This window comes from Prevotella sp. 885 (genome assembly GCF_002265625.1).
Taxonomy (GTDB): domain Bacteria; phylum Bacteroidota; class Bacteroidia; order Bacteroidales; family Bacteroidaceae; genus Prevotella.
In genome coordinates this window covers 1-57,671 of record NZ_NOVE01000013.1, presented here as the reverse complement: position 1 = coordinate 57,671, position 57,671 = coordinate 1, and the positions used below count along the sequence as shown (strand labels likewise).

28 protein-coding genes and 3 pseudogenes (1 of these 31 running past the window's edge) are annotated in these 57,671 nt (G+C 50.8%); 19 read left to right on the top strand and 12 right to left on the bottom strand.

All coding sequences use genetic code 11. The annotated features are described in order from the left end of the window. The 11 genes from CHL74_RS06020 to CHL74_RS05970 all read left to right on the top strand — a co-directional run. Positions 1 to 157 carry the final stretch of a SusC/RagA family TonB-linked outer membrane protein gene (locus tag CHL74_RS06020; protein WP_094880265.1) on the top strand. 2,957 nt of this gene lie to the left of the window's left edge, so only the last 157 of its 3,114 coding nucleotides appear in the window; the start codon falls outside the window, past its left edge; the stop codon is at positions 155 to 157. Positions 158 to 199: 42 nt separating this feature from the next. Continuing rightward, the gene (locus CHL74_RS06015; protein ID WP_094880264.1) at positions 200 to 1,666 is read left to right on the top strand and encodes a RagB/SusD family nutrient uptake outer membrane protein; all 1,467 of its coding nucleotides are present in this window, start codon (positions 200 to 202) and stop codon (positions 1,664 to 1,666) included. Positions 1,667 to 2,639: 973 nt separating this feature from the next. After that, a complete protein-coding gene (locus CHL74_RS06010) occupies positions 2,640 to 3,617 on the top strand; it encodes a glycoside hydrolase family 43 protein (RefSeq protein WP_094880263.1) in 978 nt (325 codons plus the stop codon). 358 nt (positions 3,618 to 3,975) lie between these two features. Further along, positions 3,976 to 7,896 (top strand): hybrid sensor histidine kinase/response regulator transcription factor, encoded by a 3,921-nt coding sequence (locus tag CHL74_RS06005; protein ID WP_176452180.1) that lies wholly within the window; start codon positions 3,976 to 3,978, stop codon positions 7,894 to 7,896. A gap of 312 nt (positions 7,897 to 8,208) precedes the next feature. Continuing rightward, on the top strand, positions 8,209 to 9,672 hold the full coding sequence (locus CHL74_RS06000; RefSeq protein ID WP_254923234.1) for a DUF4625 domain-containing protein: 1,464 nt from the start codon (positions 8,209 to 8,211) through the stop codon (positions 9,670 to 9,672). Positions 9,673 to 9,708: 36 nt separating this feature from the next. Further along, positions 9,709 to 12,726, top strand: coding sequence for a SusC/RagA family TonB-linked outer membrane protein (locus CHL74_RS05995; protein ID WP_094880261.1), 3,018 nt, complete (start codon positions 9,709 to 9,711; stop codon positions 12,724 to 12,726). Positions 12,727 to 12,775: 49 nt separating this feature from the next. Then, positions 12,776 to 14,392, top strand: coding sequence for a RagB/SusD family nutrient uptake outer membrane protein (locus CHL74_RS05990; protein ID WP_094880260.1), 1,617 nt, complete (start codon positions 12,776 to 12,778; stop codon positions 14,390 to 14,392). Between the two features lie 153 nt (positions 14,393 to 14,545). Further along, complete coding sequence (locus tag CHL74_RS05985) at positions 14,546 to 16,303, top strand: glycoside hydrolase (protein ID WP_094880259.1); 1,758 nt, start codon at positions 14,546 to 14,548, stop codon at positions 16,301 to 16,303. Positions 16,304 to 16,326: 23 nt separating this feature from the next. Next, positions 16,327 to 17,889 (top strand): glycoside hydrolase, encoded by a 1,563-nt coding sequence (locus CHL74_RS05980; protein WP_094880258.1) that lies wholly within the window; start codon positions 16,327 to 16,329, stop codon positions 17,887 to 17,889. Positions 17,890 to 18,021: 132 nt separating this feature from the next. Next, the gene (locus CHL74_RS05975) at positions 18,022 to 20,355 is read left to right on the top strand and encodes a beta-galactosidase (protein WP_441339041.1); all 2,334 of its coding nucleotides are present in this window, start codon (positions 18,022 to 18,024) and stop codon (positions 20,353 to 20,355) included. 545 nt (positions 20,356 to 20,900) lie between these two features. Beyond that, on the top strand, positions 20,901 to 22,466 hold the full coding sequence (locus CHL74_RS05970) for an ATP-binding protein (RefSeq protein ID WP_094880256.1): 1,566 nt from the start codon (positions 20,901 to 20,903) through the stop codon (positions 22,464 to 22,466). Between the two features lie 70 nt (positions 22,467 to 22,536). Here CHL74_RS05970 and CHL74_RS05965 read toward each other — a convergent pair. Then, positions 22,537 to 23,406 (bottom strand): annotated as a pseudogene (locus tag CHL74_RS05965) (glycoside hydrolase family 97 catalytic domain-containing protein); the annotation flags it as partial. Positions 23,407 to 23,609: 203 nt separating this feature from the next. Here CHL74_RS05965 and CHL74_RS16565 point away from each other — a divergent pair. The 3 genes and pseudogenes from CHL74_RS16565 to CHL74_RS05950 form a co-directional block, all read left to right on the top strand. Next, positions 23,610 to 25,669 (top strand): annotated as a pseudogene (locus CHL74_RS16565) (family 43 glycosylhydrolase); the annotation flags it as partial. A gap of 3 nt (positions 25,670 to 25,672) precedes the next feature. Beyond that, positions 25,673 to 26,581 (top strand): family 43 glycosylhydrolase, encoded by a 909-nt coding sequence (locus CHL74_RS16560; protein ID WP_369597360.1) that lies wholly within the window; start codon positions 25,673 to 25,675, stop codon positions 26,579 to 26,581. 27 nt (positions 26,582 to 26,608) lie between these two features. Next, complete coding sequence (locus CHL74_RS05950) at positions 26,609 to 28,687, top strand: glycoside hydrolase family 127 protein (protein ID WP_094880252.1); 2,079 nt, start codon at positions 26,609 to 26,611, stop codon at positions 28,685 to 28,687. Positions 28,688 to 28,942: 255 nt separating this feature from the next. On the opposite strand, the gene CHL74_RS05945 is transcribed toward CHL74_RS05950, so the two are convergent. The 8 genes from CHL74_RS05945 to CHL74_RS05910 all read right to left on the bottom strand — a co-directional run bounded on the left by CHL74_RS05945 (position 28,943) and on the right by CHL74_RS05910 (position 44,608). Next, positions 28,943 to 29,911, bottom strand: a complete 969-nt coding sequence (locus CHL74_RS05945) for an Rpn family recombination-promoting nuclease/putative transposase (RefSeq protein WP_094880251.1) — start codon at positions 29,909 to 29,911, stop codon at positions 28,943 to 28,945. A 557-nt stretch (positions 29,912 to 30,468) separates the two neighbouring features. Next, positions 30,469 to 32,145, bottom strand: coding sequence for a DUF6377 domain-containing protein (locus tag CHL74_RS05940; protein WP_254923233.1), 1,677 nt, complete (start codon positions 32,143 to 32,145; stop codon positions 30,469 to 30,471). A 179-nt stretch (positions 32,146 to 32,324) separates the two neighbouring features. After that, positions 32,325 to 34,601 carry a beta-glucosidase BglX gene (gene bglX, locus CHL74_RS05935; protein ID WP_094880250.1) on the bottom strand — a complete coding sequence of 759 codons (2,277 nt, stop codon included), beginning with the start codon at positions 34,599 to 34,601 and terminating at the stop codon, positions 32,325 to 32,327. A 16-nt stretch (positions 34,602 to 34,617) separates the two neighbouring features. After that, positions 34,618 to 35,697 (bottom strand): family 16 glycosylhydrolase, encoded by a 1,080-nt coding sequence (locus CHL74_RS05930; protein WP_094880249.1) that lies wholly within the window; start codon positions 35,695 to 35,697, stop codon positions 34,618 to 34,620. Between the two features lie 15 nt (positions 35,698 to 35,712). Further along, the gene (locus CHL74_RS05925) at positions 35,713 to 37,584 is read right to left on the bottom strand and encodes a hypothetical protein (protein ID WP_094880248.1); all 1,872 of its coding nucleotides are present in this window, start codon (positions 37,582 to 37,584) and stop codon (positions 35,713 to 35,715) included. 22 nt (positions 37,585 to 37,606) lie between these two features. Further along, positions 37,607 to 39,133 (bottom strand): RagB/SusD family nutrient uptake outer membrane protein, encoded by a 1,527-nt coding sequence (locus CHL74_RS05920; protein WP_094880247.1) that lies wholly within the window; start codon positions 39,131 to 39,133, stop codon positions 37,607 to 37,609. 52 nt (positions 39,134 to 39,185) lie between these two features. Beyond that, complete coding sequence (locus CHL74_RS05915) at positions 39,186 to 42,305, bottom strand: SusC/RagA family TonB-linked outer membrane protein (RefSeq protein ID WP_094880246.1); 3,120 nt, start codon at positions 42,303 to 42,305, stop codon at positions 39,186 to 39,188. Between the two features lie 53 nt (positions 42,306 to 42,358). Beyond that, on the bottom strand, positions 42,359 to 44,608 hold the full coding sequence (locus CHL74_RS05910; protein ID WP_094880245.1) for a glycoside hydrolase family 3 C-terminal domain-containing protein: 2,250 nt from the start codon (positions 44,606 to 44,608) through the stop codon (positions 42,359 to 42,361). Between the two features lie 1,591 nt (positions 44,609 to 46,199). Between CHL74_RS05910 and CHL74_RS05900 the strand changes: the two genes are divergently transcribed. The 3 genes from CHL74_RS05900 (at position 46,200) to CHL74_RS05890 (ending at position 54,416) form a co-directional block, all read left to right on the top strand. Beyond that, positions 46,200 to 47,327, top strand: a complete 1,128-nt coding sequence (locus tag CHL74_RS05900) for a hypothetical protein (protein ID WP_141241248.1) — start codon at positions 46,200 to 46,202, stop codon at positions 47,325 to 47,327. Between the two features lie 32 nt (positions 47,328 to 47,359). Further along, positions 47,360 to 53,827, top strand: a complete 6,468-nt coding sequence (locus tag CHL74_RS05895; protein WP_094880242.1) for a toxin C-terminal domain-containing protein — start codon at positions 47,360 to 47,362, stop codon at positions 53,825 to 53,827. A gap of 70 nt (positions 53,828 to 53,897) precedes the next feature. Continuing rightward, positions 53,898 to 54,416, top strand: coding sequence for a hypothetical protein (locus CHL74_RS05890; protein ID WP_094880241.1), 519 nt, complete (start codon positions 53,898 to 53,900; stop codon positions 54,414 to 54,416). Between the two features lie 351 nt (positions 54,417 to 54,767). Here CHL74_RS05890 and CHL74_RS05885 read toward each other — a convergent pair whose 3' ends face one another. Next, positions 54,768 to 55,562, bottom strand: coding sequence for an MBL fold metallo-hydrolase (locus CHL74_RS05885; protein ID WP_094880240.1), 795 nt, complete (start codon positions 55,560 to 55,562; stop codon positions 54,768 to 54,770). After that, positions 55,555 to 56,592 carry an alcohol dehydrogenase gene (locus tag CHL74_RS05880; RefSeq protein WP_094880239.1) on the bottom strand — a complete coding sequence of 346 codons (1,038 nt, stop codon included), beginning with the start codon at positions 56,590 to 56,592 and terminating at the stop codon, positions 55,555 to 55,557. Before CHL74_RS05880 ends, CHL74_RS05885 begins: the two co-directional genes overlap by 8 nt. A 236-nt stretch (positions 56,593 to 56,828) precedes the next feature. Here CHL74_RS05880 and CHL74_RS05875 point away from each other — a divergent pair, with 236 nt between their 5' ends. Further along, on the top strand, positions 56,829 to 57,011 hold the full coding sequence (locus tag CHL74_RS05875; protein WP_254923232.1) for a helix-turn-helix domain-containing protein: 183 nt from the start codon (positions 56,829 to 56,831) through the stop codon (positions 57,009 to 57,011). Between the two features lie 12 nt (positions 57,012 to 57,023). Further along, complete coding sequence (locus CHL74_RS05870) at positions 57,024 to 57,347, top strand: HipA N-terminal domain-containing protein (RefSeq protein WP_094880238.1); 324 nt, start codon at positions 57,024 to 57,026, stop codon at positions 57,345 to 57,347. A 221-nt stretch (positions 57,348 to 57,568) separates the two neighbouring features. On the opposite strand, the pseudogene CHL74_RS16155 reads toward CHL74_RS05870, so the two are convergent. Continuing rightward, a pseudogene (locus CHL74_RS16155) lies at positions 57,569 to 57,671 on the bottom strand (ISAon1 family transposase); the annotation flags it as partial.

Here is a 57,671-nt window from a genome sequence, read left to right as displayed (position 1 = left end):
CAACGCCCGCTTCTTCGTCAACGCCGAGAACCTCTACACATGGACGGCAAGCGACTATCGTGGCTTCGATCCCTCAGGCGTGGGTGCCAACGGCGTCCAGTGGTGGAACTATCCGCTTGCACGTTCCGTAGTGTTCGGCGTACAGTTGGGATTCTGATGTTTTGATGAAAGAGTTGAATGTATAAATTAACAGATCATTATGAAGAAAATACTATATAAGTTATCAATCGTTCTCTCTCTTGCGTTGGCGGTGTCGAGCTGTGATTTCGACACGGAGTTGCAGCAGAATGTCGACACTGCCGATGCATTCAATAAGGTGCAGGACGTGACTAATGGCACAACAGGTGCTTATCAGACCCTTGCCTATTATCCGTTCCTCGGCAATTATGCCATTGCCTTCGGCGACTTCGCCGGCGGACTTGCCAACGGCAGTGCGTCCTCAGGACATTTCTATTCCGTTTCTTACTGGTCGGTGTCTGACACCGACGAAGAGATGGAGGGCATCTGGCTGTACGGATTTAAAGTGGTGGATGCAGCTGTGCGCACCATCAACGGTGCCGACGCCCTGCTTGCTGCCAATCCGGATATGAGCGACGACGACAAGGCCACCATATATTATAATGTGTCGCAGTGTTACGCCCTGCGTGCCTTGGCTTACTTTACGATGACGCAGTATTTCTGCTATCCCTACAGCAAGGGCGCTGACCAGAAGGGTCTGCCCATCGTGAAGGACCAGCCGGTGGAGGCTTTCCAGAATGCCACACGTGCTTCGCTCGGCGACACTTACAGCTTCATGCTTGACGATATCAAAAAGGCGCTTGAGTATAACGAGGAGGCTGGCAGCCCTTCGCTGCAGTACTTCTTCCTCAACAAGGCAGCCATCTATGCGCTCAAGGCTCGCGTCTGCCTCTACATGGGCAACTATGCTGACGCTGAGGCTGCAGCAAAGAAAGCCATCGAGCTTAAGGGCAAGGGCAACGCCACATACACCGACCTCACACCCAACAACGAGACTTACCTGACAATGTGGGCATCGCTCAATCCTTCGGACGAGGACATCTTCACTCTCTCGAAGACCACGGACGACAACCTCTCCGCCAACGCCCTCAACACGCTGTGGGGATCGTATTACGGCAAGGTGTCTACCTACGGTCAGAGCTTCTTCTCTGACACCGACGTGCGCACTCAGCTCATCGGCGAAGTGAACGGCAATTCGCCCGCATCAATGAAGTGGCAGGGCATCGAGTCGTCGCAGGCCACGAGCAACATCCCCATCTTCCGCAAGTCGGAGATGGCGCTCATCATCGCTGAGTGTGAGGCCCGCAACGGCAACATCTCTGAAGCGCAGAAGTATGTAGGCTATACTGCCAAGCGCGACTCGCAGTATGCCGCTGAGGACGGTTCGTGCGACCTCTCGAAGCTTCCGACGGACAAGGACGCTCTCCTTGAGTTTATCTGGAAGGAGAACACTCGCGAGTTCCTCGGCGAGGGCCACTTCTACAGCGAGGCTCGCCGTCTGGACAAGACCGTCACCGTGATGGCAGGTACCTGCACCACCTTCCGTCCCGCCAACTTCGTGTTCCCCATTCCGGCTGCCGAGATTAACGCCGGCTTCATGAAGGACCAGAACACAGGATGGGAAGACGGATTGCCGGAGAGGGATTAATTGAATGCAAATATCGTACAAACGGTAAAAACATGTTACAAAATAAAAATCGCTTTTAGAGATTTCTGAAGCGGTTTTTATGGTGTTTTGCAACGTTTTTGCCCCCATAATATACAAGAAACGCCTCTTTTCCACTCCAATAGTGCCACTATTGGTATGTAAAAGTGGCGCTTTTGTATTGCAATAGTGCCACTATTGGTGTGTAAAAGTGGCACTATTGCAACCCAAAGATGCTTGTTTGGCTTCGTTATCCCTTGCACACTTTTCGTCCTGACCGCATAATCGGCTATATATCAGCACACTATCGCTGCACGCTCAAAACTCGCGAATTTCGCACCAAGGATTTCTTTGTGCGCTGAACGAGGAGTATTGAGCATTAGAAATGCAAATATTGTGTCGGACGGCGTGCCGTCCGAATAGGCAGGGCTTTAACAAAAACCTTTCTCCACAATCCGCTTATGGGCGCAAATCCTATCGGATTTAAATAAAAGGCTTTACATTAGGTTTTACGAGAACCAGTTCTCGACAACCTAACGTAAAGCCTTTTATTTGTGCACAGCACGCACCCATAATCGGAAAAAACAAAGAAAAACACAAGGTTATATAAAACAACATTATAATACAATATGACGTGTAATTCTTTAGTTTTGACACAACTTCTACTGTGTAACCTTGTGTTTTTTATGTTTTTCCTTTTGTTGGCACAGTGATGCTTCGGCATCACTCATGGTATAGTTTGGAGGATGGGTGTCGAGAGCAATGCTCTCGTAAATCCCATTCGCCAAACTATATCATGAACCCGAAGGGTGTGACAACAAAAGGCATGTGGAGAAAGGTTTTTGTCAAAGCCCTGCCTAAAATACTTCTTTTCACCGAAAAATGCCCTTTTTTGAACGATAATAGTCCGTTGTGTTGTCGTTTTATGCTGTAACTTTGCATTTGAAATTAAAAACCTATAACCTTATTAAAAAGAATGCAGAGCAAATTACTCAGATTTTTATTCCTTGCCGTGACTCTGTTCTCGGCAGTAGTAACGTCCGGCGCACGCAACAAGTATCTGTTCGTGTATTTCACCGGCAACGATCCTCATCAGGAGCAGATATCGTATGCAGTCAGCGATGACGGATTCAATTATACTCCGCTGAACGGCGGCAAGCCGGTGGTGTCGTCTGACAGCATCGCTCGTACGGGATGCGTCCGCGACCCACACATCCTCCGCACGAAGGACGGAGAGTATCTCATGGTGGTGACTGACATGCGGTCTTCACTGGGATGGGCAAGCAATCGTGGCATCGTGCTCCTAAAGTCGCGCGACCTCATACATTGGCAGCACCATACCGTACACTTCCCTGAGAAGTATGCAGGTAAGAACTTTGCCAACGTCACACGTGTCTGGGCGCCGCAGACCATTTACGACGAGAAGGCTGGCAAGTATATGGTCTACTTCTCGCTCCTCACCAACGATGGCACCATTCCTTACGACCGCGTATATTGGGTTTATGCCAATGCAGACTTCTCTGACCTCGAAGGCGAACCGCAGGTGCTCTTCGACTTCCATGCTCCTGCCATTGACACAGACATCGTGCAGGACTGTAACGGCGAGTATCATCTCTTCTTCAAGACTGAGCAGGAGGGTGCTCACAAGGGCATCCGCCAGTATGTCTTCCGCGACCTTCACGACACGGCTTCATGGACGCTGCTCGACGGTTTCTGCGAGCAGACGAAGGATAATGTGGAGGGTGCCGGTGTGTTCCCGCTCATCGGTGGCGGCTGGTGCCTGATGTATGACTGCTATATGTCAGGACATTATCAGTTTACGCGTAGCGAAGATCTCCGCACTTTCCGCTGGGTGGCAGACACAAAGACCACCGGAGCCTTCACGCCCCGTCACGGCACCGTCATTCAGATAACGCCGAAGGAGCTGAAAAGGCTGAAGAAAGCGTTTAGGTAAATTGCAGTTTATTTAGTTGAGAGTTGAGAATGGAGAGTTGAGAGTTATGATATGTATGATAGTTAATCATATTGATTATAATATACTTAATAAGGTAATCATAACTCTCAAATTTCAAATCTCAACTCTCAACTTCGTTAGATAAATTCCTGTTTATCGGTGATATTACAAATGAGTTTGCCTTTTCTGCTTGTAAATTCCTCGTTAGGCGTGAATAGTTCTTCTTTTAATTCTTAGTTGGCGATTTTTTTCTTAATTTTGTTGTCGTTAAGCCTAAAAACGTAAGATGATATACAGAAAACGCCTTCTTTTATTACTGCTATGTATTGTCTTGTTCGTACATTCGGCTGTAGCCCAAATGCGTACAAGCAATTTTGATATCAAGCAGGGATTGCCCGACAACACCATCAACTGTATTGCTCAGGACAATCGTGGATTCGTATGGACAGGTACCACAAATGGACTTGCCCAGTTTGACGGATTGTTCTTCACGTTGTTTCGCTACAGCAATACCAACACCACCACCACCACAATATCCAACAATAACGTGCACAGCCTGCTGTCCACTGACACGGGACTGTACGTTGCCGCTGACTTCGGTGTCGACTTCTACAGTTATTCCGACATCCGCTTCCGTCGCTGCCGGATAATAGGACTGCGAAAGACTTGTCATTCCTTTATTTCTTTGACTAAGACCAAGAGCAGCGTGTTCGTTGTGGACGATGACGGACATATCTATCGTTCTGCCATAGGTGAAGCCCGCTTCCATGGCGTAGCCACCGGTGCGCCGGTTCAGGCCATTGCCTCTGACGGCGACTGTCTGTTTGCCGTGATGCGAGGAAGTGTGGCGGTGCTTTCGGCTGACGGCAGCCGTGTGCTGTCGCGCGTGAGTCTGAAGCCAAGTCCGTCAAACATGTACAATGCCAGCTACTGCCGCAACACACGCCGGCTGTATGTGGGCAGGGGAGTGGACGAGCCGGGGCAGGCCTTCGACGTGATGGGCGGAAAGCTGAGCGTGGCGGCAGAGCCGGTGCCGGCAAGCCTTAAGATGGCGTGCGACTATGAAGGCGGTGTGGCGTTTGCTACGGACGGACATGGCGTGATATTGCGCCGTAACGGAATGGACCGTCTTATCACGGAGGAAAACGCGCGGATTTGCGGCGATGCCATCTATTCGCTGCTGCCCGACCGTAACGGCAATCTGTGGATAGGTTCTTACCGCAAGGGCCTTACCCTCTACAGTGACCACCGCGACATCTTCGCTTCGCTTTCTGAGCAGGCTGGCACGCTGCCGTATAACATCGTGGCGGCTGTGGCAGCGCAGGGCGACAATATATATATAGGTATGGACGGCGGCGGCATGGGAGTCTATTCGCTCAGCGGACGCAGCCTCTCCACCTACACTTCGCATAACAGCCAGCTTTGGGGCGACAACATCGTCTCTATGACAGCCGACCGGCACACGGTGTGGATGGCTGTATATAACCACGGCCTCTCGGCCTTCGACATCGCCACACATCAGATCACCAATTATCCCATCCCGCTTGTCAGCAACCGTGGCGACGTGGTATGGACCATCGTGGACGACGGCAACGGCAATATTTGGGTGGGCGGCCGCGACCTCTTCGTCTTCAACAAGCAGACACACAAGTTTCGTGTTGTGCGCGAGTTTGTCGGTTCGCTCTGCCAGTCGCTTTGTCGTAGCGGCAACTACATCTGGTTAGGCAACGACAACGGTGTCTACAAGATAGACAGCCGCACGCTTCGCACCGTGAAGCACTACAATATGTCCACGCCCGGCATGAGTCTGCCCAACGACAGGGTGCGCTATGTGTATGCCGACAGCAAGGGTAGGGTATGGGTGTCGTTCCGTTATGAGGCGCCGTGCTGCATAGACGAGCCGCAGGGCAAGGTGCTCACCGGACTAACAGAACACGGACTTGGCAGCATCATCGTCACGGGTATTGTGGAGTCGCGCCACGGCTATATGGTCTTTTCTTCCAACAACGGACTCTACATATATTATCCCGAGAACAAGGCGTTCATGCGCCGCGACCTCGACAATTCCATACCGATGGCATACAATTATGGTGCCTGCTATTATGACGGACGACGTTATTATTTCGGTTCCGTAGAAGGACTGGTCTTTGCTGACGACGTGCCGCTGCATCACAAGTCGCTCTATAAGGACGTCAGTCTCGGAAGGCTGGACGTGGCAGAGGGCCGCTCCGTTAATCTTGGCAGCAACAGCGAGGGAGAGGTGACGCTCGGCTGCCACGAAAACTATTTCACCATACATTATTCGGTGCCCGAATATGGCGCCCCCCGCTCGCTCCACTTCTCGTATTACCTTAAGGGAATGGAGGAAACGTGGAATGAGATGACCGACCGACGCGAGGTCAGCTACACCAACGTGCCTCCCGGCACTTATGAGTTTCTCGTGCGCTGCACCGACCTTACGGGTCGCTGGACCAGTGCCTCCGTGCTTCGCATTACGGTTCTCCCGCCGTGGTATCTCACGTGGTGGGCGAAGACGCTGTGGCTGTTGATGGTCATCGGCGTAGTGTATGCCAGCTTCCGCCTCTACCTCAGAATGCTGAAGATGCGCCACCGCATGGAGCTGGCTGAGGTGGAGAAGGAGAGCCAGCGCAAGCTGGACGATGCCAAGATGACGTTCTTCGCCAGCATCACGCACGAACTGCGCACCCCCGTCTTTCTCATTGCCGCCCAGCTGGAGGAGTTTATTGACCGCAAGCAGTCTGTAGTGAGCGTCCCGTCGGCTTACCTTATGGCCATGCACCGCAGCGCCATGAAGATAAACAAGCTCATCAGTCAGGCCATAGACTTCCGCAAGGCTGACAAGGGCAAGCTGGTGGTGAAGCGTCAGGAGATAGACGTGGTGGATTTTGTAGGCAACCTTGCCGGCGACTACGACGACCTGCTCGACCAGAAGCACATCGCCTTCCGCACCGTCCTGCCCAAGCAGCCCGTCCTGCTGAAGATGGACGGAGAGAAGATAGAGATGTGTCTGAACAATCTCATATCCAATGCGTATAAGTATACCAACAAGGGCGGACACGTGGTGCTTACCGTCACCGACTGTCCCGACCGCGTGGTGTTCTCCGTAAAGGACGACGGCATCGGCATCGTGCCCGAGGCACGCACCGAGATATTTGAGAGCTTCTTCCGCACGAGCCGTGGTCAGGCGAAGAGCAAGGGCGACGGCATCGGACTTTCCTTCGTCCAGACTCTTGTGGAGCTGCACGGCGGCGAGATGCATCTTGAGAGCGAAGTGAACGAGGGTTCCGACTTCTCGTTCTACATTCCGAAGACTGCGGCTGACAAGGATGTGGCAGCGGCTGTGAAAGATGTGCCCGCTGTGGAGGCAGTAATAGAAGAGCCCGCTGTGGAGGCTGACGCTGACAAGACAGAGGCATTGACAACGGGCACTCTGGAACCCACGCAGACTGTGCTTGCAGACGAAGAAGAGCCGGAAGCAGTGCCTGGTACGGCTCCCCTGAAGGAGAACCCTACAGCCACTCACTCCATACTCCTGATTGACGACGAGCGTGAGACGGTGGCGCTGCTCGAGCGCAACCTCGTCAGCGACTTCCGCGTGCTGAAGGCATACGACGGCGAAGAGGGTCTGCGCATGGCTGCCGCCTCATTGCCGGACATCATCGTGTGTGACATGATGATGCCGCAGCTCGACGGCTTGGGATTCCTGCGTGCCCTGCGCGAGGACAAGAAGCTGAAGCACATAAAGGTGATAATCTTCACCGGCCAGACCTCCGAAGAGGAACGCATCGCCGCTTACGACGCAGGAGCCGACGCCTTCCTCACGAAGCCTGTATCGCTGAAGTTACTGCGTGTCCGCATTGACCGCCTCATAGCCGAGGGCGACGCCGCCTCGCTGACCGCCGATCTCGCAAGCAGCAAGCGCACGTACACGAAGGAAGAGCAGAAGTTCCTGCTGCGTTGTCGCGAGATAATAGACGACAACATCGGCAATCCTGACTTCAATGTGGACTTCCTGGCGGAGAAACTCGCCATGAGTCATTCCACGCTCTACAAGAAACTGAAGCAGATGACCGGCATGTCCCTCATCGAATTTGTCAACGACTATAAGATCTACAAGGCTGTGCAGGCTTTCAAGGAGGGTCAGACCAACGTGGTGAGAGTGGCGGAGATGTGTGGCTTCGGCGACATCAAGAACTTCCGACAGCTCTTCAAGCGCAAGATGAATATGACCCCGAAGCAGTATGTGCAGAGCTTGTGAGGCAGATGAGAGTTGAAAGTTGAGAGTTGAGAATTGAAAGTTATGATATGTCAACTCTCAATCCTCAACTCTCAACTATTTAATTTTAAGGGTGGTTTTCGTTTTTATACTTTTTTTTACGATTTACGAGAAATCCCCCTTTTTTGAACTAAAAACACCCCATTCTTGTTATCCCTTTATTGTAATTTTGCGGCAGAAACAAAGCAGCGAAGACTGCGAACCTACTTGTTAAGGCTCTATGACAGACAGAGCGAAATGACAAAGCCTAAATAAAGAATTTTACAATAATTAAAAACTTAAAACCCAGCATTTATGACATTTAAGCCAAATTCTCTTCGCACAGTCATGCTTATGGCTGTAGCTCCCGTGATTGGTTTAGCATTCCAGTCGTGCGGCGATGACACTGACGACTATCCCACCGTGGACGGTAAGGCGCCGACATTGTCTCTTAAGACCAATCATCTTCAGGTTGAACCTGGACGTACTTTTAACATTGAAGGAACGTTGAAGGATGCCGACGGTCTGAAGTCTGTCCGACTGAAGAGCGAGGGTATGCTCCTGGACAAGACCATCAATCTTCTTGAGATCTATTCAGACTCACTCCTTCACGACTACAATCTCTCTTACGCATACACACCTGCGTCTGACTGGACCGACGACACCAGCTTCCCGTTGGAAGTGACCGTCGAGGACGTCGGAGGACGAACCACCACACAGACCATTCAGGTGTCGGGTGACGGCGACTTCACAGATCCTATCTTCACAGCGGCTCCTTCGCCTGAGCTGACCGTTCTGGTGCAGAATCCCAAGCTCTCGCTCAATGCCACAGTTACTGACAATAAGAAGTTGCAGAGCATCGTGGTGGACATCCCCGGACTCCACATCAACGACTCCGTACTTATCAGCGGCACCGAATACCAGCTTAAGAAGGTGTATGATATGCCCACAACCGAGACTTCTTATATGATGACCGTCAGAGTGTATGACGCGCTTGGCAACAAGACAGAGACCAACAGCGTCATCAACGTAAGCGAGCTGCCCGACTTCAAGAAGATGTATCTTGCAGATGTCGAGACTGCTGCCGAGCTTACCAGCGACCTTTACGGTGTGCCGATGCTTATCGACCACGTAGGCGAGTATAAGTATAAGGCGCTCTACTATAATAAGAAGGCTGGCACCGGCGTACGCTTCGTTCCGCAGCCCACCGACTTTGAGCCTATCTGCTTCGGCGTGGACGAGAGCACCGGTCTGCTTACGAGCAGCCCGAGCGAGGCTAAGCCTATCGTTCTCGACAAGGTAGGCTACTACGAGATTACGTTCAACACCGTTACCGGCGACTACGACGTTCAGGAATACACACCAGCTACAGCCAAGCTCGTAGTGGACGGATCGCAGACTAAGGACTATAACGACGGAGCTGGTGCACAGCCGTTCATGATTTGTCTTGCAGGTTCGGGTCTGCCTGACACTCCGTCATGGACAACCAATCAGAACGACAATGCCTTTATCCTCAATCAGGACAAGAAGAATCCCTACCGCCTCTATCGTGAGATGAAGCTCAGAGCAGGCGACAAGGTCAGCTTCACGATTAGCGCCACACACTGGTGGGGCTGGTGGCCGGAGCCTTACTGGCGCTTTGACGGTTCGGAAGGCAACGAGAAGAACGTGCTCAACGGCGGCGAAAACATGAAGGAAGTGGAGGTGAAGACCTCTGGCACATACCTCATGGAGTTCGACTACAGCCTGCTGCGCTCTCGTATTACACTCGTGAAATAAATACCCTATTATTATAATCCTAAACTCAACAATAAGATGAACAAAAGATATATGGTAGCTGCCATGGCCTCTTCTCTTGTGCTTGCAGCCAATGCACAGACAGTGAAGGTGACAGGTCAGGTGGTGGACGATAAGAACGAACCCGTTATCGGTGCGTATGTTAAGGTGAAAGGCTCGGAGAAAGGTGCCGTTACCGACATCGACGGCAACTATACCATCGACGCAGACAAGAACGCCACACTCGTAGTAACCTACGTTGGTATGGCTAAGCAGGAGGTGAAGGTTGCCAACCGCACACTGGTTAACGTAGTGATGAAGGACAATGCCAACGACCTCAATGAGGTGGTGGTCATCGGTTACGGTCAGGTGAAGAAGAGCGACCTCACCAGCTCCATCTCAGCCATCAAGGGTGACAAGCTGGACAAGCTCTCTACGGGTAACGTAATGACAGCCCTTCAGGGTCAGGTCAACGGTGTGCAGGTGAGCACAGCCGGCGGTCCGGGTGCTTCTCCGCGTGTCATCATCCGCGGTGTCACCACCGTTAACGGATCAGATCCGCTCTACGTTGTTGACGGAATGCCCGTAGGCAACAACATCAACTTCCTCAATCAGAACGACATCGAGAGCATGCAGGTGCTCAAGGACGCTTCTGCATCAGCCATCTACGGTACGCGAGCTTCCAACGGCGTGGTGCTCATCACCACTAAGAAGGGCAAGAAGGGCGAGGCTAAGTTCAACGCTTCTGCCACCGTCGGTCTTCAGACTCTTGCCAAGCAGAAGATGGCAGACTCGAAGGAATACAAGAAAGTGTTTGACGCACGCTACGTTAACGACGGCAATGTTTCGCCGTTCAAGGGCACGGACGAGGTTTATACAGACTGGTGGAAGGAGTGCTTTAACGACGTGGCTGTACAGCAGAACTACGACCTCTCGTTTTCAGGCGGTACGGACAAGCTGATCTATTCGGGTAGCATCGGCTACTACAAGCAGGACTCTCAGTACAAGGTGGGACAGTGGCAGAAGCTCTCTGCACGCTTCTCCACAGAGTATAACTTCAATAAGATTGTAAAGGCAGGTATCGACTTCACTCCGCGTTACGAGCAGTGGGACGACACGCCCGACCTTATCGGTGGCATCATATCTATGGACCCCACCACTCCGGTGATGCTTGACAAGAGCGAGTGGACCAGCAATCCCTATAACAATTATGCCCGTTCGCACAACAACGAGGAGCATAACCCGGTGGCTAAGATGTATCGTATGGACTCGGGCGCAAGCGAATACGGCTTGCTCGCCACACCGTTCATCAGCCTTACTCCGATTAAGGGACTGACCGTTCGTTCACAGTTCGGCATGAACGCCCGCTTCCGCCGTACAGATACGTACAACGTGGACTTCTTCATCGACAACCTTGAGAAGAACGACAACAACAACGCCAAGCGTAAGATGGAGAACTGGGTGGACTGGAACTGGACCAACACCGTCAACTATATGAACACCTTCGCAAAGAAGCACAACGTCAACCTCATGGGCGGTTACACCATGGAGCGCTTCCAGGACTACTGGGCAGAGGCTTACTCGGAGAACATCCCCAACAACGACCCGTCGCTGCGCTATCCGAGCTCAGGAACAAAGAATCCGGCTGCCACTGGTACTGACACCTTCACATCGCTCATCTCTTACCTCGGTCGTGTGATGTATAACTACGATGAGAAGTATTACCTCACTGCTACGGTCCGTGTGGACGGTTCGTCAAAGTTCTCGAAGGACAACAAGTGGGCTACATTCCCCTCTGTTTCTGCTGCATGGCGTCTTACCGGTGAGGAGTTTATGAAGAACCAGAAGGTCTTCGACGACATCAAGATACGTGCAGGTTGGGGTAAGGTTGGTAACCAGAACATTGACAATTCGGCTTATCTCAGCTCCATCGGTACAACGGACTACGTATTCGGACAGACACCTATCCGCGACATCGGTTCTACTGTCTCAGGCATCGGCAACTCCAGCCTTAAGTGGGAGACCGTGGAGGACTGGAACGTAGGTCTCGACATTGCTCTGCTTCAGAGCCGCTTGAAGGTCACAGCCGACTACTTCCACAAGACCTCTCACGACATGCTCATGAAGAAGGACAACCTCCTCGTGCTCGGTTATCCGATGTGGAACGGACAGATGTGGGAGAACGTAGGTGAGATGAAGGCCACCGGATGGGAACTCGGCATTAACTGGAACGACCACGTCTCAGACTTCACTTACGGCATCGGCGTAAACCTCTCGCAGGTGCGAAACAAGGCCGTCAAGCTTAACGGCGACTACATCTGGACCGGCGGTTTCTCTGGCGACTGGATTGTACGCAACGCTGCTGGCGAATCGCTCAGCCAGTTCTACGGTTATCAGACTGACGGAATATTCCAGAACGAGACAGAGGTGAAGTCGTACACCGACGAGCACGGCACGGCTCTTCAGCCCAATGCACAGCCCGGCGACCTCCGCTTTGTCGACCGCAACCACGACGGTGTGATCGACTCGAACGACAAGACCAACATCGGCAATCCGTTCCCTGACCTCATGATGGGCGTAAACCTCAATGCCGCTTACAAGGGCTTCGACTTCGTGGCCAACTTCTACGGCACATTCGGCAACGACATCTACAACCTCAACAGAGGTCGTTATGCAGGTACAGGCGGTCAGAATGTATATGCCGGCACATACGACAAGACATGGCGTGCGGACAACAAGGGAGCAGAATTCCCCCGTCTTTCTGCCAACGACTCTAACATGAACTACAAGCGCGTAAGCGACTTCTTCGTAGAGGACGGTTCTTACTTCCGCTGCAAGCTCCTCCAGATTGGCTACACACTGCCTAAGGAGTGGTTCAGTAACAAGCTCAACCTCCGTCTGTCGTTCTCGGCACAGAATCTCTTCACCGTCACTGGCTACTCAGGAGCCGACCCGGAGACAGCCTCAATGGGTAAGAGCGTGACAGAGGCAGGTATCGACTACAGCGGCTATCCTAACCCGCGCACCTTCCTCTTCGGTGTTAACATGAGCTTCTAAGACTATTATATATATAATGTGTAATAACAATAAAACAAGCATATAGATTATGAAAAAATATATCATTGGTTTGACATTGATGTCGGCTCTCTCAATGGGCTTGACCTCATGCTCGGATTTCCTTGACGAACCAATCCGTGGTCAGCAGGACATGACCAACTATTTCACCACCGAAGAGGAGTGTGCCAAGCAGATAACCGGCTGCTACAACTTCCTCGACGGTCGCGACTGGTGGCAGATCTACAAGTTCTATAACCTCTGCAACATCACCACCGACGACTGCTGGATGGGCAACACCACACAGGATCCGGGCGAATATCGCGTGGCTTGTATGTTCACTGGCAACACCATCGATCTTGGCAATGCCTGCCAGAACTTCTGGCAGTATCGCTATAAGGGCATCACACAGTGTAACATCGCCATCGAAAAGATTCCGCAGATTAAGTTTAATGACGAGAAGGTGCAGAAGCGTCTTGTCGCTGAGGCCAAGTTCCTTCGCGGTTTCTATTATCTCGACCTTGTTAAGAACTTCGGCGGTGTGCCCATCATGCTGTCGCTGAAGATGCCTTCAGAGGTGCAGGGCGTAGAGCGTGCGTCTAAGGAGGATACATACGCACAGATTGTGAAGGACTTTAAGGAGGCAGCTGTCGACCTTCCTTCACGTTCGGAGCAGGATCCTAAGGACGTAGGTCATGCCACACGTGGCGCTGCCTTGGGCTTCCTTGCCAAGGCTTACCTCTACTCGGGCAACTACGAGGAGGCAGAGAAGGTGCTTCAGGAGCTCTGCTGCCGCGGCTCTTTCGCTGGTCAGACACCGGAGTATAAGCTCATGGACGACTTCAGCAAGGTATGGAACATCGACTATAACAACAACGACGAGAGCCTCTTCGAGATTCAGACACTCGACGACACACAGTACGGTCTTGGCGAGCGCTACTCTGTAGTGGTAGGTTCGCGTGACGATTCAGGTTGGGCATGGGGACAGCCCACCAGCGACCTTGAGAACGCATTCAAGGCACAGGGCGATGAGATTCGTCTTAAGTACACCATCCTCCACGACGGTCAGACCGACGTGCCGGGCGACCCGACATGGAACGAGGACAATCCTTACGTCGTTTCGGCAAGCAAGCACAAGTCAGGACGTTGCAATATGAAGCTCTTCATCCCCGTGGGCAAGCGTCCGAGTCCGTACGACGCCGCTCACAACCCGCTCAACATCCGCTTGCTCCGCTATGCAGAGGTGCTGCTGATGTATGCTGAGGTGGAGAACCAGCTTGGCCATGACAGCGAGGCACAGTGGGCATTGAATGAGGTTCGCGGTCGTGTTCACCTCTCTGCCGTGACAACCACTGGTAAGGAGCTTCGCGATGCCATCCGTGCAGAGCGCCGTCTGGAGCTTGCCCTTGAGGGCACACGCCTCGACGACCTCCGTCGCTGGAAGATGGACGACGGCAAGACAATGATGGAGCACGTCTTCGGTCCTAACGGCTCGTTCGTTAAGTACAACATGGAGACTTCCACAGACCCGTACGAGACAACCAACCAGATAGAGAACAGCAACGAGGGCATCAACTTCCAGGCTCCTCGCGACCTGCTCTTCGCCATCCCTAACTCAGAAATAACAATGTCTAACGGATCAATCAAGCAGAATCCGGGATATAATTAATTGACAGATATATTTGAGAGTTGAGGGTTGAGGGTTGAGAGTTCTGATATGTAATTGTTACTGATAATATAGTACATACGGTAATTATAACTCTCAACTCTCAACTTTCAACTCTCAACTTAAACAACTCTCAACTTAAAATAAATTATTACTATGAACAAATGTCTTCTTCTCTCCATCACCTCTTTATTGGCATTCTCAGCCAGCACCTCAGCCCAGTCAACCTATAAAGTGACGCTCACCCCCAACACCACATATCAGACCATTCAGGACTTCGGCGCGAGCGACTGCTGGACAGCCGACTTCGTAGGCAAGTGCTACAGCGATGCGGAGAAGGAAAAGTCGGCACGCTGGCTTTTCAGCCGCGAGTTCGACAGCAACGGCAATCCCGAAGGCATCGGACTGTCCGTATGGCGCATTAATCTTGGTGCAGGATCAGCAGAGCAGGGCGATGGCAGCGGAATAGACGACATCACACGCCGAGGCTATTGCTACCTCGACGCAAAAGGAACATACGATTGGACCAAATCCGCCGGTCAGCAATATTTCATGCAGCAGGCAAAGAAGTATGGCGTAGACCATTACCTGCTTTTCTGCAATTCTGCCCCAGTGCAATTCACAAAGAACGGCAAGGCTTGCGCCAATGCCGGAGAAAAAGGTTGCAATCTCAATGACAACCATTATGGCGACTTCGCCTCTTTCCTTACGACTACAACAAAGCACTTCATCGACGAAGGCTACAACATAACACTTATCTCACCCGTAAACGAACCGCAGTATGACTGGACCAACGGTCAGGAAGGTTCGCCCTGGACCAACGAGTGCATCAGCCGTCTGGCGCGTGAGATTGACGCTTCCATAACGAAGCAGGGCATCGCCTCAAAGATTATTCTGCCCGAGGCGTGCCAGTGGAAGGCTCTCTATAAGGACGGCACGGAGAAGCGTGCCAACAATCAGATAGAGGCTTTCTTCAATCCTGCCAATACCGACACCTACATCGGCGACCTGAAGCATCTTCAGCGTGCGGTGGCAGGACACAGCTACTGGACCTTCTCCACCAACGAGGACCTGCAGGACATCCGCAAGGCGGTGGCTGAGAAGGCGGCACATTACGATGTGGACGTTTATCAGACCGAATGGAGTATGCTCGACAAGGAGCCGTCCACCTCGGCAGGATTCCCCGCAAGTTATGACGATGCCTCATACATGGATATCGCCTTGTATATGGGTAAGCTCATACATTGCGACCTTACCTTCGGCAATATGGCTTCGTGGAGCTATTGGACTACGTTCGCACAGGAGAAGTGGGGACAGAAAAACCGCTTTTATCTGCTCCGTCTCAACACTAAGGGCGACACAGGCAACGAGAGCTACGGCGACATCGCCACAGGCGGAACCGTCACGGACAACGCCAACCTCTGGGTGCTTGGCAATTACAGCCGCTTCATCCGTCCGGGATATCGCCGCATCAGCCACACCACCAATCAGTCTGAGAGCCTTAACAAGCTCATGGGTTCGGCATACGTATCGCCGGACGGCAAGCGCATCGTAGCTGTATACGTCAATATGGGTTCTGCCACGGGCGTTACGCTCAATGTGGACGGTCAGTCTGCCGCCAAGCAGATAAACCTCTATCGCACCTCCGAAACAGAAAACCTCAAGCACATAGCCGAGACCTATACGCTCGGACAGCGCATCATGATTCCGAAGAAGAGCGTCAGCACCTTCGTTATCGACTTTGACTCTCCCGTCACAGCCATCAATGGCGTACGCACGGATAATGACGCTGCCACACAGGACACCAACGTCTACTCTCTCGACGGCAAGATGGTGAAGGCGCAGGCTACGTCGCTCGCCGGACTTCCAAGCGGAGTATACGTATGGAAGGGCAGCAAGATTGCTGTGAAATAAAATAAAACAACTCGAATCAGGATATGGCAAACAGAATTTTCAAGGCTCTTTCCCTTGCCGTGATGCTCTCCGCATCCGCAGGAATATCAGCCCAAACACGTTATACGGTGCTTCCGTCATCGCCCGAACAGCACATCCAGCACTTCGGTGCGAGCGACGCTTGGAGCATGCAGTTCATCGGTCTATGGCCCGAACAGCAGCAGCGTCAGGTGGCAGACTGGCTCTTCTCCTCCGAAAACGACGAGCAGGGCAAGCCGAAAGGCATCGGTCTGTCTATATGGCGATTTAATCTTGGTGCGGGTAGTGTGGAGCAAGGCGACAAGGCTGAGATAAATTCCGCCACCCGAACCGAATGTTTCCTCCGTGCTGACGGCACCTACGACTGGACCAAGCAGGAAGGTCAGCGACGCTTCCTCAAGCTTGCAAAGGAACGTGGCGTACCTTACATGTTGGCTTTCTGCAATTCGGCTCCCGTCTATTTCACGAAGAACGGGCTTGCCACCAACACCGGTCGCGGCGGCACCATAAACCTGAAGGATGACTGTTACGACGATTTCGCACGCTTCATGGCTACGTCCGTAAAGGGCATTGAGGAGCACGACGGCGTACATATCGACTATATCAGTCCGTGCAACGAACCGGACGGTCACTGGAACTGGCTCGGTCCGAAGCAGGAAGGATCGCCTGCCACCAACCGCGAATTGGCGCATGTGGCTCGCGAACTGGGCAAGGCGCTGTCGAAGCAGAAGCTCAATACGGAGATTCTCGTCAACGAATCGAGCGACTATCGCTGCATGCTCGGCACACACGTGGCTGACTGGCAGCGTGGCAATGAGATAAAGGCGCTCTTCTCGAAGGACAGCACGCAGACTTACGTGGGCAACGTGAAGCACATGATGCCGCTCATCGGCGGACACAGCTACTGGACCAACACTCCCATCGACTATATGCGTGAGTGCCGTATGCAGGTGCGTGAGGCTTGCAAGAAGCAGAACATCAAGTTCTGGCAGACCGAAATCTGCATCATGGGCAACGACGAGGAGATTGGCGGAGGTGGCGGTTACGACTTCTCAATGAAGACCGCACTCTACGTGGCACGTGTCATCCACCACGACCTCTGCTACGCCAATGCCGAGAGCTGGAGCTGGTGGCGTGCCGCAGGTGGCGACTATCGCGACGGACTGCTGCGCATCTACAGCAACGACGGATGGAAGACTGGTTATGCTGTCGACTCGAAGCTGCTCTGGACGCTCGGCAATTACAGCCGCTTCGTGCGTCCCGGCGCACAGCGTTTCGACATCCGCACCGTCTCTGAGGACGGCAAGGAGATAACCGAGGGATTCAACGATCCGAAGGGAGTGATGTGCTCCGCTTACCGCAACAGCGACGGCAAGTGGGCTATTGTGGCAATCAACTATTCGGAAGACGTAAAGCCTGTCAGCTTCAACGTGGAAGGTGTCGGCGCAAAGACATGGCGTATGTATCGTACGAGCGACGTCTCGGCAGAGAGTCTGGCTCCGATAGGCACAACGGACGGAACCACCTCTTTGGCTCCGCGCAGTGTTACCACGCTGGTGGAGGAGTAAGACAAGTTGAGTGTTTAGATTTGAAAGTTTAGAGTTATGATATGCATTATTGCAGATTATTCTGCATCTAAATAAAATTAGTACATAGAAAGAATGAAACCGACATCCAAGATATTCTTGAGTCTGGCCCTTATGTCGTCGCTGACGGCAAGCGGGTTTGCCGCCGTGCCGTCGGCTGCGGCTCCACAGACAACGAGTCAGAAAACGTTCGCCACGGGCGACAAGACCTTCCTGCTTAACGGCAAGTCGTTCGTGGTGAAGGCGGCAGAGATACATTATCCGCGCATCCCGCGCCAGTATTGGGAGCATCGCATCAAGATGTGCAAGGCGCTCGGCATGAACACCATCTGCATCTACATATTCTGGAACATCCACGAACAGCGCGAAGGCGTCTTCGACTTCTCCGGTCAGAACGACGTGGCAGAGTTCTGCCGCCTTGCCAAGAAGAACGGCATGTACGTCATCGTGCGCCCCGGTCCATACGTTTGTGCGGAGTGGGAGATGGGCGGTCTGCCTTGGTGGCTGCTCAAGAAGAAGGACATCCGTCTGCGCGAGCAGGATCCTTACTTCATGTCCTGCGTCGACCGCTTCGAGAAGAAGGTGGCAGAGCAGCTGGCTCCGCTTACCATCCAGCGTGGCGGACCTATCATCATGGTGCAGGTGGAGAACGAGTATGGCAGCTACGGCGAGGACAAGGCTTACGTCTCTGACATCCGCGACACGCTCCGCAAGTACTGGGACACGTCCGACGCCAAGACCACGCTCTTCCAGTGCGACTGGAACTCCAACTTCGAGAAGAACGGACTGGACGACCTTACCTGGACGATGAACTTCGGAACAGGAGCCAACATCGACGACCAGTTCCGCCGTCTGCGCGAGCTTCGTCCCAACGCTCCGCTCATGTGCTCCGAGTTCTGGAGCGGATGGTTCGACAAGTGGGGGGCACGTCACGAGACGCGTCCTGCCAAGGACATGGTGGACGGCATTGACGAGATGCTCTCAAAGGGCATTTCCTTCTCGCTCTACATGACTCACGGCGGCACGTCGTTCGGCCATTGGGCTGGTGCCAACTCGCCCGGATTCGCCCCCGACGTAACGTCTTACGACTATGACGCGCCCATCAATGAGTATGGCGCTCCGACGGAGAAGTACTGGCTCTTGCGCAAGACTCTCCAGAAATATGCTGACGGCAAGCTGCCCGCCGTTCCCGGTAAGGCGGCTGGCATCATCTGCATCCCGAAGATGACGCTTAAGAACGTGGCTCCCATCTATATGGGTGTGGACAGCACGGCAGAGAGTCGTGACGTCCAGACCTTCGAAGAGATGAACATGGGCTACGGTTCGATGATATACAACACGGAGTTGCCCGAAATCTCAGAAGGCTCGATGCTCCACATTGACGGTCACGACTTCGTACAGGTGTTCGTCGGTGGCAAGTATGTCGGCAAGATAGACCGTGTGAAGAACGAGCGTTCGCTGCCTCTGCCAGCCACCAAGAAGGGCAACGTGCTGACGCTGCTCGTTGAGGGAATGGGCAGAATAAATTTCGGTCGTGCCATCAAGGACTTCAAGGGACTGGTGGGCGACGTGACGCTCACGGCTGACGTTGACGGCGACGAGCTTACATGGAACCTCAAGGACTGGCGCATGCGCCGCATCGCTGACGACTATCAGACAGCCCGCCGCGCCATGACCACTCCGCGCAACGACGTGGCTCTCGCCTCGAATACGCCGTCCGCGATAGGCTATTACAAGGCTACGTTCAAGTTGAAGAAGACGGGCGACACGTTCCTCAACATGGAGACATGGGGCAAGGGACAGGTGTATGTCAACGGACATGCGCTCGGTCGTTTCTGGAGCATCGGTCCGCAGCAGACGCTCTATTGTCCTGGCTGCTGGCTGAAGAAGGGCGAAAACGAGATTGTGGTGCTCGACGTTGTGGGTCCGAAGCTGCCCGTGGTCTGGGGACAGAACAAGCCCGAGCTTGACAAGCTGCAGCTCGAGAAGTCGGCCAAGCACAACAACATCGGCGACAAGCCCGACCTCAACTCAGCCACTCCCATTGCCAAGGGCGAGACGAAGCCGGGCAACGGATGGCAGACCATCGGCTTCAGCAATGCAGCCACCGGTCGCTACGTAGCCATAGAATGTCCTTCCACACATGACGGCAAGCCCGTAGCCATAGCCGAACTTTACCTTCAGAGTGCCGACGGCAAGCGTCTCTCACGTGACGGATGGGACGTCAAGTACGCCGACTCTGAGAACCTGCAAGGCAATCACACCGGCGACAAGGCGTTCGACCTCCAGGAGTCGACTTACTGGCAGACGGAGCGCGAAGCCGCCTCTCCCCATCTCCTCGTCATCGACATGGGCACGGAGCAGACCGTAAAGGCTCTGGAATATCTGCCGCGCATGGAGCAGGGTGCTCCCGGCAGCGTGAAGGAGTATAAGGTTTATGTGTATTAAACATCGTTGAGACTGTCTGCCTTATCGGACAGCTATGCTGCCCGACACAATATTTGCATTTCTAATGCTCAATACTCCTCGTTCAGCGCACAAAGAAATCTCTGATGCGAAATTTTTGAGTTTTGAGCGTGCAGCGACATTGTGCTGATAAACAGCAGATTATGCTGCTAAGAAGAAAAGTGTGCAATGGATGACGGAGCCAAACAAGCATCTTTGGGTTGCAATAGCGCCACTTTTACACTCCAATAGTGGCACTATTGCAATACAAAAGCGCCTCTTTTACACACCAATAGTGGCACTATTGCAATACAAAAGAGGCTGTTTTGATAAATCTGGGTGTCACAAACGCAACAAAACCCCACAAAAACAGCCAAACAAATCTCTAAAACCGATTTTTATTTTGTAACATGTTTTTACTCTTTGTGTGATATTTGCATGACGGACACGAAGGCATGTTATATAGACATTGGTAAGGTTTTACCCCATTTCTTTGCTTCTCTGACTTTTTATTTGTAACTTCACGGCAAAATAAAGCATGTAGGATTATGGCAAGACTTGTAAATTTTTATCCCGTTGGTATTCAGACCTTCGAGAATATTCGCGAAGGCAATTATCTCTATGTAGATAAGACCAAGTATGTCATTGACTTCAGGCAGAAGAAGATGAAGTATATTTTTCTGAGTCGTCCCAGACGATTCGGCAAGTCTCTTTTTGCCTCCACACTTCATGCTTACTTTGCCGGAAAGAAAGAACTCTTCGAGGGTTTGGCTATAGCCGATTATGAGAAAGAATGGGTGAAGTATCCTGTGCTCCATTTCGATATGAGCGGAGCAAAGCATATGGATAAGTATCATCAGGAAAGATATCTTTCTGACGTGCTTGACGACCAGGAGGCTGTGTTCGGATATAAGAGCGAAAAGGTGGACCCGAACATTCGTTTGAAGGATCTTGTGAAGAAAGCCAATGAGCAGACAGGACAGAAGGTGGTCATCATCATTGATGAGTATGATGCTCCGTTGCTGGATGTGGTGCATGAGAAAGAAAACTTACAGCCACTTCGCCAGATGATGCAGAACTTCTTTAGCCCAGTGAAATTGCTCGATCCATATCTGGAGTTTGTCTTTATAACAGGCATAACCAAGTTCTCACAACTCAGCATCTTCAGCGAACTGAACAACCTTGACAACATCAGCATGTACGACCAGTATTCTGCCATCTGTGGCATCAGCCTTACAGAGCTGACCACAACGATGCGTCCTGATGTGGAGGCTCTTGGCGAGTCTCTTGGTATGACATACGAGCAGTGTGTGGAAGAGTTGCGCAGATATTATGACGGTTATCATTTCAGTGAACATTCTGAGGATGTCTTCAATCCGTTCAGCCTGATAAAGGCATTGAACAATCAGAAGATAGCTCCTTACTGGTTCGGTTCGGGCACTCCAAGCTATCTGGTAAAGGCTCTTCAGAAATATCATGTGGGTGTGATGGATATTGAGAAAGACAGCTGTGACGTGGACGACTTCGACGTTTCGCCTGAGCAGATGACTTCTGCACTTCCCTTATTGTATCAGAGCGGTTATCTGACCATAAAGAAGTTTAATCCCATTCTCCATCGCTACACCTTAGGATATCCAAATAAGGAGGTGAAGATTGGGATGCTGAAGAGTCTTGCGCCTAACTATTTGTCGCCCATATCGTACGATAACAGTAGCGTAGTTGGAGATTTTTTGGAGAAGCTTTATGAAGGTGATATGGAAGGAGCGATGCTAAGGTTGCAGGCTTATCTTGCCAGCATATCCAACCGTCTGAGCAATAAGAACGAGCGCGACTTCCAGACCGTCTTCTATCTGATATTCAATCTGATGGGTGCTTATATGCGTGTGGAGGAAGACAGCGCTGTAGGAAGAGCTGACGCCGTACTGTATATGCCCGATGCCGTGTATGTGTTCGAACTGAAATATGACGGTTCGGCAGAGGATGCCCTAAGACAAATAGACGATAAGGGCTATCTCATCCCTTATTCTGCTGAAGGCAAGCGTCTGGTGAAGGTTGGAGTGAATTATGACAGCAAGCGCCGGACCATAGGAGAATGGAAGATTGCGGAGGCTTGACAGGGAAATGTATTATACTTGGTGTGGCGAAGGTCTTCAGGCCTCCGCCACTTTTTTATTCACCACTTTATTATTCACATACGATGCTTCCGCCCATTGGCTGCATCGTTATCTTCATCTTTCCGTCCTTGCCTACCTTTGTCTTCTTAACGGCAGACTTGGGCCAGAAGCTCTTCTTGTCGGCGGTCTCGTAATAGTATGACACCTCGGAGCCGGCGAGCATCGGCAATGAGAGATTGAGGGAGAGGGGCTTGTTGGTGCCGTTGAGGGCAGCCACGTACCACTTGTCGGCGTGACGGCGTGCCAGAACGACGTACTTGCCGGGATAGCCGTCTATGAAGCGGGTCTCGTCCCACTGCGTCGGAACGTCACGGAGGAAGCTTATCTCGTGCTGAGGCAGTTCTGAAAGGTTGTTCGGATACATGGCGATGCACTGGATGCTTGCCTGATTGACGATGGCGGCAGCCATCTCGAATACGTCTGACGTGTAACGGTGGTGACGGCTCTTGTTGTCGCGCGACATGTAGCGGTTCATGATGGTGCCACCCCAGTCCATTGCTGCTACGGTGTTGCGGCAGAACGGGTGCATGGTCAGCTCGAAGCCTTCCTGCTTGGCGTGATGCTCCTGGAAGAATGTGTTCTCAGACGCAAGCACAGCCTCGCTCGACACGTAGTTGGGGAACATGCGCTCCCAGCCTCTTGGCAGCGTACAGCCGTGGAAGATAACCTGGATGCCGTAGTCGTTGGCGTCGCTGAGGATGTCCTCGTAAAGCTGCATGACGTGCTGCTTGTCGCCTCCGAAGAAGTCCACCTTGATGCCCTTAACGCCGATAGACTTCATCCACTTCATCTCCTTCTTGCGTGCGATGACCGTGTTCATGCAGTTGCGCGGAGTCTGCGGAGCCTCGTTGGCTGTGCCGTTGCTGTTATACCAAAGCATGCAAAATTACATAGAATATACCTTTCGTATAGGGACAAATCGTGATATAATGGGTAGATGTTGTTATTATTACACTTATTTCACGGTTTATCCCCTTTTTTCTCTCAAATAGTCCACCCTTACGAGGGGTATTTTCTGTAATTTTGCCGCATAATAAATAATAACTAAGCGATAAACCTACTAATTAAACCTATTTCAAAGCAATGCAAAAAGTAACGAAACTTCTTTTGGTCTTGCTCATGCTGCCCTTGGCTTTCGCCTCGGCAGCAAGCAATAAAAAGGTAAGCGAGAAGCGCATGGCGGCTTACCTTATGGTGTTCCATCGTGACGACACGCATAGCCTGTATATGGCATTGAGTCGTGATGGATACCATTTCACGGCGCTCAACAATGCCCGTCCCGTCATTAGCGGCGACACCATTGCCGAGCAGCGTGGCGTCCGCGACCCCCATATCTATCGCGGACCCGACGGCGCATTCTATCTTGTAGCCACAGACCTTCACATTTACGCCCAGCGAGAGGGCAAGCGTGAGACTGAATGGGAGCGCGACGGCGAGGCATACGGTTGGGGAAACAACCGTGGACTGGTGCTGATGAAGTCGCATGACCTCATTCATTGGACCCACACCGTGGTCAATATCAACGAAATGTCGCCCGAACTGGCAGACATTGGTTGCGCCTGGGCTCCCGAAACCATCTACGACGAGAAGACCGGACGACTGATGATCTACTTCACGATGCGCCACAAGAACGGCCCTAACAAGCTCTATTACGTCTATGCCAACAACGACTTCAATCGCATAGAGACCACTCCTAAACTCCTTTTTGAATATCCCGACACGAAGATTACTGCCATTGACGGCGACATCTGCTACGCACAGGGCAAGTATCATCTCTTCTATGTGGCGCACGACGGCACGCCCGGCATCAAGCAAGCCACATCTGAAAGCATCAACAGTGGCTGGCAATACCTGCCCGCATGGTGCGATCCTGAGCCTACGGCATGCGAAGCTCCGACCGTATGGAAGCGCATTGGCGAGGAGAAGTGGGTGCTCATGTACGACCATTACGGACAGGAGATTCACAACTTCGGCTTCGTAGAGACCTCGGACTTCAAGACTTTCCGTCCGCTCGGTCACTTCAATGAAGGCACAATGTTCGCCACCAACTTCGACCAGCCCAAGCACGGAGCTGTGGTGCACATAACTGAGAAGGAAGCTAAAAGACTTTTGAATTATGAATTTTGACAAATAAAAACAAAAGATATATGAAGAATATTTTTATTTCCGTTCTTCTCACGCTCGCTCTCTGCCCGTCGCAGATGAAGGCGCAGCAGAACCCCATTCTCCCCGGCTTTCATGCCGACCCGGAGATAACGTACAGCAATCAGACACACCGCTATTATATCTATTCCACCACCGACGGCACACCCGGTTGGGGCGGTTACACTTACCAGTGCTTCTCGTCTGCCGACCTCAAGGAGTGGCGTGACGAGGGCGAGGTGCTCAATGCCAAGAACGGTCAGATAGCCTGGGCGGACGGCAATCTGTGGGCGCCAGCCGTACAGGAAGTGAAGGTGGGCAAGGGAAAATACGAGTATTATCTCTATTACAGCGTCAACCCCAAGGCTGGCGGCGGCAAGCAGATAGGCGTGGCAGTCAGCGACAGTCCCACAGGTCCGTTCGTTGACCACGGCACACCTATTGTCTCAAAGGCTCCCGAAGGTTGCCGCGGACAGCAGATAGACGTGGACGTATTCATCGACCCGCGCTCGAAGAAGCCTTATCTGTATTGGGGCAACGGCTATATGGTTGGCGCCGAACTCCAGAAAGACATGACCACCATCAAGCCGCAGACACTGAAGGTGCTCACTCCCGAGGGCGGCACGCTGCAGGACTATGCCTATCGCGAGGCACCGTACGTCTTTTATCGTAACGGCATCTATTACTTTATGTGGTCCGTTGACGACACCGGCTCTGCCAATTACCATGTGGCTTACGGCACGTCAAAGTCGCCGCTCGGTCCCATCACCGTGGCAAAGGAGCCTATTGTCATCCAGCAGGATCCTGCGCACGCCATCTACGGCACGGCTCACAATTCCGTGATAAACATTCCTGGCACGGACGAATGGTATATTGTCTATCATCGCATCAACAAATACTTCATCAAGGCTGACGAGCAGCCAGGTGTTCACCGCGAGGTCTGCATAGACCGCATGGAGTTTAACGCCGACGGAACCATCAAGCCCGTTACTCCGACCAACGCCGTGACCAACAAGGACGGTTCCATAGACCTCATCACCGACGGCAATCCGCTCTTCCGCCATGTCCACACAGCCGATGCTGCAGCCTACGTGGAGGGCGACACGCTCTGGCTCTTTGCAGGACATGACGAGGACGACGCTCCGAACAACGAGTATAAGATGAAGGACTGGCTGACATTCTCCACCACCGACCTCAAGCATTGGCACCAGCATCCCGTTGGTCTGGACATCTCTGCCTTCAAGTGGGCGGACAGCAAGCAGGCTTTCGCCGGACACGTGGCAAAGCGTAACGGCAAGTATTACTGGTACGTATCCACCAACTGGTGTGGCATCGGCGTGGCAGTAAGCGACAATATTACGGGTCCGTACAAGGACGCCATCGGCAAGCCGCTGCTCACCAACAAGGACTGTCGCGGCTCAAAGCACAGTTGGGCATGCATCGATCCTGCTATCTTCATCGATGACGACAACACACCTTATATTATATGGGGCAACCGCCAGTGTTACATCGCCCGTCTGAAGGACAACATGACGGAGATAGACGGCGAGATACATCAGCTTGACCTCGGCAACGATTTCCCCTTCACCGAGGCACCGTGGGTGCACAAGCGTGAAGGCAAGTACTATCTCACATACGCCGTAAGCTGGCCGGAGCGCATGGGTTATGCCATGAGCGACAACATCATGGGACCGTGGCGTCCGATGGGACTCATCGACGGAGTCTCTGGCAACAGCAACACCACGCACCCGTCCATCGTGAAGTTCAAGGACCAGTGGCTCTACTTCACGCATGACGGCACGCTGCACGACGGTCACTCATACAAGCGCAGCGTCGTGATGAAGAAGCTGGAGTATAACGCCGACGGCACAATAAAGCCCATAGACAGCACGCCAAGCATCGTGAGGAAATAATAAATACTAAATATCAAATAATAAATAATGAAGCACTTCATTCTTTCAGCAGCATTGCTGGTGGCTACATCAGCATCGGTGTCAGCCAAGAGCAATGCTCCTAAGGTGATGGCAAACGGCTATCCCTACACACAGGTGCCGTTCACAAGTGTGAAGATGGCACAGAACTCGTTCTGGGGCGCACGCCTTAAGGCTGCACGCGAAGTGACCGTACCCCTTGCTTTCTCGAAGTGTGAGAGCGAACACCGCTATAAGAACTTCGACATGGCTGCTTACACGCTCAAGCATCCGGGCCATGCAGGACTGCAGACACCGGAATGGGACGTGGCTAAGTTTATGGGATTCTCGTTTGACGACACCGACGTGTATAAGACCATCGAGGGTGCCAGCTACATTCTTCAGACTTATCCCGACAAGAAGCTCAAGGCTTACATTGACAGCGTGCTCAACGTCGTTGGAGCTGCGCAGGAGCCGGACGGCTATCTCTACACCGCTCGCACCATCAATCCCGAGCATCCTCACGGATGGTCGGGCAAGAAGCGTTGGGAGAAAGAGGAAGACCTCAGCCACGAGCTTTACAATCTCGGTCACATGGTGGACGCTGCCTGCGCACATTATCAGGCTACGGGCAGCCACAAGTTCCTTGACATCGCTCGCCGTTATGCCGACTGCGTATGCCGTGAGGTTGGTTCAGGCTCAGGTCAGGCAACTGTAGTGCCGGGCCATCAGATAGCAGAGATGGCACTCGCACGCCTCTACACTCTCACCGGTGAGAAGCGTTATCTGGACGAGGCTAAGTATCTGCTCGACTTCCGTGGCAAGACACACATCCGTCAGGAATACTCGCAGAGCCACAAGCCCATCCTTGAGCAGGACGAGGCTGTGGGCCATGCCGTCCGTGCAGGATATATGTATGCCGGCATTGCCGACATCGCTGCTCTCACACAGGACTCGGCTTACATCAAGGTGATTGACCGCATCTGGCAGAACATCATCGGCAAGAAGGTTTATCTGACCGGTGGAGTGGGGGCACGCCATGAGGGTGAGGCGTTCGGCAAGAACTATGAGCTTCCCAACATGACCGCCTATAACGAGACCTGCGCTGCCATCTCCATGGTTTATCTGTATGAGCGCATGTTCCTCCTCCACGGCGAGAGTAAGTATATCGACTGTCTGGAGCGTACGCTGTATAATGGTGTAATCTCAGGTATGAGTATGGACGGCGGTCGCTTCTTCTATCCTAATCCGCTTTCGAGCGACGGCAAGTATGCCTTCAACGCCGACAACAACACCACGCGCCAGCCTTGGTTCGGTTGCGCCTGCTGCCCCAGCAATCTCAGCCGCTTCATCCCTTCAGTACCGGGCTATCTGTACGGCGTGAAGGACAACAATATATACGTGAACCTCTTCGCTGCCAACACATCCACCATTCAGGTAGGCGGCAAGGACATAGTGCTGGAAGAGACCACACAGTATCCTTGGGATGGCGACATCCAGATTCGCGTGGTGAAGTCTGCTGCAAAGAACGCCAACATGCTGGTGCGCATCCCGGGATGGGTGCAGAACCAGGTATTGCCGAGCGACCTTTATAAGTACAGCGACAACGAGCGTCTCGCTTACACCGTAATGGTTAACGGCAAGAAGGTGGAGGCTGACCTCGCTGCCAACAAGGGTTACCTGCCGGTGAAGAACATCAAGAAGGGCGACGTCGTCCGCATCCACTTAGACATGCCCGTCCGCACCGTTGTTGCCAATCAGAACGTAAAGGACGACGAGGGACGCGTGGCTGTGGAGCGCGGTCCGATAGTCTACTGTGCTGAGACTGCCGACAATCAGGGCGAGCCGGTTCTTCGTGCCGTTATGAACAAGCAGCCGAAGTTCACAGTAGTAAATGACTATAAGGTGGAGAACACCGAGACAGCCGGTGCTCCCTCATTCGCTGTAAAGGCCATCACCACAGATGCGCAGATGCTTGAGGAGAACGCTGACGGTGTGGCTGTGAAGCAGCAGAAGCTGACGCTCATCCCTTACTACGCCTGGAACCATCGTGGTGCAGGCGAGATGAACGTATGGTTCGTTCAGTCGCTCAAGATGCTCGATAAGTAAGATTTTAGATATGCAAATATCGTACAAACAAGTAAAAACCTGTTACAAAATAAAAATCTGTTTTAGAGATTTGTTTTGCTGTTTTTGTGGGGTTTTGTTGCGTTTGTGACACCCAGATTTATCAAAACAGCCTCTTTTGCACTCCAATAGTGCCACTATTGGTGTGTAAAAGAGGCGCTTTTGTATTGCAATAGTGCCACTATTGCAACCCAAAGATGTATGTTTGCTCCATCTTTAAGTCACTTTTGTTTTTTGTTATAACGTATCTATCTGTTCTTGTGCAAGTCCGGTATAACGCATAACCTTCTCTACAGATTCACCGTCTTCCAACATCATTTTGGCAGTTTGTATTTTTTGTTGGTCAGCGCCCTCGGCTCTACCTTCGGCTCTACCTTCAGCTCTACCCTCGGCTCTACCCTCGGCTCTACCCTCAGCTCTACCCTCAGCTCTACCTTCTTGCAGTCCGTCATCATATCCAGTCATGATGACGCTGCGCTGATAGCGTAAGTTCTCCATGTGTCTTACATAGTCGTTACGTTCTGCAACGGACAGTTTGTCAACATTAAGACAGTCTCTTGCGACTGCCAGTCCTGGGGCCTTGGGCTCATCCGTTATTTCTCCCGTCTTAAGGAAGGCTATCCATTCGTCAAGGTTGTTGACTGCCAGCTTGTCGAAATTGTCTACACAAAGCAGGTAATACTCGGGAAAGATGTCGCCAGCCTCACGCTTCGTTCTCTCTCCCTTCTTGATGTCATCTCCGAAGAACACTTCGCTCTGACGGTTGGAGAGGCGCAGTATGTCGTGCGGCTCATGCAGTCCGCTGAATACGGTCTTGCCATGATAGACATAATCTTTAGCCTGACCGAGTGAGAAGTAAACGATGTTTATGGAGTATACTTTCCTTACCTTGTCGTAGTCATCGCCAAGGTTGATATAGTCAGTTATCACTTTAGACACACCATAGAGGATGCGATGGAAGTAAGTCAACTCTCGTGTGTTCTGTATCTCAAAGATGGTCAACTCTCCCTTCTCGTTTTCGGCAAGAATGTCCACGCGGTTGAACTTATCGTTCTCAGACTGTTGGTTTGTCTCGCTTTCCAGAAAACGCTTGATGGTGAATTTCTCGTTCAGAAGAGAATACATCAATCCTTCCAACACGGCGTGGTTGGCCTTGTTGCGAAGCAGGCGTTTCATAGCCCAGTCGAATCGTATGTAATTTGCCATATATATTATAATGTAATTGAAAAGATATGATTACTATTGCAAACTTATAACTTTATATCCAATGTTGCAAGTGATTTGAAAGAAAAAACGATTCTTTTTCGGTCATGGATGTACATAAATCGTTCATAAAGATATAAAAAAATAACAATTATCATATTTTACTCTTTTGTGAACGATTTGTGTACTTGAGGTTTGGGACTTTTGTCTAACTTTGCAGCAGAGAAAACGATGAATCAGCTTCAAAGATTCTTTAGGTAAGAAAAAAGAGTTGTAATAGGCGTATTAGAGAATAGTTAGTTTGTATTTAAGATAATTTGATTGTTTTAAGTTATAGTAGTTAGTAATTTTGGTTTAATAGTTAGTTTAAATGGTTCAGTAGTTAGTTTTAGGTATAAGGTAAGTTTTAGATTTGTTGAAAAAAGGGTATGTCGTGACGACACACCCTTTTTTATATATAAGCACACAGTCTTATACCCACGTAACCTTAAATGTTGTTCCCTTCTCTATGTCTGACGTTACGCTGATGCTGGCGCCGAGACTTTCCAGAATGCTATTGGTTATGCCTTGCTGTGCGGCATGCCTATCTGTCTCACGCGGTTCTCAAAGTCAGCTCGGTCGCACACGGCTCCGTTCTTGACGTTGGCTCTGTAATTATATATGGTGTTGACGCTGTAATGCAGAAATTCCGCTATCTTGCTGCTGTCAGTTATGCCGAGACGTATGAGTGCGAATATGCGAATGGCTGTATTGAGCGACTTGTTGTCGGGAGGCAAGATGTGGCTTTCGGGGTTGAGCAATGCATTAAAGTCGTCCACAAACGTCGGGAACAGTTGCAGGAAAGCGGTGTCGAAGGTGGCGTACAGCTCGTCAGTCTCCTTGCTGGTGAACTCGGCGGAGCGTGTCAGCTCAGCCAGTTCGGTGTATTGTCTGTTCTTTACGCGCTTTATGACCTTCTTGCGAATGTCTTCCAGCTTGTCAATGTAGACAGAGCACAGTCTGAGGAAGCGTCCCACATACATGTCCTTCACGCTGTTGGCTTCAGAGAGTTGGGAGTTAAGTATGGTGAGCTGCGAATTGAGCGATGAGAGCTGTGAGTTGAGCGACGAGAGCTGCGCGTTGGAATCCTGCAACTGCGCGTTCGACTTTGCCAGCTGGTCACGCGTCACGGCGAGCTGGTTGCGTTTCCGATAGACGTATGCAAGGACGGCGAGAAGCATCAATGAAAGGATGCTTATGGCTATGACTGTGAAGCGCAGCGAACGACCTGACTTTTCCTCCTTGGCCTTATATTCCTTTGCTATGCGTGTTAGCAGTGGCGATATGTGGGACAAACGCTGGCGTGAACCGAACCGGTCGGCACAGTCAGAGGTGAAGCAGATGTAGCGGTAAGAACGATCGACGTCGCCGTTTGCCATCAGCAGGTTTGCCATCTCCCACATCGAACCTTGGTCCATTACGGCGTTCCTTATGTCCGCCAATACCGATTCGCCCAGACTGTACATCATCTGTATGGAGTCGCCCAATGCCTTATAGTCAAGATAACGATAGAAGGATATGAGGGCATATTCCGGGGAACCTGGCTTTACGTTATGCAGCCATTCGTTGTTGATGGCGAGTGCCTGACGATAGTCTTTCCTGCCTTGTGCCAACATCTCGCGGCACTGATTGTAGTATTTATGACCGACGGGCAGATACTTCTGTGCCAATAAGAAGTAGTTGGCGGAAGTTTCGGCGTATTGTCTGCGCATATTCTCGAACTTGCCGTAGTAAGCCAGCTCGCCTGAAATATGACCGGATGCGTAATAGTAGAGTCCGAGATCGATGCCGTGGAGCTTCTCTGGATTGATGGTTTTCAGAATTGCTTCTGACTCTACGTACATTCCTGCGTTGGAACAGCACAGCGCAGTAAGCGACAGGCATCCTCCCGCTTTCGAGTCATCACCCATTTGTAGGGCTATATCAGAGCATCGTTCAAGGTAATAAATGGCAGAATCGTTGACGAAAGGAAGGTATTCGGCATAGAGCTGATATGTCAGTTCATACTTGGCGGATAAGGTTTCTGCCTGATCTGCCCGGCTTTTAAGGTACGCAATACGTTCCTTCTTCTTCTGCACGTACTGGTCGGAAGCTGATATGGCCTCGTCTATGCATTGCAGGATGGAGTCAATGGAGGCGGCTGTGGGATGTACGGCAGACACGGCTGTGGACATGCCGAACCATAGCAAGATTATCATTATGGCTATGCGGGGGCGTAATATATGGGTAAGTGTGATATTGTTTGGCTTTGATGGTTTCATTCGTTCTTAGGATTAGGAACGTAAAATTACAAAAATAAAAAGACATAGCTTTGATTTTTGCAATAAAAAAGCTCCGAAACCATTAAGATTTCGGAGCTTTCATAAAGAATTGTTTTTTATTCCACAGTAAGTTTTGCCGTCTTTACGTCGCGGCTGTTGGAACCTACCATTATGGTGAATTCGCCTGGTTCTACCACCTGCTTTAGTTCAGAGTTGTAGAATTCGAGTTGCTTGCGTGTGATATCGAAGGTCACGGTCTTGGCTTCGCCGCTCTTCAGATGGATGCGCTGGAAGCCTTTCAGTTCCTTGACGGGGCGGGCAATGCTTGCACTGACGTCATGGATGTAGAGCTGAACAATCTCGTCGCCGTCGCGTTCTCCAGTGTTCTTTACGGTGAGCGAAGCCTTAACGGTGCCGTCTGCGTTCATAGAGGGAGCACTGAGAGTAAGGTCGCCATACTCGTACGTGGTGTAAGACAGTCCGTATCCGAAGGGATAGAGAGCGTCGTTGCGCACGTCCATGTAATTGCTCTGATACTTGAAGAAGCGGTCTGTGCCCTCGGGAACAGGACGTCCCGTGTTCATGTGGTTGTAATAGAGAGGCAGCTGACCCACGTTCTGCGGGAAACTGTTGACCGTCTTGCCCGTCGGAACCTTGTCGCCGAAGAGCACATCACAGACAGCATCGCCAGTTTCTGAACCTGCAAACCATACGTTCATGATGGCATTCACGTTCTCTGACTCCCATTTCAGGACGGTTGCCCTGCCTGAGAAGTTGAGCAGCACGACCGGTTTGCCCGTCTTTACCAGTTCTTTCAGGAGCATCATCTGTGCGTCTGGCAGTTCCAGATTGGTGCGAGAGGCGCACTCGCCACTCATTTCTGCCATCTCGCCGAGACATGCCACCACTACGTCCGCCTTGCGTGCCACGTCAAGAGCTTCCTGCATCATACGCTTCTGGTCGCCACGTTCTATAGGTCGACCGAACTCAATCTCCTTCTGCTGTTTCTCGTCCAGATAGATATTGGAACCTTGGGCGTAGAGAACGGTGGCTTTGCCGTCAAGATAACGGGTCATTGCCTCGCGCAGAGTGGAATACTTCTCTGGCTTGTCGCCAGTTGACCATGAACCGGGAAGGTTGTTACGGGTGTCGGCAAGCGGACCTACGAGAGCCACGGTGCCCTGCTTCTTAAGTGGCAACAGGCTGTTCTGATTCTTTAGAAGTACGAATGTCTCGGCAGCCATGTCGCGCGCAACGCTACGGTTGGCGGCGGTGTAAAGCTCTGTCTTCTCACGCTTGGCGTCGCAGAAGCGGTACGGATCGGCAAAGAGTCCGAGCTTGTATTTCGCCTCAAGCACGCGGCGGCAAGCCTGATCGATGTCGCTCATCTTCACTGTGCCTTTCTCAAGGCAGGTCTTAAGGTTACGTACAAATGCTTCCGAACACATGTCCATATCGGTGCCAGCCTTCAGAGCCTGTGCTGTGTTGGAGAGCGGATTGCCTATGCCGTGCATCATCATCTCATTGATTGACCCATAGTCGGTGACTACGAATCCATCGAACTTCCATTCATTGCGCAGAACATCGTCAATAAGCCACTTGTTGGCTGTGGCAGGAACGCCGTCAACGATGTTGAACGAGGTCATGAACGAACCGGCTCCTGCCTCGGCAGCTGCCTTGTAAGGAGCAAAATACTGATTATACATGCGTACGTGGCTCATGTCCACGGTGTTGTAGTCGCGTCCTGACTCGGAGGCGCCGTACAGAGCGTAGTGCTTGACGCAAGCCATTGCGTTATGGTCAGAGTAGTCGCCCTGATAGCCGCGAATCATTGCGGCGCCCACTTGCGAGGTCAGGTAAGGGTCTTCGCCCGCACCTTCAGCCACTCGTCCCCAACGCGGATCGACGGCAACGTCCACCATAGGACTGTACACCCAGTTGATGCCCGAGGCTGTGGCTTCGGCTGCTGCCACTTGTGCGGCACGCTCAATCATCGCCAAATCCCACGAACAGGCTTGAGCCAACGGCAATGGGAATACGGTCTGATAGCCATGAATGACGTCCTGTCCGAAGATAAGAGGGATGCCGAGACGTGTCTTCTTAACAGCTATCTCCTGCAGATTCTTTATCTTCTCAACGCCCTTGACGTTAAGGATGGCACCCAATTCGCCCGCTCCCACCTTTTCTGCAAGCGGCGAATTCATTACGGCGCCCGTGGTAAGGTCGCCTCCGGGGAGCAGATTCAGCTGACCGATCTTCTCCTCCAGGGTCATCTTCTGCATCAGTTCGGTAACGAACTCATTCATTGGAGGCAGCTGCTTCTTCTTTCCTGCAAAGATGGTTGCAGGAGAGAGGAGAAACAGGGCTGCCAATGCAATATTGGTTTTCTTCATTCTTTCGTTTTATTTTCTATTTCTTTTGAAACACTCTCACGTAGTCAACCTCCATTGTGGCGGGAAGGCAACTCTCATCCAAGCCTTGCTGTCCGCCCCAAGCACCGCCCCAAGCGAGATTGAGGATTGGATAGAAGGCTGCGTCAAACGGCCATGCGTCCTTGCCGGTTCCGTCGTTTTTGTAGGTGAGGAGCTTTTCGCCGTCAACGTAGAACGTCATGTAGTCTTTGGTCCATTCCATTGCGTACTTGTGGAATTCGCTTTGTGCGGTGGAGACCTTCTTGCGTGCCGACTCGATGGCAGTGCCGCCGTTGTTGTATTTGTTGCAATGGATGGTTGACACGACGACGTTGGCATCGTAGCCAACTTCCTCCATAATGTCTATCTCGCCGTCGCCGGGCCACGTCTTGAAGTTGACGGGCATCATCCAGAAAGCGGGCCATGTGCCCTTGCCCTTAGGCAACTTGATGCTTGCTTCGATGTAGCCATACTGCCATCCAGTGGTCTGACGGGCGTAGAGTCGGGCACTCTTGATGGTGCCGCCGTCATTGATGAGGTTTATCTTAAGCGTGCCGTTGTTGACCTGCGCCACCTTGTCGTCCTGCACATAGTTCTGCAATTCGTTGTTCACCCATCCTGCGGGTTTCACCTCCCATGTCCAGTCGCTGCCTACCTTCGAGCCGCTGAACTCATCGTTCCATACCAGCTCGTAGCCGCTCAACGGGCACTTGATGTCTTCCTGCAGTCCGGCAGACTGCACAACGCTGATGCTGTCGCGTGAGCCTCCCGACCAAATCACAACCTTACCGGTTCGTTCAGCTCCCGTGTTTGGTTCGGCTGTGATGGTGAGTGTGGCTGTCTTATTGGTGCTGTTGGTGGGCGAAACTGTCAGCCAAGCATCGTTGGTGTATGCAGAGAACTCATGATCGCTTGATACTTCAACGCTGATACTGCCTCCGTTATTGCCCATCGACACAGATTTTTGTGTTATCGTGATGTTCTGTTGCGGAGCGTATGTTATGTCGGTCTCGTTGCTGCACGCCATCAGACTGATGGCGGCAGCGAAGAGAGATGTCAGAATCATAGTCTTCTTCATAATTGTATTGCGTTTTTATTTTGCTGTCTTCTGTAATATGATATTGTAGATGTCGATCTTCTCATCGGCAGGACAACCACCGAAGTCGAACACAAGCTTAAGGGCGTCTGCCTTGCCTTTTCCCATTTTCACGGCAGGGATCTTCACCTGATACTCTGTGCCAGCCTTGAGGTCGTAGCGGTTGGCAAAGAAGAAGTTGTCGTCGCTGGCCGTGTCGGTGAGTTTTACTGTCACGCCATTGATGTCCTTCTTTGCGAGGAACTTGCAAGAGAAGTCGTACTCGGTGTCTGCCTCGGCAGGGATGCCGGTCACTACATGCACCTGAGCCTGCCACTGGTCGCTTGTTGCCTCAGGCAGAACCACGGTGTACTTGCCGTTGTTGACAGAGAAGTCGGGATCGGCAATCTGGTTCCATTCCGGAGCATAGAAGAATGTGGTGGTGAATCCTTCGTTGCCCTTATCGTCTACGTATGTCTTCCACAGGTTCGACTCGCTGTCATACGTATACACTGTCTTGTCTTCATCCTCTGCCGGTGCCTCAATGCCATCGCAGCCATGCTCCTGCAGGTCAATGTCGCGTACGGTTATCTTTGTGTTCTCAGCATTTCCACCGAAGTCGAACACGAGATTTATCTTGTCCATGTCTATGCCAGCCATATTGCTCTTATAGAATATGTATTCCTGACCAGCCTTGAGCTGAATGTTCTCCATGAAGTAGTAAGTATTGTCATCGCCTTCCTTGGTAAGCTTGACAGTAACATTGTTGTGGTCGGTGGAAGAGAGCAGCTTGGCAGAGAAGTCGTACGAATTGTCTGCGTTGGTAGCCATATCAGTGTGGAAGTGCACCTGTGCCTGCCACTGGTCTGTAGTGGCGGTGGGCAGCTCTATGACATACTTGTTGCCGTCGGCAGTAAGCGTAGGATCAGCTATCTGCGCCCAACCTGGAGCATAGTAGAACGTATTGCTGTACTGGCATGACTTCCATAGGTTGCAGTCGCTTGCAGCGTTGAATCCCTGGAATCCTTCGTCAGCATTGGTCAGAATGTAATGCCATGCTATTTCGCCGTTGTCCCAGACGAGCGTCATTGTGCTGCCCACAAGACTCTCGATGCGCAGTTTCAGCTCACCGTTGAATGCGCCGTCTGCTGGAATGTAAGGGAAATAAGTGCCGGCAGGCATTGTCATATAGATGTCCTCGCCCTCTGTGGAGAGCTTGAACGAACTCTTCTTCTTGCCGTCAACAGTAACCATGAAGTCTTCTGACTTCGGTCCGCCGAGCACGCTACAATCCTTGTTGACGTATACTGTTCCGCCGTCGCCCGGATCGTATGTGTATGAATAGTCGGTGCCAAAGCTGATGCGGTCATCGTAAACGCCGAAACCTGCCTTGTCGTTAGGCTTTGCTGACCACCATTCTGTGCCGTCCGTACCTGAAGGACCGCAACCCATGTGGGCTGCTTCGGTAGAGGCAATGCGCCATTCCTTGCCGCAAAGCATGGCAAGCAGCTCGTCGTAGTTGGTTAGTGAGTTGGCAATGTGGAATGTTGTCTCGCCCATACCCTGCGACAGACCGTTATGGTTGCCAACGCGATAACAAATCTTATAGTCGCCGGCATTGCTCCAGATCTTCTGCAGAGGGTTGAGAGTGGAGTATACAGGATTCTTTGTCACTTCCTTGCCGTCCACCGGAATGTACCACATCGGATAGATGCCGTCGCCTTCGAGATTGAAGGTTACGGTGTTGGTGGCTTCGTCTACGGTTGCTGTCACTTTAGCGTTTTCGGCTACGGGCAGACCTGCTTCCGACACGCCGTCGAAATCCTCGGGGCTGCAAGCCGCCAAGGAAAGGGCGGCAAGAGCCAGAGTGTATATCTTGTTGAGTTTCATAGTCTCGTTGTTTTTTTAGATTTTAATAATTGTTCTGCTTTAGTGTTCCGTGTGCGGCGTCAATCTCGCTCAGCGGTATTGGCAGATACTTCTTGCTCTCGCTCCATGTGTTTGTGCGGTAACCGTAAGCATCAGGAGTAAGTGTAGAGGCAGCCTTGCCGGTGCGTACAAGATCCCAATAACGCTTGCCTTCGCCCACAAACTCAAGATGACGCTCGTCGATGATGTTGTCAATGGTGGCTGCACGGTTGTCGGTCAGTCCTGCACGGTGATGAACACGATTGAGATATTCCTGTGCCTTGGTCTGGTCGCCGTTGGTACGTACGAGCAATTCTGCTGCATTGAGCAGTGTCTCAGCAAAGCGATAGATGCGCAGGTTGTTGTTGAAGTTGAGGTCGCCGTCAGCCTTCTGGTCCTTGTTGTTCTCCGTGTAAGGCAGATACTTCTTAAGCCACAGTCCGGTGTCCTGATAACGCTTCGTGTAAGAAGCCTTGCGGGCATCATATACTGTTGCGTCGCGACGGCTGTCGCCTTCGGCAAACATATTGTAAGTTTCCTCGCGAACGGGTTCGAATCCCCATCCGTTGTCCACTCCGTCCTCTGGCACACCGCCAGCCGGACCGATAAGGCGCGGATAGATGGTTCCGCCTGCATTGACCACGCCGTCGCCCCATGCACGCACAGCATTGTCGTCCTTATAGCAAATCTCGAAAATGCTCTCCTTTGTCCATTCGCCGCTTTCGAGGAAGATGCCTGCATAATCAGGGTTGAGGTCGTAGTTGTCGGTGTCGCTGATTATCTGCTGCATGAACGAGAGAGCCTTCTGATAACGTGCCTCATCGTTCTGATACATCACCATTTCGGCGTAAATCATGTATGCGGCAGCCTGACTCATGCGTCCGATGTTGTCGTCGTCCCACTTCATAGGCAGGGCGTTGAGGCTGATGGCTGACTCAAGGTCGCTGATCACTGCTTCGTAAACCTCATCTGCCTGCTTCTGTTCGGCAATGTAAGGAGCCTTGAGGTTCTCCATATAGAAAGGTATGTTGCCATAGAACTTCCACAGCTGCATATAATAGAACGCTCTAAGCGTGCGTGCCTCTGCCGAAAGAGTGTTGTATTGTGCGTCAGTGAGGCTCTGCTTTGAGTTGTCTATGTAGCGAAGCACGTCATTGGCATTGCGCACTCCCTTGAAGCTCTGGTCCCAGATGCCGGAAAGAGCGTCGGAAGAATTCTGCGTCGACTCGAAGTTGAACATCTTGTGCAGGTGCTGGTTGTCGCTGATGCCCGAACCGCCGGGCCACACATCATCGCCCATAACGTCAGAGCAGAGTGTGAGCGGAGCATACTGGCTGTTGTTCCAGTCGTACTGGCGCATAGGATTGTATGTGGCAGCCATAGCCTCGATGATATGGTCGTATGAACTGAAGTATTCGTCGACGGTGGCCTTGTCGGGAGGTGTGACCTCAAGGAAACTGTCCGAGCAGCTTGTAAGTGCGAGCGGCGTAGCGAGTGCTGCGACGATTATATATTTGTTTATTGATTTCATAACGGTTTCTGTTTTTTTAGATTTAACGTATTTGCGTACATCTGTATTTCTCTTAGAATCCGACGTTCACGCCTACAGTGAATGTGCGGCTCTGCGGATAGACACCATAGTCGACGCCAAGTGAGGTGCCGCCTGACGATATCTCAGGATCATATCCCGCATACTTGGTGAAGGTAAGGAGATTCTCTGCAGCTACGTACACGCGGAGATTGTTGACGTAGAAGCGCTGTGTGATGTTCTTCGGCAGCGTATAGCCGAGCTGAATGTTCTTCAGACGCATATACGAACCGTCCGTGACGTAGAGGTCTGAGCTCTGCCAGTTGGTGCCGTCACCTACGACGAAGCGCGGATACTTGTTGCTTGTGCCAGGACCTGTCCAGCGGTTGAGCATGTATGACGGCAGGTTGGCGGGACGAACGTCTGTGCGTCGTGTGGCGTCATAGATGTCGTTGCCGATGGTTCCCTGAATCATAAACATGAAGTCGAATCCCTTGTACTCCGCTCCGAAGGTGAATCCGTATGTCCAGTCAGGCATACCCTTACCGATCTTTGTGCGGTCAGCAGCGTCAATGGTTCCGTTCTTGTCTACGTCCACGAAGCGCACGTCGCCGGGCTTGGCGTTAGGTTGCAGCATGTCGCCCTTGTCGTTGACGTATGCCTTCACCTCGTCCATAGTCTGGAAGATGCCGTTGGTCTTGTATCCATAGAAGTATGGGAACGGCTCACCGTTGGTGGCACGTGTGATGGTGCCGGTGTTCTGCATATTGTCAAGCTCGAGGTATCCTGATGTGTTGCCGAGATTGGTCAGTGTGTTCTTCAGATAAGAAGCGTTGCCCTTTACGTGGAACTTTGCTTTGCCGACGTACCACTTATATCCGATTTCCATTTCCACGCCCTTGTTCTCCATGTCGCCGACGTTGCCGAGCGGTGCTTCCGAGCCTACATAGTTAGGGATGGGCATAGAGATGATCATGCCGCTGGTCTTCTTCTTGAACCAGTCTACAGAGAATGTGAGGGCATTGTCGAAGAATCCGAGGTCGAGTCCGAGGTCGGTCTGGATGCTCTCCTCCCACTTCAGGTCGGGATTGGAAAGAGCGCCAGCCTGAACGCCGTTCACTACGTTCTCGCCGCGTCCCCATACTGTATTATAAGGTGAGGCTGTCCATGCGGCGTATGTGAAGTCGCCGATGTTGTCGTTACCGTTCTTACCCCAGCTTCCGCGCACCTTCAATGCAGAAAGCCACTTTGGAGCCTTGAAGTAAGGCTCGTTTATGACGTTCCATCCGAGCGAGAATGAGGGGAATGTGGCGTAGCGGTTGTTGGCGCCGAAGCGTGACGAACCGTCGCGACGTACCGTCACCTGAGCCATATAGCGCTCACCGTAGTTATAACTTGCGCGGAAGAAGTAAGAGCTGAGCGTGTGCTTATAGGCAGGACCACCGCTTGCCGACATCTCGCCACGGCTTTGGTCTGCGTTGGTATTGTTCATGTAGGGCTTGTTGATGTCCTTGAGGTTCTGCAGCGAACCGTAGAGATTCATGCCCGTATTCTGCATGGCGCTCTGTCCGAGCACTGCGTTAACGGAGTGCTTTCCGAACTGGCGGTCCCATGTTAGCACATTCTCTATCTGCCATACCGTGCCGCGATTGCTCGACTGGTGAGCGTTGGTGATGGTGGCGCGGTTGTTGCCAGAGAGATAATAGAGCGGTGTATATCCGTCTGCACCCCAGAACGAAAGGTCTGCACCATAGCTGATGCGGTATTTCAGTCCGTAGCCGATATTGAGGTCGCCGGAGAAGTTGGCCACGAACTTATGGCTCCAGTTCTTGTCGCCTGGCAATGACAGCATGGCGAGCGGGTTGTTCATTTCCTGATAAGAGCTGCCCGGAATGCTGAACATGCGTCCCTGCTTGTCGTAAAGCATATACTGCTTGCCGTAGAGAGCTGCCTGTGCGTCTGCCTCCGCTCCGCTGACAGTGGGGGAGAGGATGGGCGATAGATAGAGAGCCGAGCCAAGCGGCGAGCCCCACTGCGAGTTGGCATCGATTGACTTGCTGTTGACGCGGGCGTAAGAAAGATTGACGCCTACGGTGAGCTTGTTGAACAGCGAGCGTTCCTTTTGGTCGTCGAATACGGTGTACGTGGTGTTGCTGCGCATTGTCAGACGACGATAATTGGAGCGGTCATAATTGCCACCGACGATACCGTCCTGATGGAAATAGCCCAAAGAGAGGTAATAGTTGACGCGGTCTGATGCGCCGCTAAGGTTAACCTCATGGCTTGTCACACCTGCATTGTCATTGAATATCTCGTCCTGCCAGTCTGTTCCCTTGCCGTAGCTGTAAGGATCGTTGTAGATGGGGGCCTGTCCTGCGTTCACCAGACCTTCGTTCATCATCACCGCATACTCAGTGGCGTTGAGCACATCGCGATGTTTCCACGGGTTCTGCCATCCGTAAGAGAAGTTATAGTTGACGCGCATCTTGCCCTTCTCGCCTCCCTTTGTGGTGACGAGGATAACGCCGTTGGCGGCACGCGTACCGTAGATGGCGCCCGAAGCTGCATCCTTGAGCACCTCGATGGACTGGATGTCGCTCGGGTTAAGATAGTCGATGCCGCCTTCGATGGGCATTCCGTCCACGATGTAGAGCGGGTTTGAGTCGTTGATGGTGCCGATACCGCGGATGCGCACCTGCGAAGCGGCGCCCGGCTGACCGGAAGCCGACGTTACGGTTACGCCTGACGCCAGACCTTTAAGGGCATTGTCCACACGTACGGGGGCTGTGCCAGCCAAGTCGTCGGCGCTTACCTTTGCGATGGAAGCCGTAACGACGCTCTTCTTCTGCACGCCGTAACCTACTACCACGACGTCGTTAAGCGTCTGGCGGTCTTCGTTGAGCATGAGCTGCATGTTGTCGGCAGCCTTTGTCTCCAGCGGGCTGAATCCGATGTAATTGATGACAAGTGTCTGTCCGGGAGCTGCTGATATGGAGAAACGGCCGTCTATGTCAGTTATGGCATTTTCTTTCGAGCCTTTCACATTAACTGTTGCTCCGATGATGGGTTCGCCGTTGGCGTCCACCACCGTTCCTGCGAACTTATGGTTCTGGGCATAGAGCGATGAGGACAGCGTCATGGCGATGGCTGTAAGTAATAACTTGGATTTGCTCATAAACTTAGATTTTTATATATATTATTAGGTTTTTATTCTTGCGGTTAGCGTTTTTATTTGAGTGTGAAGCGTGTCTTCAGCGTGACATTGTCCGAGGCGTTGCCTATGAGAGCCTCAAATAAGCCGTTCTCCGACTTCCATGAGCTTGAGGTTTCGTCGTAGAAGGCGAGGGCTGTATTGTCGATGGTGATGTCCACGTCCTGCTGTTCGCCGGGATTGAGCCATACCTTCTTGAATCCTTTGAGCTCCTTTACGGGACGGTCCACCGATGCTTTCACGTCCTTTACGTAGAGCTGTACGGTCTCTGCGCCACGCTTCGTGCCGGTGTTCTTGACGGTTACGGTGAATGTCAGCTTGCTGTCGCGTGTCATCTCTTTGGCAGACTGGCGCAGGTCGCTGATGCTGAAAGAGGTGTAACTTAGTCCGTGTCCGAAAGCAAATGTCGGCTTTATGCGGTTCTTCTCTGTCCAGCGATAACCCACGTATATGCCTTCCTTATATTCTTCGTCGATGATACGGTCTGCTCCTGCTGCCTTGTCATCGGTGTTGCGCCATGTGCCGGGATAAGTTTTCAGGGCGTGTGCGCCGCAGTCGTTGAGGCTTCCGTACCATGTAAAGGGCAGCTTGCCGCTCGGATTGGCGTCGCCTGTCAGCACATCGGCGATGGCGTTGCCTGCTTCCGAACCTATAAACCAACTCTGTACGATGGCAGGAACCTTGTTTTTCCAAGGCATTGCCACAGCGTTGCCCGACACGTTTACGTAGATAAGGCGGTCCGTAACCTTTGCGAGAGCCTCGATGAGGCGGTTCTGGTCGTACGGCAGTTCATACTGCTTGCGGTCGTGTCCTTCGCAGTCCTGATAGTCCGACTTGTTCAGTCCGCCCACCATAATGACATAGTCGGCGTTTTTGGCCTTCTCCACAGCCTCTGCAATGAGCTGGTCAGCGGAGCGGTTGTCCTTCAGATTCTGACCTGTCTCCACTCCATTATATTCGCCCGTCACGTCACCCACGTAGCCTCGGGCATAATCAATCTCTGCCGAACTTCCGAGTTTGGCTCTCAGTCCGTCAATGGGAAGCGTCTCACGCTGCACCTTCAACGACGACGAACCGCCGCCGACGGTCATCATCTTGATGGCGTTTTCGCCTACAACGAGTATGCGCTTCGCCTTGTTGCGGTCGATGGGCAGCACGTTGTTGCGGTTCTGGAGGAGCACGATGCCCTCGTCTGCTATCTTACGGGCCGCTTCGTAGTGCGATTCAGAGCAGAGGAAGCTGTGAGGACGCTGTCTGTTCATCGTCGTACGGAAGAAGAGGCGCAGCACACGGCGCACCTTGTCGTCAAGTTCCTTGGTGGTGTACTTGCCGCTCTTGATACCTTTAAGATATGGTGTGGCAAGATAATAGTTATCGTAAGCGTTGCTTGTGCCTGCTGACAGACCGTTGGTCCATGAGCCGAACTCCATGTCCAGTCCGTTCTTCACAGCCTGATCAGTATCGTGACATCCGCCCCAGTCGCTCACCACCACGCCGTCAAACGCCCAGTCGCCCTTCAGAATGCGGTTTAGCGTATACTGGTTGTGGCAGTTATGCTCGTTCTTGTAGAGGTTGTATGCGCCCATAATCGCCCAAGCCTTTCCTTGCTCTACGGCTGCCTTGAACGCCGGCAGATAAATCTCATGCAGAGCGCGGTCGCTGACTATGACGTTCACATTAAAGCGATATTCCTCGTCATTGTTAAGGCAGTAATGCTTGACGCATGACGAAACTCCCATCGACTGCATTCCCCGTATGTAAGGCACCACCATCGTGGAAGCCAGATAAGGGTCCTCGCCCATATACTCGAAGTTGCGTCCTCCGAGCGGAGTGCGATAGATGTTGACGCCCGGTCCGAGAATCATGTCCTTGCCGCGATAGAGAGCTTCCTCGCCGAGACTCTTGCCATAGAGTGCGGCAAGGTCAGGATTCCATGTGGCGGCAAGACACGTCAGCGCAGGAAACGCCACGCATGAGTCGTTGGTCTGTCCCGCCTGTTCCCACTCGTCCCACAGCACGTCGGGGCGTACACCGTGAGGACCGTCGTCAGTCCAGAAGTCGGGAAATCCCAAACGCGGTATTCCGGCAGACGAGAATTTGCTCTGCGCATGGATGACGCGAATCTTCTCCTGAAGAGTCATACGTGAGAGAGCATCGTCGATGCGTTGCTCTATGGGCTGTGTATCGTCCAGATAAACAGGTGTCTGCTGAGCATTGGCTGTCATAGCACACACCGCAATCAAGCAAGATGTTATGATATGTCTCATGATAATGTGTAAGTAATGGTTTTTAGTTGTTGACTGCAAATTTAGCATTCAGCTACTAAAAATAAAAGAGTGAGTGTTTAAAAAGTGGATGATATTAGACTGTAATCTTTCTTAAAGCGCTGATAATCAATGAAGGTTAAGTTTTGATGTGTATGCAATAAAGTGGACGTAAAGTAATGGGCTTGCAGATAAAAACAGCTTGAACTGGGGCGGTAACTCAAAAAAAAATATAGTTACCGCCCCATTTCAAGCATCTTTTCCGTTATATCTTATATATTCTTTATGTTCACTCTCTTATACACCGCTTCCACAATGAGCGGGAAGATGAAGAGGGTGAAGGTGGCGGACGCCAACGAAAAGCCGATAAACAGGAATTTATCAGCGAAATCCGGTTAGGTATGGCTTTGACAAAAACCTTTCTCCACATGCCGCTTATGGGCGCAAATCCTATCGGATTTAAATAAAAGGCTTTACATTAGGTCTTACGAGAACCATGTTCTCGACAACCTAATGTAAAGCCTTTTATTTGTGCACAGCACGCGCCCATAATCGGAAAAACATATAAAAACACAAGGATGCAGAAGGTATCAAAACTAAAGAAATTTTGGAAAAAACGTAATAAGTAATACAAATAGTAGGAGCCGCGGGCATTAGCTCCTACTATTTGCCCTTTTTCCTCAATTTGTTTAATTTTACACATCCTCTTGTAACCTTGTGTTTTGAACGGTTTTTTCCGTTTGTGCTTTTCGAGAGAGGCGAAAGCCTCTCATTCATTTATGGCATATATGGGCGTGAGAACTTGTTCTCATAAGACCATATATACCATAAAGGAATTGCCGAAGGCTCGAAAAGCATAAACGGACTGTGGAGAAAGGTTTTTGTCAAAGCCCTGCCTACCGCAGCAAACTCACCGATAAACTGCAAGCTCATTTGTAATATCACCGATCTCAATGCTCCTTGGCGCACAATTCCAAACTCAAAATTCCAAACTTCTAACTCATCGGAGGTTCCGCCGAAGACTATATTTGCATTTCTAACGCTCAATACTCCTCGTTCAGCGCACAACAAAATCTTTGGTGCGAAATTCTTGAGTTTTGAGCGTGCAGCGATAGTGGGTTGACATACAGCTGATTATGCTGCTGAGAAGAGAAATGTGCAATGAATGACGGAGCCAAAAAGCATCATTGGGTTGCAATAGCGCCACTTTTACACTACAATAGTGCCACTTTTATCATGCAATAGCGCCACTTTTACACTCTAATAGTGGCACTATTGCATGATAAAAGTGGCGCTATTGTTAAGCTCGGGTGCTGTTTGCACAGCAAAACACCGTAAAAACAGCAATCCGGAACTCTAGAATCAATTTTTATTTTGTAACAGCTTTTTACTCTTTGTACGATATTTGCATGCCGGACAAGAAGACGTTTTTTAGACAAGAAGACATGAAGACATGTTTTTTAGGCAAGAAGGCATATGCTGAGTAATTGCCCCTTTTCTTTCTTGTGCAAATTTTGTTAAAAGAACAACTTCCCGCATACACCCTATACATTATTTCATTAATTTTGTAATTTATAAAACAAAACCATACCTTATGGGAAAGTCTGTTTTCATAATATTGTGTATGCTGTGCCGCTCATTCGTTTTTTGTACTGCACAACAGGTGGACATGCTGCATAACATGTTCCGTAGCGGTGATGTCATAAAGAAGGAATTGTGCTTGTTGACGGAAGAGAGAACAGACAGTAAGGAGGCAAAGCTATGGACAATTCATAGGAAGGATGACGATATTACGGTTTTACAGAAATTCTACCAGTCAAAGGATTCTCTCTGCAATATTTACTTCTCAGAACGCAATGCCTTAAACCATTTCTCCATTGAGGACAATGCCTTGAAACTATCAGTAAGGGAGGACAATCAGACATATATACATTATGACCTGCCTCAGACATATCTTATGTTCCCTATCTCTTATGGCGATCGTATAAGCGGAATGTTCCATGGCACGGGCACTTTCTGCGACAAGCTGCGTGTGCGCTCATGTGGCAGCTATTCGCTTAGCGCAGACGAGCTGGGCTCTCTTGTTACGGCAGACGGTGACACGCTGCATAACGTTATATGCCTGCATGCGCTCCGCCGTGAGAACGTGAGTTATTTTCCACGTGAGCAAGTGCCGTCCGACTACGGCGTTTTTTCGGATGACAGCATTCGGGCATGCATAAACAGCGACTCTTTAGTATTGCAGGAAGACTTTTACCGATGGTATGCGCCGGGCTATCGTTATCCCGTGGCGGAGCGTTGCCTGTATTCATACAGAGGAGAGGCTGTGGCAGAATATTCCTTATGCTGTCCTCTCGAAGAACAGGAAAACCTTGACCTTGACGAGGCAAATATTGAGGTACGCCGGAAGGTAAAGGACGGGACGTATGTGCCTTACATAAAACCGTCAAAGGCGGCCGACGACAATATTATGGACTATCATTGCAGCATGGACGATAGCGGCAGAAACATACATGTGGAGTTCACCGTCAACAGCCCGGCATCGGTGTCGTTCGTCCTTTCCAATTCTGAGGGCATGGCATTCCGTTCCTTCACAGGCGACTACCAACCAGGCGAGAATAACTCCATAGACATCAGCTGCGCCGGTTTGCCAAGAGGCCAGTACGTCCTTTATATCAATGCAAACGGCAGCGTATCGTCCGAGAAATTCAACATTCAGTAATCCTTGTAGTTCAATTCATAAAAATGTAAGGTATGAAAAAGGTAAGGCATCTTCCTTGGTCTGTCAAGTATACGATACTTGCTGTACTGTCCATTATATTTGTGTCTCCTGCTGCATATTCGCAGAATCCTACACCCTCCGAACTCATCAATAACGGCACTCTGAATGTGCCTTATACGCTTTCGGACGGCACCGTGCTGCCTTCGCCTGAAGCTGCCCAGATGCGCCGTTACATGGACCACCCGGTAGCCCTCAACACCGGCGTACTCTCAGTAAACATCCCTCTTTACACCATGTCCGTCGGCGGCTACAGTCTGCCCATAACCCTTTCGTACCACGCCGCAGGCATCAAGGCAGACGACGAACATTGCGAGACCGGTCTCGGATGGTCGCTGCTTGGAGGAGGATGCATATCACGCTCTGTAATCGGCGTCCCGGACGAGCAAGCCAAATCTACAGCATATAATGACAATAACATCAACCCATCTCGCCTTGCCGATGCCCTGCACAACACCGCAGACACGTGGTATGACCGTTACAGCTATAGCTTTGCCGGTTATTCAGGCAGTTTCATCATACAAGGCGGAAGGATACTGCAACTGCCTCAAACCGACCTGATCATCGCGTTCTGTGACAGCAGAGACGAAGGTGTACGCAATTTCTGCATTACCACACCCGACGGCGACCGTTATTACTTCACGGAACGTGAGCATACAAGGTACAATTATATACGAAGGATATACCAGACAACCGACAAAAATACCCCGTTTTATGAAGCGGTAACGGCATGGCATCTCAGCCGTATTATAACCGCCAACAACACTGACACAATCAGTTACGAGTATGAAAAGGAGCCGTTCTCACGCTACGATTTTCAGAAATCCGCAGACTACCGTAGCTATTGCCAACCTAACCGTGGAAAAGTCACGGAGAGTGTAGGCAACAGCAGTGATGGGCTGTCGCCGTTCGTCCATAACGAGTATCCCGACAAGCGTATCCTTACCGCCATCTCTTCGCGTACTTGCAGCATAAAGTTCATTCATGCCAAGTTTTCCTCCACAAACTATCACACCATAAATGGCATGAGTGTGCTCTCGCCTGACAGTGAAACAGTAAGAAAAGTTTCGTTCACTTACACGTCCACCAATGACGGACGTGTATTGCTCAGCGGCATGTCTGTAAAGGACGGAAACCGTCTTATTGACAAACAGAAGTTCGAATATTTTCCTGGGCAAGAATCGAAGCATACTGACCTGTTCGGTTACAATAACTATAACCCATCCCATCCGGAAAGGACAAGTTTCAGCGTTCTTGATACGGACGGCAAGATCAGCATGCTGCGTATCCCGTATCTGAATTCTGCGAAAGGCTATACTCTGAAAAAAATAACAGACGGTCTTGGAACTACGACAACTTTCGAGTATGAGCAAAGCGCATGCGATTCGCTTCTCCTTCCCGACGACCGGAATGTCTCTGCCAATAACACAGGAACAGTAACCAACCCGGATGTCGGCATAAAACCATCGGATGACTACAAAAAACCGAGTAAGGAATATGAAAAAGGACCAGCCCCTGTAATTCCGGGTACTGACGCTCCTGATTTTACATTGCCTGAAGATTCGGTATACTATTATGTCTCCATAGGTCTACGTATAAAGTCAGTCACCGTAACCGACCCGATAACAAAGCGCAAACGTATCCGTGAGTTCAGCTACAGCAATCCGGTATGCACTTTTCCGCTGAAGAGCCTCAGACCGTCTTCATTCATTTCCATCGGCGGCACCATCATCTATCAGAGTATGTTAGCCAGCTACACAACCGGCGCTACGTTTACCACTTCATGCCGCACTCCCGGAGCCCAACTTGAAAACGCCACCGTATACTATGGCTGTGTCACGGAGAAGACAAGCGGCACGTCATTGGACAAGCCTGTATTGACAAAATACATGTTCGATACGTCCAATGTACAAAACACCTACATCGTCAATTCCCTGAGAATCATCGACATGAAGTACAGGAATGAACGTTATTTAGGCTATCCCATAAAGACTTCCCATACGGAAGATGGTGCGTACGTCTGTGCGGAACGAGTTTTCGGCCCGCAAATCCTTGACGGACATGTCCGGGAGTCATTCTGGGAGAAGGCCCCGCTTGTCAGCAAGACCACCTATCGCTGCACGGACAATGGCTATGAGCCTATGGAACGCACCGTCAACCGCTACAGCACAGACCTTGACGCCCCGATAAATACGGGTCTATATGTAGAGGGCCTCACACGCATTGTAATGTCAGGCAACCCACGTGAAGTCTATGAAAGCAACGATGACTTCAACTATTTTCCCGTTTCTATCATCAGCGGGCGTCTGTTCAAGGATTCAACCATAGTGACAACCTTCAACGAAGACGGAACATCGCGTACCGTAGCGGCAGCATACCGGTATGACGGCCGTGACAAGAAGAAAGAGCTTTACGGCGTTTCCTCCACGGACGACCTCAGTGCTTCATATCTGCATGTCCTGCAGTCCGTACGCCTGAGTTGCGGCAACTCTACAGTGGAGCGTAACTGGTATCGCTCCGCCAACATGAAAACCGCTTTCTACAGGGCTGTGAGCAGTAAGGGCATGCGTATGCTTCCGGTTATGGAAAAGTACATATCTGACGATAATGACACCGTCATTGTCAGGAACGACTATGCCTATTTCGGAACAAACGGTAGCGTATTTCCTTCCCTCTCCAGCATCACACACAGAGGGACGGAAGTGGCACGGCAGGAATTTCTCGACTATGACTGTCGCGGAAATCTTCTCGCCACACGCATAAACAGCGGCGTTCCCACATCGTACATGTGGGACACGGAGGCATCATTGCCCGTCGCTGCAATAAAAGGTGGTATTGTTACCGCAAGCCCAAAGGCAGCCGAGACTGCGTTGTCCTCGGATTCAGTGCTCGTCACACGATACGCCTACAGGCCTCTTGTGGGCTGTACAGCCATATCCTATCCCAACACGCGCACCGTCAGCTATGGTTATGACGGCGGCAGATTGTCAACGATATCAGACACGGGCGGCAATGTGGTGAAATCCTACGACTACGCCATATATTCAGAGAAGCGGCTGAAAGGCTGTAATTCGGTGACAGAGCATACCTATACGTCAGCAAGAAAAGGCACGTCCGTCACCACGTCAACATATTACGACTCTTTCGGATGTCCGGTAAACGTCGTTGCCAGAGGTGCTTCAACGGACAGTCGCGACCTTGCCACACTGACCGAATACGATGCACTGGACCGTACCGTGAAGGAATGGCTGGCTGTTCCTTGCAGTGCAGCTAACGGTCCCATATCCCGAGACGATTTTCTCGAAAAGTCTTCCTCCGAGTATGATGACAGCCTTGCTTTCAGGGAGTCACAATACGAGCTGTCCCCATCCGCAGAAGCTGTGCGCATCCTTCAGCCGGGAGTCGCGTTCAGCAAGCGACCGTACACCACATCCTTCGTCGGCAACAGACAGTCCGACGCAATGTATCGTTGTCAGCGCTTTGTCCAGTCAAGCGACTATACATTCCGCACCCTTGGCAGTTACGCTGACGGCGAGCTGGCTGTTGTCAAGACTGTGGATGCAGACAATCGTACTGTGTTGACCTTTACGGACTGGAAAGGCAACAAGGTGCTCGAACGCCATGTCATGGATGGCAGCAGCGGCGTTACGGCTGACACTTATTACGTTTATGACGCTTTGGGCAAACTGCGTTTTGTCCTTCCACCTGCCTTGGACGGCATGACGGAAACAGGCGGGAACTCTTGGGACATACGCTCATGTGTGCCCCTCCGTCAGTATGCCTATTTCTATCGCTACGACGACCGCATGCTTCTTGTGGAAAAGAAGCTTCCCGGCGCAGATCCCGTTTATTACATCAATGACATTACGGGAAACACCGTGTTCAGTCAGGACGGCAACCTGCGCAAAAGAAACAGATGGAATTTCTCCATTCCAGACCGTTTCGGACGTACCGCAGTGGAAGGTCTGTGTGGTGCACCTGACGCGGCGGCTGTGGAGGGTATGTTCGTACGTGTTGCCAAAACAGACTATGCCAATGCGGCATCTTCAATCTGCAGTACGGGATATTGCTCCAATATAGTGCTGCAGGCTCCGTCTTTATTGACAGCCGACTATTATGATGACTATCGGTTTCTGACTCTACGGCAGTTTGAAGGCTTGAACCGTATGGACAACCGTAACGCACGTGGCCTGAAGACAGGTACGATGACAGCTGTGCTTGAACCGGCTACTGTATATCTAAATTCTCCCACTGACAAATCCAAGGCCACGCCTTCAGAGATATGCTCCGTCGTCTCCTACGATAGTGAAGACCGCATTGCCTGTGTAGAGACCTCCAACATATTAGGCGGTAAAGACCGTACCGTCACAGAATATACGTTCTCCGGCAAGCCGTTGTCCATGGCTGTTACGCACACAGCGGCGGGTAAGTTGACGGCGGAAGAAAGCTATGGCTATACCTACGACGCCCTTGACCGTCCACTGCAGACCCGCTATTCCATAAACAACGGACAAAGCGTAACGCTTGCAGACAACCGGTATGACGAGCTGGGACGCCTGCAGTCAGACCGACGTAACGGCTCTGCGTCACTTGCCACCGAATACAGCTACAACCTACACGGTATGCCCACACGCATCAGCACTCCCCTTTATACGGAGAGCCTGTTCTATGAGCAGCCGCACAATGGCTCTACGCCGCAATACGGCGGCAACATTTCGGCTATAGACTGGTCCGTAGCCGACGAGAGCGACACGTACGGCAAGCGTGGCTATACGTTCAGCTATGACGGAATGTCGCGTCTTACAGCTGCCGGTTATCTCGAAAACGGCAAGCTTAACAATCATTTCTCCACCTCCTATAAGTATGACCTTATGGGAAACATCCTTACGCTCCGTCGTGAAGGATTGCTCGACAGTGGCGACTACGGAACCATTGACGACCTTACCTACAGCTATGAAGGCAACCAGGTGGTGAAGATAGACGATGCAGCAGACGAAAGCCCTAACTACAGCGGAGCCATGCATTTCCGTGATGCCGCCAATGAAGAGACGGAGTATACATACGACGCCAACGGCAATATGCTGACGGACAGCAACAAGGGAATAACAAGCATTGAATACAATGTGCTGGACCTGCCACAAAGTATAAATATCAAGCCGAATGTATTGGGAAACTCTGACAACAATGTATGCTACACGTATTCGGCAGATGGAACAAAAATACGTTCTACATACAAAAAAGGCAATTCACAGGTATTGCCCTATAGACCAAAACCCTCTTCAAGTATCAAGACAAACGGTATGGTGACACCCATGGTCAGATTACTTGAGAACAATTACTATTACTGTTCCAATCTTGTCTACAACAACGACAGGCTTTCCACCATCCTCTTCGACGGCGGCTACGCAAGTGTGGATGAAGGTGGCGGCATAGTCATGCATTTCTATGTGAAGGACCATCTTGGCAGCAACCGTCTCGTGGTGGACGGTAACGGCAACATCGAGGAGGTGAACCATTATTATCCATTCGGCGCTCTGATGGGCGACCGCTGTGGTGTGAGCCGAAACAAATACAAGTACATAGGCAAGGAACTTGATACTATGTACGGATGGAATATGCAGGACCATGAAGCAAGATGGTATGATCCTATCGTGGGTAGGTGGATGGTTACAGACCCTTTGCAGGAAAAATATTTTGATTCTTCTTTATACTGTTATACTGGAAACAACCCTATAAGATTTAGTGATCCTAATGGTCAAGATTGGTGGGATAAAGTAATAGGTTTTTGGGCCGCCATAGCAGATAATGCCACTGGTGGATTAACCAATATTCGAACATATGCAGGAAGAAATGTTTCAGACCCTAAGGACTTCAATGCCGGATTAACAACTGGTGATTTAGCCAGCTTAACCGTGGGTTCTATTGAAAGTGGTACTGGTGCTACTATGGTAGCAAGTGGAACGACTATCACTACGGTAGGACTTGTTGCAGAAGGGCCTTCAGTTGGTACTTCTACGGTTGCCGTAGTGGCTGGAGGCGCTGTTTTAAAAACGGGAGTAGTTTTAACAGCCCATGGGGCTGTAATGATGGCAAATGCTGGAAAAAATCTTACCAACAAAAATGGCCATATAAATGCCAACAGTTCTAATTCTACTCAAAAATCTTCTCAGCCAAAGAATACAGGTAAAAATACTGTAATTTTTACACAAGGAAAAGGTTCTAAAGCAACGAGAATAAAAACTCCGATACCAGATGGATATAGAAAAATTAAAGGTTTCAGTCACGGAATTCCCGTTTATACAAATGGAAAAAATTATATAACGCCAGATGTAGATGGACATAATGGAGGCATTTGGAAAATGGGAAAATCCGTAAAAGCGTTACAGAACAAACATACACGTATGGGTACTTATAATGCTATTTTAAAACGTATTGGAGATTAGTTTTTTACTTTCACTGCCAAATCAAACTTTGGCAGTGAAAGTTGTTTGACAACTTAAAGATTTTTATAAAATGAATTGGCATGAGATTGTAAAATATAGCCCTCAAAAGTATGATTCTAATGGTATATATACTACAGATGAATGGACAAGTATATGGGATGTTGGTAAGAAATTCGATGGTAAATTATTTACTCTTGAAGAATATTTAAGAGTAGAACAGCGTTATGTCTCTGTTATACTGTCTATTATGAAAGCGATGAACTGTAAGTATATGACAATACAATACTTAGAGGCAGATAAGGAATATATTACCAGTAGTATTAAATCTTCTAAGTTTTATAACATTGATTCTGAATTATTAAAATCTTTGCCATTATTAGAAGAAAACCGAAGAATTCATATCTCAAAGATTACAGACATAATACGTTTGTCTTTGAGGGAATATATATATGTTGTATTACGCAATAAAGAGCATAAACTGCATATTAAATTTGGATATGATTATTACCTTAATGTTTCTTGTTCATTAAATTGTGATACTTTAAAGAATATAGTTTATCGAGAAGGTTTATATTTAGATCCAAGATAGTGATGTTCAGAATTGATGAAGTCACTTATGTAAGTTGTGATACTATTCCTTAAATTTGCAGACAAAATCTTTCCGTATATTCTTTGGATTTTTATCGTGCGCATACGCATATCTGCACGATAAAAATCCAAATACGTTCAAATTAGGACACAACGCCACTTTCCCCATTGGGGATTTAGGTTCAAAAGCCTCGAAAAAATGAATCTATCCAAAAGAAAGCTTGTCATACGGCATGCCGGTATACAAATTCAGCCACCAGCTTCTTGCCGTCCTTGTCCATTTGGCGCATACGGAAGTAAAGTGGAAGACAAACTTGTAAAAATATAAGTCTGCTAATTTAAGGTAATTCCCTTACACCTCTATCTCCTCCAAGTCATCCGGCACTATGATTCTTCCCTTGAAGTTTTGTGCGGCTTCCCTTGTGTAGTTCTGCTTGCGTGTGGCTATGGTCTTCTCTTCCGTGTGATAGAGGATGAGGTTCTTTACGTTGAGTTCTGCTGCGAGCTTTCCTGCGTCAAGAGCCGTGCTGTGGTTTTTCTCGTACGGCTTGAAGGTGTCGCGGTCGGCGTAGAGGCAGAAAGCCTCGCACATCATCCAGTCGGCATGTTGGATGTGCTGGCAGTTGAGCGGGTTGTAAGGCTCGTCGCCTAAGCAGGCAAGGACGGTTCCGTCAGGCAGTTCGGCACGGAAGCCGTATTGCTTCTCCTTCGTGGAATGGATGTCGAAGCAGGTGAGGCGGATGTCGCCCACGTCGAAGCTCTCGCCGTCCGTCAGCTCATGGAAGACGACGCGCTCCTCCACCTTTGCCAACTGCTTCTTGGCGAGAATCATGTCGATGATGGTGCGTATGACACGCATCACCTTGTCGTTGCCATAGACATGCAGTTTGCCCTCGTAGCCCTTACATTGCGCCACCATGCGGACGATCCAGATGACGCCCAGCACGTGGTCGGTGTGGGAGTGGGTGACGAAGATATGATGAATGTCGGCTATCTGGATGTCCGCCTTGCGAAGCTGCGTGAGAATGCCGTTGCCGCCACCCGCATCGACGAGGAGTAGGGTGGTGGAGGTCTGCAGCGTGAAGCACGTGTTATAGATATGGGTGACGGTGGCGTTGCCCGTACCCAGCATTGTTATCTTATTCATTGTATATGGCTATCTTGATTACTCCGTCCTCCTTGTTCTCGAATATGCTGTAAGCCTCCTCTATTCTGCTGAGCGGGAAGCGGTGGGTGATGAGCGGCGTGGTGTCTATCTTGCCTTGCTCGATAAGACGGAGCACCTCTTCGCAGTCGCAACCGTCCACGCCACCCGTCTTGAACGTAAGGTTCTTGCCGTACATGTCGGGCAGGGGCAATGTCTGTGCCTCGTCGTACAGGGCAACGACGGTGACGATGGCGTTGGGGCGTGCGCACTGCCAAGCCAGGCGGAACGTGTCCTTAGCTCCTGCTACTTCCAGCACACGGTCGGCTCCGCCATTGTCGCTATTCTTTCTGACAAACTCCTCGCACTCGTCGGGAGTGGTGAGCAGCACCTCAGGATAATGCTCCCTTACGAAGCGGCGGCGCTCCTCAGACGGTTCGCAGACGATGATGCGCTTGGGCTGTTTCAGCATGGCGCAGAGCAGGGTGCAGACGCCAGTCGGTCCGGCTCCGATGATGAGCACCGTGTCTTCCTCCGTTATCTCGCTTATGCGTGCAGCCCAGAAACCGGTGGCAAGCACGTCGCCCACGAACAAAGCCTGCTCGTCGCTTACGCCGTCAGGAATGCGGTTGAGACCCTGCGTTGCCAGCGGCACACGGACGTACTCGGTCTGTCCGCCGTCAATGCGACAGCCGAGAGCCCAACCACCGTGAGGCGATGTGCAGTTGTTGACGTAGCCGTGCTTGCAGAAGAAGCACTCGCCGCAGAATGTCTCCACGTTCACCGTGACACGGTCGCCCGGCTTCACTCCCTTCACGTCCTCACCGATCTGCTCCACCATGCCTACCATCTCATGGCCCACGGTGATGCCAGGCACAGCCCTTGGCACGCTGCCGTGCTTGATGTGCAGGTCGCTTGTGCAGATGCTGCCCAACGTGACGCGTACAATGGCGTCAGTAGGTTCCAACAATACGGGGTTCGGTTTGTCAGTCAAGGCAAACTTACCTCTCTCAATGTATGTATATGCTTTCATTGTTTATCGTATGTTTATGTAGCTACAAAAATACGCTTATTTCCTTAATAATCAAATAAAAACCAATGATATATTAAGCTCTTTTCTTGCTTTATTCAGTGGTTTTGGCTATTTTTGCAAAATTGATAGTTCATAAAAAGAATGATATATTGTACTTTTCTCTTGCTCTATTCGATAATTTTATTTATTTTTGCGAAAAGGTACAATATATTATACTTATGAATATTCAAGATGTAATGAAATCGCAGCGTAAGGCTTTGGGTATATCCCAACAAGACCTTGCTGATATGTCTGAAGTAGCCATCTCCACTATTAAGCAGATAGAGAGCGGCAAAGGCAATCCGTCCTTGTCCACAGTAGAGAAGATAATGGATATACTTGGTATGGAGATTAAATATGAGATACGTAAAACAATTTAAGGAAGTTAAGCTATGAGAAGAGCAGAGGTTTATAATCATGACATACTGTCTGGAGTTCTTGAGGAAGACGCTCCTGGGCATGGCTATATCTTTACTTACGACAAGGATTATATTGCGGATATTGCCAATGACCCTATCTCTATAACAATGCCATTAAGGGAAGAGTCTTATAAATCAGAATACTTGTTCCCTGTCTTTTCTAATATGCTGCCCGAGGGAGCCAATCGGAAAATAGTATGTAGAGGGTGGCGACTTGACGAGAATGATTACTTTAGTCTTCTGATGAAAATCGCAACAAACGACACCATCGGAGCATTAACGGTAAAGGAAATTTGATTATGAGAGATATTAAATGCTGCCCATCCACGCTTGCTGAAGGGTATTGCTCATATTCACCGATAGCCTGCAAAAGATTGTTTGACGGTAAGAAGGTTTCGCATATGCTTGACTTTGAGATTGATGAGATAAGTCAGGCAGGTGGAGCCTTGATAGCCATGAAACGAATTTCCGTTTCTGGAGTGCAGGAGAAGTTTGGCTCACCTGAAAAAGTGTGTGGATTAAGCATACAATCTTGTTAGTCTGAAGAGAAAGAATTTCTTGTCAATGATACCCCGAAGTTGTGCTCTGAAATGCTTGACTTTTGCATTGAAAGATTCTGCA

Excerpts from the sequence above, each read along its gene's own strand:
- CHL74_RS05940 (WP_254923233.1), bottom strand. The coding sequence starts at position 32,145 with ATGATAATCTTGCTATGGTTCGGCATGTCCACAGCCGTGTCTGCCGTA.
- bglX (WP_094880250.1), bottom strand. The coding sequence starts at position 34,601 with ATGAAGAAAACCAATATTGCATTGGCAGCCCTGTTTCTCCTCTCTCCT.
- CHL74_RS05870 (WP_094880238.1), top strand. The coding sequence starts at position 57,024 with ATGAGAAGAGCAGAGGTTTATAATCATGACATACTGTCTGGAGTTCTT.
- CHL74_RS05975 (WP_441339041.1), top strand. The coding sequence starts at position 18,022 with ATGTCGTCGCTGACGGCAAGCGGGTTTGCCGCCGTGCCGTCGGCTGCG.
- CHL74_RS05900 (WP_141241248.1), top strand. The coding sequence starts at position 46,200 with ATGGGAAAGTCTGTTTTCATAATATTGTGTATGCTGTGCCGCTCATTC.
- CHL74_RS05875 (WP_254923232.1), top strand. The coding sequence starts at position 56,829 with ATGAAATCGCAGCGTAAGGCTTTGGGTATATCCCAACAAGACCTTGCT.
- CHL74_RS05910 (WP_094880245.1), bottom strand. The coding sequence starts at position 44,608 with ATGAGACATATCATAACATCTTGCTTGATTGCGGTGTGTGCTATGACA.
- CHL74_RS06000 (WP_254923234.1), top strand. The coding sequence starts at position 8,209 with ATGACATTTAAGCCAAATTCTCTTCGCACAGTCATGCTTATGGCTGTA.
- CHL74_RS05880 (WP_094880239.1), bottom strand. The coding sequence starts at position 56,592 with ATGAAAGCATATACATACATTGAGAGAGGTAAGTTTGCCTTGACTGAC.
- CHL74_RS05920 (WP_094880247.1), bottom strand. The coding sequence starts at position 39,133 with ATGAAATCAATAAACAAATATATAATCGTCGCAGCACTCGCTACGCCG.
- CHL74_RS05885 (WP_094880240.1), bottom strand. The coding sequence starts at position 55,562 with ATGAATAAGATAACAATGCTGGGTACGGGCAACGCCACCGTCACCCAT.
- CHL74_RS05995 (WP_094880261.1), top strand. The coding sequence starts at position 9,709 with ATGAACAAAAGATATATGGTAGCTGCCATGGCCTCTTCTCTTGTGCTT.
- CHL74_RS05890 (WP_094880241.1), top strand. The coding sequence starts at position 53,898 with ATGAATTGGCATGAGATTGTAAAATATAGCCCTCAAAAGTATGATTCT.
- CHL74_RS05930 (WP_094880249.1), bottom strand. The coding sequence starts at position 35,697 with ATGAAGAAGACTATGATTCTGACATCTCTCTTCGCTGCCGCCATCAGT.
- CHL74_RS05970 (WP_094880256.1), top strand. The coding sequence starts at position 20,901 with ATGGCAAGACTTGTAAATTTTTATCCCGTTGGTATTCAGACCTTCGAG.
- CHL74_RS05915 (WP_094880246.1), bottom strand. The coding sequence starts at position 42,305 with ATGAGCAAATCCAAGTTATTACTTACAGCCATCGCCATGACGCTGTCC.
- CHL74_RS06015 (WP_094880264.1), top strand. The coding sequence starts at position 200 with ATGAAGAAAATACTATATAAGTTATCAATCGTTCTCTCTCTTGCGTTG.
- CHL74_RS05925 (WP_094880248.1), bottom strand. The coding sequence starts at position 37,584 with ATGAAACTCAACAAGATATACACTCTGGCTCTTGCCGCCCTTTCCTTG.
- CHL74_RS05985 (WP_094880259.1), top strand. The coding sequence starts at position 14,546 with ATGAACAAATGTCTTCTTCTCTCCATCACCTCTTTATTGGCATTCTCA.
- CHL74_RS05895 (WP_094880242.1), top strand. The coding sequence starts at position 47,360 with ATGAAAAAGGTAAGGCATCTTCCTTGGTCTGTCAAGTATACGATACTT.
- CHL74_RS05990 (WP_094880260.1), top strand. The coding sequence starts at position 12,776 with ATGAAAAAATATATCATTGGTTTGACATTGATGTCGGCTCTCTCAATG.
- CHL74_RS05945 (WP_094880251.1), bottom strand. The coding sequence starts at position 29,911 with ATGGCAAATTACATACGATTCGACTGGGCTATGAAACGCCTGCTTCGC.
- CHL74_RS05950 (WP_094880252.1), top strand. The coding sequence starts at position 26,609 with ATGAAGCACTTCATTCTTTCAGCAGCATTGCTGGTGGCTACATCAGCA.
- CHL74_RS05980 (WP_094880258.1), top strand. The coding sequence starts at position 16,327 with ATGGCAAACAGAATTTTCAAGGCTCTTTCCCTTGCCGTGATGCTCTCC.
- CHL74_RS06010 (WP_094880263.1), top strand. The coding sequence starts at position 2,640 with ATGCAGAGCAAATTACTCAGATTTTTATTCCTTGCCGTGACTCTGTTC.
- CHL74_RS06005 (WP_176452180.1), top strand. The coding sequence starts at position 3,976 with ATGCGTACAAGCAATTTTGATATCAAGCAGGGATTGCCCGACAACACC.